The sequence below is a fragment of the Nitrosospira sp. NpAV genome (assembly GCF_000832065.1).
GTDB lineage: Bacteria > Pseudomonadota > Gammaproteobacteria > Burkholderiales > Nitrosomonadaceae > Nitrosospira.
Genome location: NZ_JXQM01000017.1, coordinates 57,672 through 99,446 on the forward strand (window position 1 = coordinate 57,672; position 41,775 = coordinate 99,446).

General features: G+C 53.6%; 32 protein-coding genes and 1 tRNA gene (1 of these 33 cut by a window edge). 11 read left to right on the plus strand and 22 right to left on the minus strand.

Features of this window, described 5'->3' with window-relative positions; translation table 11 throughout:
* From SQ11_RS10850 to SQ11_RS10870, 5 genes are all read right to left on the minus strand, one after another.
* On the minus strand, nucleotides 1-1,279 hold the 5' portion of the coding sequence (locus tag SQ11_RS10850) for an HlyD family type I secretion periplasmic adaptor subunit (protein ID WP_232297973.1). Its footprint begins 77 nt before the window's first position; the window shows 1,279 of its 1,356 coding nt (coding positions 1-1,279); it begins with the start codon at nucleotides 1,277-1,279; its stop codon lies beyond the left edge, outside the window.
* Nucleotides 1,280-1,402: 123 nt separating this feature from the next.
* Nucleotides 1,403-3,121, minus strand: coding sequence for a type I secretion system permease/ATPase (locus SQ11_RS10855; protein ID WP_041514196.1), 1,719 nt, complete (start codon nucleotides 3,119-3,121; stop codon nucleotides 1,403-1,405).
* Nucleotides 3,122-3,611: 490 nt separating this feature from the next.
* Nucleotides 3,612-7,184, minus strand: a complete 3,573-nt coding sequence (locus SQ11_RS10860; protein ID WP_052494179.1) for a DUF5801 repeats-in-toxin domain-containing protein — start codon at nucleotides 7,182-7,184, stop codon at nucleotides 3,612-3,614.
* Between the two features lie 409 nt (nucleotides 7,185-7,593).
* Nucleotides 7,594-8,298 (minus strand): response regulator, encoded by a 705-nt coding sequence (locus SQ11_RS10865; RefSeq protein WP_041514197.1) that lies wholly within the window; start codon nucleotides 8,296-8,298, stop codon nucleotides 7,594-7,596.
* Nucleotides 8,299-8,537: 239 nt separating this feature from the next.
* Nucleotides 8,538-9,257: a glutathione binding-like protein gene (locus SQ11_RS10870; protein WP_041514198.1), complete on the minus strand. Its 720-nt coding sequence runs from the start codon at nucleotides 9,255-9,257 to the stop codon at nucleotides 8,538-8,540.
* A 236-nt stretch (nucleotides 9,258-9,493) separates the two neighbouring features.
* Here SQ11_RS10870 and djlA point away from each other — a divergent pair, with 236 nt between their 5' ends.
* Nucleotides 9,494-10,267 (plus strand): co-chaperone DjlA, encoded by a 774-nt coding sequence (gene djlA / locus SQ11_RS10875; protein ID WP_041514199.1) that lies wholly within the window; start codon nucleotides 9,494-9,496, stop codon nucleotides 10,265-10,267.
* A gap of 95 nt (nucleotides 10,268-10,362) precedes the next feature.
* Here djlA and SQ11_RS10880 read toward each other — a convergent pair whose 3' ends face one another.
* The 5 genes from SQ11_RS10880 to polX form a co-directional block, all read right to left on the minus strand.
* Nucleotides 10,363-11,559 (minus strand): carotenoid 1,2-hydratase, encoded by a 1,197-nt coding sequence (locus SQ11_RS10880; protein ID WP_232297974.1) that lies wholly within the window; start codon nucleotides 11,557-11,559, stop codon nucleotides 10,363-10,365.
* The gene (locus tag SQ11_RS10885) at nucleotides 11,559-14,120 is read right to left on the minus strand and encodes an ABC transporter permease (RefSeq protein WP_368730366.1); all 2,562 of its coding nucleotides are present in this window, start codon (nucleotides 14,118-14,120) and stop codon (nucleotides 11,559-11,561) included. Before SQ11_RS10885 ends, SQ11_RS10880 begins: the two co-directional genes overlap by 1 nt.
* Entirely contained in the window at nucleotides 14,101-14,811 is a 711-nt protein-coding gene (locus tag SQ11_RS10890) for an ABC transporter ATP-binding protein (RefSeq protein ID WP_041514200.1), read from the minus strand. The genes SQ11_RS10885 and SQ11_RS10890 overlap by 20 nt, the downstream gene beginning before the upstream one ends.
* A gap of 295 nt (nucleotides 14,812-15,106) precedes the next feature.
* Nucleotides 15,107-15,745 carry a phosphoribosyltransferase gene (locus tag SQ11_RS10895; protein WP_041514201.1) on the minus strand — a complete coding sequence of 213 codons (639 nt, stop codon included), beginning with the start codon at nucleotides 15,743-15,745 and terminating at the stop codon, nucleotides 15,107-15,109.
* A gap of 284 nt (nucleotides 15,746-16,029) precedes the next feature.
* On the minus strand, nucleotides 16,030-17,751 hold the full coding sequence (gene polX, locus SQ11_RS10900) for a DNA polymerase/3'-5' exonuclease PolX (protein WP_041514202.1): 1,722 nt from the start codon (nucleotides 17,749-17,751) through the stop codon (nucleotides 16,030-16,032).
* Nucleotides 17,752-17,971: 220 nt separating this feature from the next.
* Here polX and SQ11_RS10905 point away from each other — a divergent pair, with 220 nt between their 5' ends.
* The 7 genes from SQ11_RS10905 (at nucleotide 17,972) to SQ11_RS10935 (ending at nucleotide 24,662) form a co-directional block, all read left to right on the plus strand.
* A complete protein-coding gene (locus tag SQ11_RS10905; RefSeq protein WP_041514203.1) occupies nucleotides 17,972-18,388 on the plus strand; it encodes an archease in 417 nt (138 codons plus the stop codon).
* 1 nt (nucleotide 18,389) lies between these two features.
* Nucleotides 18,390-19,817: an RtcB family protein gene (locus SQ11_RS10910; protein WP_041514204.1), complete on the plus strand. Its 1,428-nt coding sequence runs from the start codon at nucleotides 18,390-18,392 to the stop codon at nucleotides 19,815-19,817.
* Between the two features lie 128 nt (nucleotides 19,818-19,945).
* Nucleotides 19,946-20,386: a universal stress protein gene (locus SQ11_RS10915; protein WP_041514205.1), complete on the plus strand. Its 441-nt coding sequence runs from the start codon at nucleotides 19,946-19,948 to the stop codon at nucleotides 20,384-20,386.
* Between the two features lie 263 nt (nucleotides 20,387-20,649).
* Nucleotides 20,650-21,210, plus strand: coding sequence for a ribosome-associated translation inhibitor RaiA (gene raiA, locus SQ11_RS10920; RefSeq protein ID WP_041514206.1), 561 nt, complete (start codon nucleotides 20,650-20,652; stop codon nucleotides 21,208-21,210).
* A 112-nt stretch (nucleotides 21,211-21,322) separates the two neighbouring features.
* Nucleotides 21,323-21,922: an isochorismatase family protein gene (locus SQ11_RS10925; RefSeq protein ID WP_052494180.1), complete on the plus strand. Its 600-nt coding sequence runs from the start codon at nucleotides 21,323-21,325 to the stop codon at nucleotides 21,920-21,922.
* Complete coding sequence (locus SQ11_RS10930) at nucleotides 21,919-23,268, plus strand: nicotinate phosphoribosyltransferase (RefSeq protein WP_041514207.1); 1,350 nt, start codon at nucleotides 21,919-21,921, stop codon at nucleotides 23,266-23,268. Before SQ11_RS10925 ends, SQ11_RS10930 begins: the two co-directional genes overlap by 4 nt.
* 122 nt (nucleotides 23,269-23,390) lie before the next feature.
* Entirely contained in the window at nucleotides 23,391-24,662 is a 1,272-nt protein-coding gene (locus SQ11_RS10935) for an ADP-ribosylglycohydrolase family protein (RefSeq protein ID WP_052494181.1), read from the plus strand.
* A 170-nt stretch (nucleotides 24,663-24,832) separates the two neighbouring features.
* Here SQ11_RS10935 and SQ11_RS10940 read toward each other — a convergent pair whose 3' ends face one another.
* On the minus strand, nucleotides 24,833-25,333 hold the full coding sequence (locus SQ11_RS10940; protein WP_041514209.1) for a hypothetical protein: 501 nt from the start codon (nucleotides 25,331-25,333) through the stop codon (nucleotides 24,833-24,835).
* A 324-nt stretch (nucleotides 25,334-25,657) separates the two neighbouring features.
* Between SQ11_RS10940 and SQ11_RS10945 the strand changes: the two genes are divergently transcribed.
* Complete coding sequence (locus tag SQ11_RS10945) at nucleotides 25,658-26,020, plus strand: helix-turn-helix domain-containing protein (protein WP_232297975.1); 363 nt, start codon at nucleotides 25,658-25,660, stop codon at nucleotides 26,018-26,020.
* 84 nt (nucleotides 26,021-26,104) lie between these two features.
* Here SQ11_RS10945 and SQ11_RS10950 read toward each other — a convergent pair whose 3' ends face one another.
* From SQ11_RS10950 to SQ11_RS10980, 7 genes are all read right to left on the minus strand, one after another.
* Nucleotides 26,105-29,071, minus strand: a complete 2,967-nt coding sequence (locus tag SQ11_RS10950; RefSeq protein WP_041514211.1) for an EAL domain-containing protein — start codon at nucleotides 29,069-29,071, stop codon at nucleotides 26,105-26,107.
* Nucleotides 29,052-30,155 (minus strand): chemotaxis-specific protein-glutamate methyltransferase CheB, encoded by a 1,104-nt coding sequence (gene cheB, locus SQ11_RS10955; protein WP_041514212.1) that lies wholly within the window; start codon nucleotides 30,153-30,155, stop codon nucleotides 29,052-29,054. Before cheB ends, SQ11_RS10950 begins: the two co-directional genes overlap by 20 nt.
* A 112-nt stretch (nucleotides 30,156-30,267) precedes the next feature.
* A complete protein-coding gene (locus tag SQ11_RS10960) occupies nucleotides 30,268-32,625 on the minus strand; it encodes a hybrid sensor histidine kinase/response regulator (RefSeq protein WP_041514213.1) in 2,358 nt (785 codons plus the stop codon).
* Between the two features lie 4 nt (nucleotides 32,626-32,629).
* Nucleotides 32,630-34,108 (minus strand): methyl-accepting chemotaxis protein, encoded by a 1,479-nt coding sequence (locus SQ11_RS10965; protein ID WP_041514237.1) that lies wholly within the window; start codon nucleotides 34,106-34,108, stop codon nucleotides 32,630-32,632.
* 116 nt (nucleotides 34,109-34,224) lie between these two features.
* Nucleotides 34,225-34,848 (minus strand): chemotaxis protein CheW, encoded by a 624-nt coding sequence (locus SQ11_RS10970; RefSeq protein WP_041514214.1) that lies wholly within the window; start codon nucleotides 34,846-34,848, stop codon nucleotides 34,225-34,227.
* A 30-nt stretch (nucleotides 34,849-34,878) separates the two neighbouring features.
* Nucleotides 34,879-36,372: a CheR family methyltransferase gene (locus SQ11_RS10975; protein ID WP_041514215.1), complete on the minus strand. Its 1,494-nt coding sequence runs from the start codon at nucleotides 36,370-36,372 to the stop codon at nucleotides 34,879-34,881.
* 8 nt (nucleotides 36,373-36,380) lie between these two features.
* On the minus strand, nucleotides 36,381-36,833 hold the full coding sequence (locus SQ11_RS10980; RefSeq protein ID WP_041514216.1) for a chemotaxis protein CheW: 453 nt from the start codon (nucleotides 36,831-36,833) through the stop codon (nucleotides 36,381-36,383).
* Nucleotides 36,834-37,393: 560 nt separating this feature from the next.
* On the opposite strand from SQ11_RS10980, the gene SQ11_RS10990 reads away from it, so the two are divergent.
* The gene (locus SQ11_RS10990; RefSeq protein WP_041514218.1) at nucleotides 37,394-38,191 is read left to right on the plus strand and encodes a dienelactone hydrolase family protein; all 798 of its coding nucleotides are present in this window, start codon (nucleotides 37,394-37,396) and stop codon (nucleotides 38,189-38,191) included.
* A 50-nt stretch (nucleotides 38,192-38,241) separates the two neighbouring features.
* Here SQ11_RS10990 and SQ11_RS17585 read toward each other — a convergent pair whose 3' ends face one another.
* The 4 genes from SQ11_RS17585 to SQ11_RS11010 form a co-directional block, all read right to left on the minus strand.
* The gene (locus SQ11_RS17585) at nucleotides 38,242-38,640 is read right to left on the minus strand and encodes a DUF2325 domain-containing protein (protein WP_198140853.1); all 399 of its coding nucleotides are present in this window, start codon (nucleotides 38,638-38,640) and stop codon (nucleotides 38,242-38,244) included.
* A 939-nt stretch (nucleotides 38,641-39,579) separates the two neighbouring features.
* Nucleotides 39,580-40,215 (minus strand): glutathione S-transferase family protein, encoded by a 636-nt coding sequence (locus SQ11_RS11000; RefSeq protein WP_041514220.1) that lies wholly within the window; start codon nucleotides 40,213-40,215, stop codon nucleotides 39,580-39,582.
* Nucleotides 40,216-40,326: 111 nt separating this feature from the next.
* Nucleotides 40,327-40,605: a conjugal transfer protein TraD gene (locus SQ11_RS11005; RefSeq protein WP_041514221.1), complete on the minus strand. Its 279-nt coding sequence runs from the start codon at nucleotides 40,603-40,605 to the stop codon at nucleotides 40,327-40,329.
* A gap of 121 nt (nucleotides 40,606-40,726) precedes the next feature.
* A tRNA-Ser gene (locus tag SQ11_RS11010) sits at nucleotides 40,727-40,818 on the minus strand.
* 173 nt (nucleotides 40,819-40,991) lie between these two features.
* Here SQ11_RS11010 and SQ11_RS11015 point away from each other — a divergent pair.
* Nucleotides 40,992-41,519 (plus strand): adenine phosphoribosyltransferase, encoded by a 528-nt coding sequence (locus SQ11_RS11015; protein ID WP_041514222.1) that lies wholly within the window; start codon nucleotides 40,992-40,994, stop codon nucleotides 41,517-41,519.
* The last annotated feature ends 256 nt before the right edge of the window (nucleotides 41,520-41,775 follow it).

Genomic DNA, 41,775 nt, shown 5'->3' on the forward strand with positions numbered 1-41,775 from the left:
TCTTCACGAATAGCTCCACCGGCATGCCGGGTCGTATCTGCAGATCAGCAATCATCTTCATTCCTTCCGGTGCCACTTTGGCTCTTAGCTTGTAATACGGCAGCCCGGTTTGCTCATCGACAAATCGATCCGCGGAGACGTGTGTTACAACGCCTGGCACATGTGGAGTCAGGTTTCGATTGAATGCGGAGAATATCAGCTCTACCGGAAGATCAGGATGTACCTTGTCAATCAAATGCACTGGCAAGTGCCCCTCGACGTCCAGTGCATCTTCGCTTGGCACAATATCCATCATTCTGAAACCGGGACCAATCACGCCACCACGTGTAAAGACATTCATTCCTACCACCGTTCCATCCACAGGTGCTTTCACCAGGATGTTTGCCAGGTCGTAATCCAGCCCGGTCAGCTGATGGGCAAGCGCCTCCGCTTCTTTTTGTATATCGGATAATTGGGATCGGACTTCCTTCTGATATTCCTGCTGACGTTGCATACGATGCAGCTTCAACTCGGCAATCTGCCGTTGCCCACGCCCAATATTGCCAATATCCTCTGAGATCGCACCGCTGATTTGTGCGTAGGTTCGCTCTAGCTCCAGCAAGCGATTACGGGCTACATACCCTTCTTTGGCCAGGTCGCGCATTCCGTCCAGTTGCTCCCTTAAAAACTCCAATTGCTGTTTTTTATTGTCCCGTGATTCTTCCAACCCGCTGGTTTGTAATTTGAGTCCAGAGATGTTTTCATCAATTGCCGATAACTCACTTTCAATTCCCATCCGTCGCGAGTTAAACAGATGCTGCTGCATATTAATATTGTTGGCGACACGCGGATCACTTTTTACGCTTTCCAGCTCTGGAGGAAAGACGATAATCTTCTCCCCATCGCGTTCAGCAATCAAACGAGCCTCTGCTGCACGCGCGGTAAAATACTGGACGCGCATCATTTCCGCATTGGCCTTGGCCTGCACGCTATTCATACGCACCAACACCGCCCCTGCCTTAACCACATCTCCTTCTTTCACGAGAATATCTTCGATCGTACCACCTGTTTGATGCTGTATTGCCTTCCTGTTTGTCGATACGGTAACCGTCCCGCTGAGTGGAACCCCCTTATCCAAAGGCGCAAACGATGCCCACACTAAAAAACCACCGACGCCAGCCACGACAATCCACCATCCGAGACGAATGTAAAAACGCGCATCGGTATCTATCCCTGAAGGCATCACTTCCTCGGAGCCGGCATGAGTAGCCGCTGCGTGCTTGCCAAACAGCTTCATCATCGTCGTCAGTTATTCCCCAATCCGTGACATGGTCCGGTAATCCCTTTTAACAAAAGTATTCCTCCACATCTGTATCGGTGACCGCTCACCTTCATGGAGTGAATCTGTGGCTCGTTGTGCTACTTAACCATGTTGCACCTGCTGTAACGGTTGCTGACTTACTTTGGCCAATCTGGCCAATACCTGATCGCTTGGGCCAAACAATTGTGCTTTTCCATCGCGTAGCAGCAATAATTTATTGGTGGCGCGAAGGACGCTACTGCGATGGCTAATCATTACAATGGTTTTTCCACGACTGTGTAGGTCATTAATCGCCGCAATCAACGCCTGCTCACCCATTTCATCCAGATTTGAATTCGGCTCGTCCAAAACGATTAGCGAAGGGTCGCCGTACATTGCCCGTGCCAGACCAAGTCGCTGTTTTTGCCCGCCTGATAGTCCGGCCCCGCCATCTCCCAGGAGAGTATCGTAGCCTTGGGGAAATTGCAAAATCATGTCATGCACCCCCGCACGCTTGGCTGCCAGTATCACTTTTTGCGAATCAATCTCACCAAAACGAGCGATGTTCTCGCTAACGGTTCCGGCAAACAGCTCAATATCCTGGGGCAAATAACCCATATGGGGACCCAGCTCATCTTTATTCCATTGATAAACATCTGCACCATCCAAACGCACTTCACCCATCGCAGCCGGCCAAATACCGACCAGCAATCGTGCCAGGGTGGATTTACCTGCTCCACTGGTTCCAATGATCCCGAGTACATCTCCGGGCTCAATTGCAAAACTCAGGTTCCTGAGAATAGCCACTTTAGAGCCGGGAGGTACTGCTGTCACCGCTTCGACCGAAACTTGCCCAAGGGGTTTGGGCAGGGACATTCCCGCTTCACGCGCTGGATTGGCCTCCAACAGTTCATTCAAGCGTTGGTAAGCACTACGTGTGCTACTCCAGCTTTTCCATATCCCGATCAATTGCTCAACCGGGCTCAACGCTCTGCCCATCAATATGGCGGCTACAATCATCATCCCCGGTGTAATCTTGCCTTCCAACGCAAGTAGCGCCCCCAGGCCCAGTATCAGCGATTGCAACGATAAGCGGACAAACTTTGTGATCGCACCGATGGTTCCGGTCTTTTCGCTGGCTTCCGCTTGCAATTGCAGGAAATGGCTATGCAGCTTGAACCAGCGCGATATCAAATTAGGCAACATGCCCATTGCCGCTATTACTTCTGCATTGCGCAAGTTATTGGTCGCCAGATTGCTTGATGCCACTGCCATGGCATTGGCGTCTTCCAGTGGTTTTTTCGACACCGCCTCATTGACAAAGGCCAGAACAACCAGCACCGCCGTTCCAATCAGCGCAAACATACCCAGTAACGGGTTAAACAGGAAAATGACGGTCAAATATATTGGGAACCACGGCGCATCGAAGAAGGCAAATAAGCCTTGACCTGTTAAAAACTGGCGGATAGCCGTGAGATCCTGCAATGCTTGCCCGGCATTACCACCCGCACGTTTCAGATTCTGCTCAAAGGCCGCTGTATAAATCCGCTTGTTCATCGTCACATCAAGCTTTGCGCCAACCCGGATCAGCACAAAGCTGCGTATAAACTCCAGTGCGCTCATGAACAGATAGGCCCCGAGCACTATCAATGTCAGCATCAACAGCGTTGTTTCGTTGCGACTGGCCAGGACACGATCATAAACCTGCAACATGTACAGGGCTGGCACCAGTAACAGCAGATTGATAATGGCGCTAAAAATGCCGACGGTTCTGAATGCCCCCTTGAAACTTACGAGGGCTTGCGCAATCTCGGTTTGGGGAATTTTGAGCTGGTAACTCATTCAACCTCAATTGGCATTGTTGAGCACAACAAAAAACGCAATTTGTTCCCCATCCTGACCTTGGCAAACAGGAAGCAAGAACCTCCGGCATGCACCTGTACACCGGATCCTGCAATGAACTCGGGCCTGGGTCGGGATGAAAGGCGAAACTGGCCAGTCATTCTCTAAGCTGGAATTCTGTTCAATCCGTGGGTAGGCGTGTAAATCCACAGCCCCATGCGGTCGGTCACTCCAAGTCTTTCATCTTTCATAGATCGCGCTCTTTCAGGCCAGGACTGAAAAGGGTCTTGCTGCCTGGTTGGCTCAGATAGACAAAGAACCCGGAACCGGGAAAGCTCGCCACTTTCACTTTAAGAAAGCCGCCTTGTGCAATGGACTATCGTCTCAAAAGTTTTTCCCAAGCTACATTTCTCCCGCCAACCACAATTTGTGGTTGGCGGGAGAAATGTTTTTTTACAAAATCTACATCGGATGACGTCAAGTAGAGGTGCTATACAAGAGCAATATCCGTCAGGGCAAGGTCCACTCCCACCACGGTGATAACAGTCGTTTGCGCGCCTCCAGTCTCAGTTACGGAGACGATGCTGTCAGCCCCGGTATTATTAATCGAAACACCAGCACCTAAATCCCCGAGAAGAAACAGCGTGTCAGCCGACGTATCAAAACCCTCGATCCTGTAGGCATCTTCAGAAGCAGCCAGATCGACATTGAAGCCGTCCAGGTCGCTGGAAGCACCGAGCAGTGTAAAGTCGAAAGTCCCACTCAGGTCGTTGGCGAACAGGTCAACCGAAAAATTACTGGTTGCCGTGTCGCTATCGGCATCCGTCAGCGACGCGGTGAGGTCAAGTTTAATGTCGCTGGCAAGATTTTCGGTCGCCTGGATGAACTCAATCACCGGAATCTTGATAACACCCTTACCCATGGTGAGTTGAACAGAGTCGATCAGCTTTGAACCCTGTGTATCGATGGCAAAGGATGTTTGCCCTCCTGCCTCCGCGGTCAAATCACCACTCAAAACTTTTACATTGCCTGAATTAGTGCCGTCATCGAAGAAAATCTTGTAGTACAACTCCTCGGTCGTTGGATCATAGCCCTGTACCGAATTGTCGATGAAAACTTTCATGCCGGTTAATAAAGTTTCGGGATTGATGACAAAGCTTTCATCGCCGGCGTTTATTCCTGCCGTGCTGTTCCCATCCAGGTTGTTATTGCCGATTCCTATGCCGGAAGTACTGACATTCATGTTTGCGGAACCAAGAAATGAAAAACCTCCCGCCTCAATTTGTGCCTCGGTGAGATCGGGTTCTCCCAGCCCAATTGCGGATACTATGTCACTATCAGAGGTCGTAGCCTGCACACCGAAAAAGACTACTTGCTCGTCAGGGGGGATAGTCAGGGTTCGCACAGGATCCGGGCCGCCCGCATCGAGGGATCCGTCGGCACTGCTGAACGTGATCGTCGATCCAAATCCCTGTTCCAGGTCAAATACATAGCGGCCATCATGCAACGCCGTAAGAGTGAAGTCCACCGTCGTATCGGCTGTGCCTGCAATATTGTCGAAGTCGGCGGTCAGCGAGCCTGCAAAGAGGAAATCACCGGAGGCATTAGGAGATCCCGCCAGTTCATCGAATGTGAAGCTCGACCCATCGATCGTCGTACCATCCGGTCTGACAAGTTGGAATTGATTCAAAGAGATGTCCAGGTTACCCGGTTGATCAGCGCCAACAGACCCGTTCCATTCCCCATATTGCGGGGCGATGGTGCCGGTGCCTACCAAGTTGCCGAAATCAAGCGTCGGCGTGTCGTCATCAACATTGATTGCCAGCGTGCCATCCGCCGTGTCGCCATCTCCATCGGTTACCCGGTAGTTGATGGCGAACGCCTGGTTGTTCTCGTCCAGCCCCGCCGCATGCATGATTGGCGCATTCTGTGTCACGATGTAGGCGCCCGTCGCGGTGTTCAGCGTCAGCGTCAAGACCGTGGTCGTGCCCTGCTTGACCAGCAGGTTGTCACCGTCAGCCACATAACTGAAGCCCGACGGCGCACCCGTAGTCAGGTAGGCAATCGAGCCGCCATCCGCACCGAAGCTGTGACCCAGCGTGCCGGAGACATTCTCCGCATCGATGTCATCGCCCGTGCCACCCGGATTACCGCCGCTCAGTGCATCGTCATCGAGCTTCACCACATTGTTCGCGGATACCGTCGGCCCATCATCCTCGAACACCAGGTTCGCCCCGATGTTGAGGGTGGCGCTCGCATGATCGCCGTCCTTGTCGGTGATGGTCCCGGTCAAAGTCACCAGGTTGTCCGCCGACAGGGTCTTCGCGTCATCGGGATTGGTCGTGTCAGGATGCACCACTGCCCGCAGCTGGTCGAGTGTGACGTTGCCATTGGCCGCTGCGCTCACTGTGAATACGATGGGGCCAGTGGCCGCCGTCACGGCGTCCGTGCCCGCACGGCCTTGCACTACTCCGGCATTCAGGAACAGGAACACGTGGTTGCCGCTGGCCGTGTCCACCAGCCCGGAATCCGCCCCGGAGGCGCTGATGCCCAGTGCAAAGGCCAGCGTGCCCGCCCCATCCGCCCCGAACGCGGAAGTAAAGTTGGCGGCAAAGTTCTTGGTGTCGTTGGTCGCCAGCACTGTCTCGTCCACCGTCAGCACCGGCTCCACGCCGGTGGTGTTGATGCTCGGCCCGTCGTCCTCGAATTTTACATGGGAGCCGACTTCGGCTGTTGCTGTGGAGACTTGAAGCAGCTTGAAGCCACCAATATCGAAATCGGCATGAGTATCACCGGTTGCGTTAAGTGCGGCTCCGTTTTCGATAAGCACGCGGTTGTGATCGGCCGTTGTGGTGTATTCAATCTTCTCGCCCGCTTTTACTCCGGATATTGTCGCCACGCCGGCGTTGAAAGCTACTGTCACGCCGTTAGCTGTTGCATTGACACCCGTATCGATGAGGACGGTTCCATTTAGCGTGACTTTGACGTGCGTAATTGCAACTGAGCTATCGTTCCCATATCCGTCAATGAAATTTACACCTGGTTCGGCCGCAGTGCTAAAGGCGCTGACTTTAACGACGGCACTCTTGCCGCTCTGTAACTGGACAATGTCGAAAGTGGCCGCTCTTGCATTGAAAACATTGGTAAAGTCGATGTTGGCTTCGACATCCGCCTCGTTCTGATCCAGGTTGGGAATAGTCACATTCTGCCGGGCACCCGTCACGAACGAGAACCGAATACCTTCCTGCTCGGTTATCATCTGGCTGTTGGTGCCGAAGGTGGTCGTACCACCCCCCTGACTGCTATTGATCGTGTCGCCAGTATTTATATTTACCCCGGTAGACTGGTTTGCCGGATCCTTTCCAGTGGCTATGATGGCGGGATCGGTGATCCTGATAACACCGCCATCGTTAACAGTTGTCGGGTTCGCCGTCGTAAACATCAGGAACAGGTTCTGCCCCGAAGGCGCATTCGCAAGACTGAATGTCAGATCCTGACTGGCGCCTACAAAGACCTTATCCAGTAGATTAAGCGAGTCGTCGGGGTTGGTGGGGTCTGTATTCTTGAGAGGAGCGTACTGCACAGACCACATTTTGGCGCCCGACACCGGCGTTCCGATTTCTTCCAAATAAAGAGCGAACACGATCGGACCATCAGCAGCACCTGCACGGCCCAAGACGATATTGTTGTTCGTATCCGTAAAGAGGAGAATGTTGACGCCGTCAAGGGTGTCGAGGCCGCTATCCAATCCATTAAGCGGCGCGCCACCGGGACCGACGAGGCCGAGATCGGTAATGGTTCCGCCGGGTGCTGGCGTGATGCTGACAATATTGCTGCCAGTGTTCCCTACAGCGCCGGTATAGCCGCTTAAGGCGGCGCCAACTGTTGGGGTTCCTGCTCCAAGCGCTGTCAACCGGGTAGAGAAGGCCGCGGGAAGGGACGATACAAGAATATCATTGTCGTCTGCGTCGCCAGCCGGTGCAGGAGTGGCGGTCAAGTTCTGCAACCCGGCCGACTCGTCAAGCGTGAGGTTTACTGATGTGTCTACGGTTATTATAGCCATGTTTGCTTCCCCCAATAGATAGGTAGATTAAGAGTTTTCCTGACGAATGTTTCTGCCGCCACTATGAACATTTTCAGGCTAGCTTTTTGGCTTTAAAATTGCCATGAGTCAAAGGTCCTTTTTTGAATAGGAGAAAAGTACTACGAGAAATAGATATAAACTACCAGCAACGAAGCTACTGGCTCGTTCACTTGATTCATAGGGATTATTCAAGTTGCAGTCTATGGGGCGATAGAGAAACGGAAACAGGTGCCCATGAGTGTGTGTTTGCTGCAGCTTTGGATGTGGAAGGGATGGAACCCAAGCGGTCGAGCTGCTGTTTCCCTAAGGAAGGATCAGGCGGATTCTTGCCTGGATGAACTCAATATCGTTTTTTAATTCTTTACTTGCTTCGTTTCTCTTTGATTCGCTAAATACTATCAGAATGCCTCCAGGAGGGCTTGTTCAAGCTATGCGTGTGCGCATAAGCCCATAGCCCCACGCGGTTGGTCACGCCAAGTTTTTCATAGATCGCGCTGAGATGGTTACGTAACGTCCTTTCACTTATATTCATTGTCGCCGCGATCACCTTGCAGGGCACTCCGGCATGAGATGTTACGGTCGCCACGACAGCCCTCTCCCGGACGGTAAGGGTCTTCAGTTTTTTCTCGCCTATGTTGCCATTTTTAGCGGTTTTTTGATGCGCAAACTTGATAAGTCTGCTGATACTAGCGTTGTCCAGCCAAAGCTGGCCCTCATGAACTTTCTCAATTGCTCTTAAAATTGTTTCCTCCGCTTCTTTTTTTTCAACAATACCTTTGGCACCGGCAAGAATGGCTCTATCATACGCCACAGGATGATGTAACCCGGTGAAGACTAAAACCTTTGCGTTTGAGGTGGCAATTAACCGCAGAATAATATCTACTTCATTCTCAATACTGAGATCCAGGTCGAGCAGAATCACATCGGGAGACAATCTCTCCATTTGGGAGAGAGCCTCGGAGCAGTTTGTGAATCGGCCAACCACTTCCATCTTGGGTCGTTGACTATCAATCAGCTTTTCTAGTCCAAAAAGAACAATACGGTGGCTGTCAATTAGCAAAACCCGAATAGGTGTAACAATTTGATCAGCCATAGTTTTTACTCTTCAATGAGAAGCATGTCGTGAGAAAATAGTATTAATCACCTTTGGCGCGTTCATCTGTTGGCTACCGAACATACTGCGAGTAGTTCGGTAGTCCTAGAGAACTAGTGGAATAGTACTAGTGGAGTAGCAACAGGGAACTCGATTGTTACCCCGAAAGGAGGAGAAGTTTGTCGCGTGATACCCGGTGGTTGCGACGCCCAATAGCGGGCGTCATGCGGCTGGGGACTTTAATGCGACGTGGCGCGTGTCAGCCGGTCAGCATTGTCTTTGGTATCGTAAATGTTGATAGTCGGCTCACCCTCCGCCGCCTTGTTCATGCGCGCGCGAATTTCGACCGCCATCTCATTGTTGCGCTGGACAGCCGGACGTGCTTCCATGGCCTTGAACCAGCGCATGAAGTTGGGAAAGGCAATGCTGTCGACACCCCGATCCTTATGTCCTTTGCACCACGGATAGGTTGCGATATCGGCTATGGTATATTCGTCGCAAGCGAGCCAGGGATACTCGCGTAACCGGTTGTCCAGCACGCGATACAGGCGCAATGATTCGTTGTTGTAGCGGTCTCGCGCATATTGATTATCCTGGGTCTGGCCGTTAAAGTGATTGGCCTGGCCGAACATGGGGCCGATATGCGCCACCTGGAAAAACAGCCACTGCATCGTGTCATAGCGCTTGCATGCATCCTTTGGCAGAAACTTTCTGGTTTTTTCCGCGAGATAAAGGAGGATGGCGCCGGATTCCATCATCGTGTATGGGGCGCCCCCTGGTCCTTCGGTATCCACAATAGCGGGAATTTTGTTATTGGGGCTAAGTTTGAGGTGTTCGGGCTTAAACTGGTCACCCGTCCCGATATTGACGTCGATATGCTTCCATTCGACTCCGGTTTCCTCAAGCATAATCATCACCTTCTGCCCATTAGGGGTGGGGCTCGAATGTAACTCGATCATCTGTCTCTCCTTTATTGTGGCTTACACGAAAACTGCTGCACTTGCTGCATCCTCGATGATGGGGCAGCGAAATTATGGTAAACACTTGCTCGGGATGGTGGAAGCCACCCGGATTCCCGCTCATAATAATGATCTTGAGCAACCTCATGTCAACCAAGCATATCGACCAGGAAATCTGTATTTCAGCAATAATTGATTTATGACTCCATTTTTTCACATTAATCTCAGGGATTCCCTTGTTTAAGATAATTGGAATTTTATTAGGTTATTACTTCCTGGGTATTTTCGGTGCATTCGCCGGATATATCGTCGGCAGTATCATCGATCGTTATCAGGCTTATGGTGCGGGTGCCATTAACCCACTCACTAGCGCCCATCGCCAGACAGTTTTCATTGAGACTGTTTTTATCTTGATGGGAAAGCTTGCCAAAGCCGATGGTCATGTTTCCCAGGATGAGATCAATCATGTTGAAGACTTCATGCGGAAGCTGGGAATGTCTTCCGAGCATCGGCAACTGGCAATCGCCCTGTTCAAGCAAGGGACGGCCGCAGATTTTGATATCAACTCCAAGCTGAACGAATTCATGGCGGTTTGCGGACATACAAACAGCCTGAAGCAGATGTTGCTGGTCTACCTTATTGTCATGGCGCTGGCCGATGGGCGGCTGGATGCGGCTGAAGAAGGTTTGTTAAAAGATTTTGCTTTTCATCTGGGCTATGATCAGTCTGCATTCAAGCAATTGCTGGAGATGGTTTTAGGCCAATCACACTTCGCCGGCGGACAGACGACCTCCGCCAGCGCTTTGGATGATGCTTACAAGGCGCTGGGTGTCAGCAAGGAGAGCAGCGATCAGGAAATCAAACGCGCTTATCGGAAACTGATAAGCCAGTATCATCCCGACAAATTAATGGGTCAGGGGGTTCCAGAAGATATGATTTCCATGGCTACCGCACAAACCCAGGAAGTCCAGACCGCTTATGATTTGATTAAAAAAAGCCGCAATATGTAGATACTGATAGCTGCTCGGGAGTCTGAGCTGAGCAGGTATTGACGCCAGGACATAGGCCGTGCGGCAGCGGTGTTATACGACTGTAAGTAATATTTTCACAGTTTCAGCGGCTTTACATAGCCGGTCATTTCAAAATAACCGCGGCCGGCGGGCTTGCCATTACGCGTAACTGTGACCGCGCCTTCCCAATAGACCGCGCCGGTTGATTGGCGCGAGTCGAGTTCCTGGTCATCCTGCAGTGGTGTAAGCAGCCATTCGGTCGAACCGGTTTGAATCCGCATTGCCACGGGATAGGTGGCATCCGTTCTCGGTGAGCGCCAGGTGCGCTGTGGATGAAAATGCACCTGTTCCGGCTCGTATAGCGTGATATGGCCGGATGCATCGCGCAGTCCAGCGTAAGCCCATACCTTGCTGCCGTCCTTCCCTCGAATTCGAAATGCCATCAAGGCGGAGCCATCGTCGAGACTGGCGCCGACCCAGTCCCATCCATCGGCATCCGGGTCGAGATATGCGGTGGACCATTCGTGGTCGAGCCAGGCGGTGCCGCTTACGGGCATAGGCTTGCCGTCGCGGGTAATCGTCCCGGAGACCTGTAAATGCGGTTCGCTATAGTAGTAGCTGGCTTGTTCCGGCCGAGGTCCCTTGCGTGAGAAACCGTTTTTGTCCTGCTTCATCGGCGGCTGGGAAGGCGTGAGGGATAAGCGTAGGGTAAAGTTATGTGCCTTGATGGTACTCTCATAGCGGCCGTTCTCCTCGCGTACCATGCTCCAATCGTCCAGTCTTACGTCTGTATTGCCTTCTTTGGCATAGGCGAGGCCGAAGCCCTCGCGTGCGCTTTTCTGATCGTGCAGCAGCTTTCCGATGGCTGGATCCGACAGCGCCGCATGCGCAATAATAAGTTGCTTGGGGGCAAAGCGGCTTGGGTTGGCGCGATCGGCTTCGGTCGCGGCGCGAAAAAAGGTGATCTGGAAGCCGAGTGGTTTTTTATCCGGCGTCTCCAGCCAGCCGGTTACATACCACCACTCGGTACGGAAGTTTGGATGCGCGCCGAAGTCATGGGGAAAGGCAAGCGCTACGCCGGAAACCACCGGGGAAAACTGAGGGGGCAATCGAGGTAACTGAGGAGGAGACGGAGACATTGGCGCGGAAGATGAATCGGGAGGTGATTGAGCGACAGCACAAGCGGCAACCAGCTGCAGCGAGAGAACCATCATTCTCGCGAGGCGCATAATCCGGCGCTCGCTTTCGGGAGAACCCCTCATGCAAATGGGATCGCGCTTAAAAAAATACATCACCAATCCTCTCGCACCGCACGTATCGCATTGCCCGAAACGGCATGACGCCCGGACATCAGCGCAGTCAATGCTGCCGACAGCAGTAATACCAGAGCTACGGTAACCAGCCCACTCCACGGCAGGCTCAACTGCATGGTCCAATGGAAAGACTGCGGATTCACGATGAAGACGAGAATCAGGCTGATGCACCAGCCGAGCAAAAAGCCAAGCGCAACGCCCAGCGCAGTCAACAAGCCGCCTTCCATCGCCAGCATACCGAGAATCTGGCGGCGCGTCACCCCGATATGGCGCAATATGCCGAATTCCTTGGTGCGTGCCAATGTCTGCGCCGAGAAGCTGGCCGCCACACCGAGCAACCCTATGATAATCGCTACTGCTTCCAGTAGATAGGTAACCGCAAAGCTACGGTCAAAAATATTGAGGCTTAGCGCGCGGATCTGGCCGCGCTCCGAAAATTCCAGTGCGGCGCCGAACGGCAAGCCTTTCAATGATGCAACCGCTTGCTCGGGAGTTACACCCGCCTGCAGCCAAAGTGCTGCATCGTTCACTTTCTGATCGCCAGACAGTGCCTGGTAGTCTGTCAACTGTAACTGAATTGCGCCGAATTGCCGTCCATAGTCGCGCCATACGCCGGCGACTATGAAATCCGGCGGGGATGCACCTATCGGCAAGGTTACTCGCTTGCCGGGAGTGTAACCGTATAAATCGACCATTGCTTCCGATATCCAGATGGGTATCGCATCCTTCGGGAGCTGGGCAGACGCGATGGTTTCACCGGTCATCGGCAAGGTATTGGCGGGATCGGTCATGTCAATGGGGCGGGCAATCAGCGCAACGCTGGGCCGGCTCGGATCGAGCACCAGTTGCGATGAGCGGAAAAAATCGGCGCGGGAGATGCCCGGCGCAGCGGCGATCGCTTTTACTTCATCCGGTGTAAGGCCGCGCGTATCGCCGCCTGCCGCCGTCTGGACATATAAATCGGCTGGCAGAATATGCCTGAGCCAATCATCAACCGACACACGAAAACTGGTAACCATGATTGCCATCGCGGCTACCAGGCTGAAGCTTGCCAGTACGCCTCCCAAAGCGACAGCGGCCTGATTGGGCGCATTAGCCAGCCGCGCCAGCGCCAGTGCCGGCATGGCGTCGGATATGCGCCGGGTTACCATCAAAAATATAGTGGAAAAAATCAATGCCGAAAGGTGTGGCATGAGTGCAATGCCGCCAATCAGCAATAGTGCCACGGCGAGATAGCCAAAAACCGGCAGGTTAAAAATCGGCGGCAGTTGCGTGAGCAAGCCCCCCAATGCCAGACAGGCGAGGGCGGGCCAAGGGGTGGCCAGTTTCGAAAGCGAGGCGTCTTCGCTTCCGGACTTGAGCGCTGATCCCGGACGGGCGTTTGCGGCTTCCCAGGCGGGAGCCATGCTGCCCAACAAGGTGACGCCTAATCCCAGCATGAAAAAGATCGCGGCCGCAGCCGGGTCAAAATGCACGCTCGGTTGTATGCCAGGGAAGAAACCCCCTCCCAGGTCCCCACCGAAAACATTCAGCGCTGCCGCAGCGATCGCATAGCCCAGAGCAAGACCGAACAGCGAGCCAAGGGTGCCAAAAATCGCTCCTTCCAATAAAATCTGTCCCAACAGTTGCTTGCGCGTGAGTCCGAGCACCCGCAGCAACGCAAACTGGTGACGCCGCCGGACAACCGACAGCACCTGTGTCGAAAATACCAGAAATGCGCCGGTAAACAGCGCCACCAGGGCGAGCATATTCAGGTTGACGCGGTAGGCGCGCGACATATTGGCGACACGCGCTTCCTGGTCCGCGGTTTCCATAACAACGTATCGCTCACCCAATTCCCGCGCCAACGCGGTTTTGAACGCCTCGTGATTGATGCCCGGCATCAGTTTTAATTCGATGCGGGACAATTGACCGATACGTTGGAAGCGCCACTGTGCCGCGCCAATATCCATGACTCCAATACGTTGTCCCGCCCGGGTTCGCACCAGGCCGCCTGCAACCCGCAGCACGATGGTTTGTGTCCCCAGGCGCAACGGTAGAGAATCGCCCCGTTTTACTCCCAGCCATTCCATTGCGGCGGGGGAAAGGAAAATGACATCGTCCGCCAGAATATCGAATAGCCTGTCTTCGGCCGGAATGCCGATCAAGTCAGGCGCAATGTCCGCGGCACGAAAAATATCCAGTCCGAGAATCTTCAGGGTGGTATTTTTTCGTTTATCCGGATTATCGCGAACGGCAACATCGAGTTCCAAAACCGGGTTGGCAAGCTCGACATCACTGTGTTTCGCCAGAGCAGGGTAAAGTGACTCGGCGAAGGTCGCCTGGGTGCTGCGCACCTGCAAATCGGATTGGCCGGAGAGACTTTTGGCGGCGGCAGAGAATTCGTTGAAGGCAGCCGAATTGATCAGATGAATCGCAAACCCGAGCGCTACGCCAAGCGCGATTGCAATGATAACGACAGCAGCCTGCATCAGATGAGCTTTCCATTCACCCAGCAACAACCAGCGCGACAGCGTGCCCCTATTTATCCACTTCATCATCGTTTTGATGCGAGCCCGCCGGAGGGGCTGAATCTGCCGGATAGAGCCCTTCTTTTGTAAGCACCAGCACCCGGTCCGCCGTTGCCGCTGCCGCGTGCGAATGCGTGACGAGGATGCCGGATGCGCCATTCGCCTTGATTTCTGCACGCATCAGCATGAGTATGTCATGTGCGGTATCCGGATCAAGGTTGCCGGTCGGTTCGTCGGCGAGGATCAATCTAGGGCGATGTACCAGTGCACGGGCGATAGCGACGCGCTGCATTTCTCCCCCGGATAGCTGGCGCGGAAAATGCTGTCCCCTATGGTGGAGACCGACCGCATCCAGCATTTGCCCGGCCCGTTCTTCACTACGCTCACCCGCGACACCATTCAGCAGCAAGGGCAGGGCTATATTCTGGCCCAGCGTCAGATGCGGCAGGATATGAAATGCCTGAAAGACAAATCCAAACGCCTTGCGGCGCAGCCGGGTTGCCGCGTCGTCATCCAGCGAGGACATGGCAATGCCGTCAATCAGTATCTCTCCAGCATCGGGGGTATCCAAACCGGCGATCAAATTCAACAGCGTTGATTTGCCGACGCCGGATTCACCCATTATCGCCACATACTCGCCGGCACCCAGGGTGTAGGATAAATCGGTCAGCACCCGCTGTCCGTTCGCATACGCTTTACCAATATGACGCAGTTCCAGCATTGTTGATCGGGCTTAACTATCGAGCCGGCACGCGACATGGAGCGAAACCACGCAACACGGAGCAAAACCGTATTTTTCAACGATAACCCGGTCCAGCAAGCGCAGTGGGCGGAAACCTCCGGCAGGAAGGCGAGATTGCACTGAAATTATCTTAAACAAAAGCGCTATTGTAACGGTTAACCCTCAGCCGTTACCGTTGGATGCGAGTTGGCGCCGTGGCATCTGATCATCGTTTCGGGAATCTATCCTCGCTCAGTCACTTTTTATCCGCCAGTCTGCTGGACTTGCAGCTGCATCAGCAGTCGTGGCCGGAAGAAGCGAGAATGGCGATAACCTCTTCGTCCGTCACTTGCGGGAAATCCAAGTAAAATTGTGCAACAGCTCTAAAGTTGAAGGGAGTCGAGAGACATACTATGCGATCGGCATTGCTGCGCACCTTTTCCAGCGTGTCGGAGGGAGCCACCGGTACTGCGCACACCAACTCGGCGGGTTGTTTCGCCCTGAGCCCATGCAGCGCTGCAAGCATAGTCGAACCGGTGGCCAGCCCATCATCGACTACGATGACGATGCGTGCGGCGGGATCAATCGGCTGCCGCACGGGCGTGTATTGAGATCGGCGCTGCCGTATTGTTTCCAGTTGTGTGGAAACTTCATTCCTGATGTATTCCTTGTCCGCCCCCACTTGCGGGGCATAATCCGCAAGATAAGTCCAACCGCTTTCATCGACCGAACCAATGGCGAACTCCGGATTGCCCGGCGCGCGAAGTTTACGTACCAACACCACATCCAGTTCACCATTCAGCTCTCCGGCAATGATTTTCGCCATCGGTACCGCGCCTCTTGGAATTGCCAGCACCAGCGGGTGTTTGTCCCGATATTCAGAAAGAGCCGCCGCAAGTTGTTGGGCTGCTGTAATCCGGTTTGTAAAAATCACGGCATCTCTCGCTATGACTCGTTAACCTGAATCCGGTAGTTGGCCTGTAGCGGCCTTATCCGGAAGGCGAGAGTCAAATAATACGGAATATTGTTATTAATCATAATGCTGATCTATCAAATGAGCGGTCAACTACCGGATTCAGGTTTGACATCCATCTCGCGCAAAATTGGTTGGCACCTATTTGGAGTATAGGCGGCTTAGGCGGTTTTTCAATTTCTTCATCATGAACAATCTTTGCAGCAAGCGCGAAGCCGATAACATGTAGGCTGCCGTTGTCTTGCCTACATCGTTCGATTGATAAGCGCACGAAGCTCGCTGAGGGGGCGGCTATTGAGTACATCTTGTTTTTCCAGCCAGCCACGGCGTGCCTGACCAATGCCGAAACGCAGGTTGTCGAACTCAAAAGTACTGTGTGCGCCGGAATTGATACTGACCAGTACTCCCTCTTCCTTGGCCATCTGGCAATAGATGTCGAGCAGGTCAAGACGGCCGGGCTGGGAGTTGAGTTCGAGGAAACAACCTCGGCGTCCGGCTTCACGAATGATGCGCGGCATATCGATGTCGCAGGGTGCGCGTTCCTGGATAATCCGTCCGGTGGGATGCGCAAGCATGGTGAAGTGAGGATGTGCCATGGCGCGCAAGATGCGTTCTGTTTGCCTGGTTCGCGAAAGCCCGAATTTGCTGTGCACCGCTCCCACAACCAGGTCGAGTTGCGCAAGGGCGTGATCTGGCAGGTCGAGGCTGCCATCTTCCAGGATATCCACCTCTATCCCCTTGAGCAAAGTAATGCCTTCCAGCTCTTCGTTAAGTATTTCGATTTCCCTGCACTGACGCGCCAAGCGTTGCGGGTCGAGACCGCGAGCGATGGCAAGGCTGCGCGAATGATCTGTAATGGCAAGATATTCCAGACCCAGCGACTGGCCGGCAAGCGCCATTTCGCGCAGCGTGTTGTGACCGTTGGCAAATTTGGTGTGGACATGCAGGTCGCCCCGCAGATCGCCGAGCTCCACCAGTCGTGGCAGAGATCCAATACGCGCCAACGCAATCTCACCCCGGTTTTCACGCAACTCCGGCGGAATATAGGACAGGCCGACAGCATGATAGACCGACTCCTCGCTTTCACCCGCGATACGGGTTTTTCCCCGATATACGCCATATTCGTTGATTTTTAATCCGTGTTTCTGGGCAATCTGCCGGACGGCAATATTATGGGCCTTGGAGCCGGTAAAGTAGTGCAGGGCGGCGCCGTAACTTTCTTCGGTTACCACGCGCAAATCGACCTGAATACCGCATTTGAGAATAACGCTGGCACGTGTGGCGCCAACCAGCAGCGTTTCGGCAACCTCGTCATAGGCAATGAAATGCTGCATGACAGTGCTATCCGGCGTTGCCGCAACAATGATATCCAGATCGCCAACGGTCTCGCGCATCCGCCTGAAACTGCCGGCGACCGTGACTCGCATTACGCCAGGCACTCCCGCCAGGAACGATCGTAGCGCATCGGCATATTGTGCCGCTACCGCCAGCTTGGGACGTACCTGATCGGCGTGTGTTTCCACTGCCTGGAGGATATTCAGTTCGGTCTTTTCGCCGAAACCTGGCAGAACGCGAATGCGGCCGTCACGCGCGGCACAGTAGAGTTGCTCGACGGTCTGCACATCCAGATCGTGATAGAGATGCCTCACCCGCTTGGGACCCAGGCCGGGGACTTTCAAAAGCTCAGCAACGGCGGCGGGAAGTTCCATGTGCAGGCGATCCAGTAAGCTGCAGCGGCCAGTGGCGACAATCTCCGTTATTTTGGCCGAAAGGTCGTGACCGATGCCTGGGAAGCGCGTCAGGTCCTCATTCCTTTCCATCAGTACGTAGGCTTCCGTCGAAAGCTCACCAATGATGCGCGCGGCATTACGGTAAGCACGTATGCGGAACGGATTCGCCCCCTGGATCTCAAGCAGGTTGGCAATCTCCTCGAAGATCGCGGCGATATCGGCATTATGGCGTGGCATACGTATTTTCCGGTCGATCTTTATGTGCGCAGCCCTGCTGGCTGCTCAGTACGGAACGCGCTTTATGTTCTCCATTCAAAGTTTAGTATATGCCGGGAATCATTGGGCGATCCGGGGAAGGCGACTCTGTCCGCGGCCATGCGGGACTCCGGCCAGCGAGTTTTACCAGAGTGACTATAATGAATCATGGCCCTGAATCGAGATAGAAGAGAATCCGCCTATGCCAACCGAATCTCCGCGGTATTTCGAGCATGACGCCGACATAGGCATTGTCGGCCGCGGTTCAACTATCGAGCAAGCGTTCGAGACTGGAGCGCAAGCGGTATTTGCCATTATCACCCATCTCGGCGCAGTGCAGCCGACCTCTACGGTAACGTTTGAGTTCGAAGAGGCCGACCTTGAATTCGCCTTTGTCACATGGCTGAATGTGTTGCTGGGTCGCTCACATGAATTGGACATGGTTTTCAGCCGCTTCCATGTGCAGCGCCATGGCAATTGGTGGCGCGCCGAGGCATCGGGCGAAAAATGGCGTGCCGGCCTGGAGCGCGGCGTCGAAGTAAAAGGCGCAACCCTGACCATGCTTTCGGTGAAACAAACAGGACCAGGATGGGAAGCGCGTTGCGTCGTGGACGTATGAGATGAATCTAAACCAGTTGCACCCACTGCAGCCCTATCTTTGGAGCTTCCCGCGCCATCCCGGCGACAAGCGGGCGGAGGTGCTGCTTTACGGTACTGCGCCCTTGCTGGTCAGCATGGATGATAAAGTGCTGGAGCAAATTGCCAATGTCGCTTCTCTGCCTGGCCTGGCCGGTGCCGCCATGACCATGCCGGATGCACATTGGGGTTACGGATTTCCCATAGGCGGTGTCGCCGCATTCGATGCCGAACAAGGCGGCGTAATTTCCGCCGGCGGGGTCGGCTTCGATATTTCATGCGGCATACGCTGCTTGCGCAGTAATCTTGATTTGTATGACGCTACGCCAAGCCTTAAGGAGCTTGCGGATACCTTGTTCCGGACGATCCCCGCCGGCGTAGGGGAAGAGGGCGAAATAAAACTGAATCCGGCACAGCTCGATCAGGTACTTCAGGATGGCGCGCTCTGGGCGGTACGACAGGGTTATGGCAATGCCGCGGATCTTGAGTACATTGAAGAACGCGGCCGTGTTGCCGGCGCGATTCCGGATAACGTATCGGAGCTGGCGAAAAAGCGCCAGCGGGGCGAAATGGGAACGCTTGGCTCGGGTAATCATTACCTTGAAGTCCAGGTGGTGGAGCGAATTCATGATGAAGCCGCCGCAGCGGCTTTCGGCCTGCGTGAGGGCGGAATCGTGATTTCGATACACTGTGGCTCGCGCGGTCTGGGGCATCAAATCGGCACTGATTATCTTATTTTGCTGGCCAAGGCGGCTGGTCGTCTCGGTATCCATTTGCCCAACCGGGAACTGGCTTGCGCGCCGATCGAATCCCCTGAAGGCCAGCAATATATCGGGGCGATGAATAGCGCGATCAATTGCGCACTCGCCAATCGGCAGATTCTGACCCATCTGACGCGCACGGCCTTTGCCAAGATTTATCCCCATGCAACGCTTGAAACGTTATTCGATGTCTCGCACAACACCTGTAAGGTGGAAACGCACGAAATTGACGGTAAGCCCAGGCGGCTCCATGTGCACCGCAAAGGCGCGACGCGCGCATTCGGTCCGGGTCACCCCATGTTGCCCGAACGCTACCGCGCGGCGGGGCAGCCGGTCGTCATCGGCGGTAGCATGGGTACCGGCTCATATATTCTTGCGGGCGCTAGCGGAAATCAGGCATTTGCCTCGTCAAGCCACGGCGCGGGCCGTGCCATGAGCCGCAACAAGGCATTGGCACGGTGGCACGGCCGCGAACTGATAAGCGAACTGGCGCAACAAGGCATCCTGATTCGCTCGCGCTCGATGCGAGGCGTGGCGGAAGAAGCTCCCGGAGCATACAAGGATGTCGACCTGGTTGCAGAAGTGACAGAACAAGCGGGGCTGGCACGCCGGGTTGCTTTCCTCCGACCGAAAGTATGTGTTAAAGGGTAGCTCAAGGTCCGGCAGAGGCCCTCGTTCCGGCCGTATGGTCTGCGAAGGCTTTTCTCGTTATTGGACTTTTCTTTATGGAGAGTTTGCCCGAGGGGCCGGATCCAGAAATTTACCATCAGGAGATATCCATGTATCAACATATTCTCGTACCCATTGACGGCAGCGCGACCGCCGACCGCGCGCTGCAGGAAGCCATCAGGCTCGCCAGGGCACAAAGCGCACAGTTGGAACTGGTGTATGTAGTGGAGGATCTGCGCCTGCTGGACAGCGATAGTTACATCAACTACGCTGGAATGCAGGAAACACTGAGAAGCAATGGCAAGAAAATACTGGCATGCGCACAAATGGTGGTGCAGCTGGCAGGTATGGCTGCGGAAATGAATCTGCTGGAAGCACAAGGTGAACGTATCGCCAGTGTAATCGTGGAAGAAGCCGAACGCTGGCCGGCCGATCTGATCGTAATTGGCACCCACGGCCGTTCCGGTTTCAGCCGTGTTCTGTTCGGGAGTGTTGCCGAAGGAGTGGTTCGTACGGCGCACGTCCCCGTGCTACTGATTCGGGGTGCCTAGCTGCTGCCTGCAAAGGCCGTGTAGAAGCATCGGAAGCCACTCTTCCATATTCCGCCGCTTCCTCCATCCATAGCACCATTATCCACTTTCAAAAATCGTCAGAATCCAATCCGATCCAGCTGCATTTCCGCCTCGGTTCCTTAAGTTCCACGGATTCCCCGGTGACCTGGGTCAACATCGGCCTCAAGCATCGTCTATTATGAAACCATGCCGTCCCACTTTACATGAACGGTACAACATAAATCATCAGGAGGAAACACGTCATGAAATTCCTGCTGCAAATCACTGCGCGTGATGTGCCACATTCTGAAGCACTGGAAAGCCACATCCGGCAAAAAGCGGAAAAACTCGAGACGTTCTATCCGCACATCATGGGATGCCGGGTGGTAGTCGAAGTTCCACACAAACATAAACATCAGGGACGCATGTTCAACGTGCGTCTCGATATTACCGTGCCGGGCAAAGAGCTGGTAGTCAACCGCGAGGCGGATGAGGATGTGTACGTCGCGCTGCGCGACGCCTTCGATGCCGCAAGGCGCCAGCTTGAGGACTACGGGCACCGTCAGCGCGGGGATGTCAAGGCACACGCACCAGTCATACGTGGCAAGGTGGTGCGCCTGATTGCCGAGGAAGGATATGGTTTCATCGAGACGCCCAACGGGGAGGAATTATATTTTCACCGGGATAACCTCGCTGAAAATAACTTTGACAAACTGGAAGCCGGCAGCGAGGTAAAGTTCCTGGAAGATATCGGCAGCGAGGGTTTTCAGGCAAAACGCGTGAGCGCCGGCAAGCATCACCCTTCGGAAGGAGAAGAAGGCTAGGGAACGCCAGGCGCGCGGTGTTCAGTTTCGTATTCCCTGCCAGTTCGATGGACGCGCGGCTGATCAAGCGCTACCCGGACCGGATTACGGGGCCAGATGGATACTGTTTTTTATGGATAACGATGGATTGATAATGGGCAAGCTTGCTGCTGGCGATGCCCTGATTCTCGTGGATGTACAGAATGATTTTCTTCCCGGTGGCAGCCTTCCCGTACCGGACGGGAACGAGATCATACCGGTGCTCAATCGTTATGTCGCCCTTTTTCATGCCCATGGGTTGCCCATTTTTGCCACGCGGGATTGGCATCCATCAGACCACTGCTCCTTCCTGCAACAAGGGGGACCGTGGCCGCCGCATTGCGTAGCGGCAACGCCGGGTGCGGCATTCCCTGCGAGCCTTGAACTGCCTTCCGACATACACATCGTTTCCAAGGCTTCCACACCGGAAAAGGATGCCTATTCCGGCTTCACGGATACTGAGCTCGATGCATTATTGCGGTCCTGCGGTGCTCATCGCGTATTTATCGGTGGCATCTCCGCCGAGTATTGCGTGCTCAATACCGTGAAGGATGCCTTGCGTTATCATTACGCCGTCTATGTGCTCAAAGATGCGATACGTGCAATGCACGTGAGCTTGAATCACGGCCGCACGCTCGAGGAAATGAGGCGTCTTGGCGCGACACCCATCCGCTTCGAGGCGCTCGTGGCATGAACCCGCTTTCCAGTCCTCTTTTGACGGATCACTATCAGTTCATGATGCTGGAAGGGTATCTCGAGCAAGGCATGGAAGCATGCGCGGTATTTGAGTTTTTCGTTCGCAAATTGCCGCCAGGGCGAAATTTCATGGTTGCGGCCGGCTTGGAACAAGCTCTCGATTATCTCGAAAACCTGAAATTTTCGCCGGAAGAGTTGGCTTGGCTCGCACCACGTTTCCCATCTTCTGTCATCGCATACCTGGAACAATTCCGTTTCAACGGCGACGTTCATGCCATGCCGGAAGGTACTATATTTTTTCCGGATCAGCCTATCCTGCGGATAACCGCCTCGTTGCCAGAAGCCCAATTAGTCGAATCACGGATCATGAATCTGCTGCATTTCGAAACATTGATTGCCTCCAAGGCGGCTCGTACGGTAATGGTGGCGCCTGACAAATTACTGGTGGATTTCGGCATGCGCCGCGCACACGGGGCGGAGGCCGGGCTGCTTGCGGCGCGGGCGAGTTATCTGGCGGGATTCTCCGGCACCGCGACCGTGCTGGCCGGAACCATGTATGATATTCCGTTGTTCGGCACCATGGCCCACTCCTACATCCAGGCGCATGAGGACGAGGCCACCGCATTTGAGCATTTCGCACGCTGCCATCCCGATAGTGCGGTTCTATTGATCGATACCTATGATACGGAAGCCGCTGCAATCAAGGTCGTTACCTTGGCCCGCAGGCTTCGCGCGGAAGATATTCGCATCAAGGGGGTGCGGCTGGATAGCGGCGATCTCGCGGCACATGCCCGGTGCGTGCGCCAGATACTCGATGAAGGCGGAATGGAAAAGACGACTATTTTTGCCAGCGGCAATTTGGATGAATACCGGCTGCGCGAGATATTGTCGTCCGGCGCGCCAATAGATGGTTTTGGGGTGGGAACCGCGCTAGACGTCTCAAGCGATGCGCCCTCGCTGGATTGTGCCTACAAGCTCCAGGAGTATGCGGGTAAGCCACGCCGCAAACGCTCTGAGGGCAAAGCCACCTGGCCGGGAAGAAAGCAAGTGTATCGCAGCATCGGCGCGGATGGCAGGATGGCTGGCGATATTGTGGCATTGGAGGAAAATGATCTTCATGATGGTCAACCGCTCCTTATTCCCATTATGCGGGCGGGCCGGCGCATTCGGGCAGATGCTACGCTGGAGCAGATGCGTCAACGCACGCTGGCGGGGTATGCACAACTACCGGAAGCAATGACCGTGCTTGAGTTGGTTCCGCCTTACCCTGTAGTCATTTCCCCTGCGTTGCAGGCCCTGGCCAACCAACTGGATGCCGAGCGTGCGCGTTGCACAGACAAATAAAGGGCACGTATAGTCTAGGGCTGTCGTAGCTACCGGATTGCTTCCGCCGTATCGCTTGAACTGATTATGCATATTGACGTCTATATTTTTCCGAGAACAGTAGCTTTATGGATCCAAGTCCGATGAATCACCATGCAGATACAGTGGAGTCTCGTGGAAGACGCATGCGGAATGCGCTATGGGGGTTATTTATAGGCGATGCGCTGGCAATGCCAGCGCATTGGTTTTATAGCCTGAAAAATATCCGGCAGCACTTTGACGGTGGCATTCGAGGATACGAGCCACCACCACATCCACACCCTGAAAGCTTCATGGTGGGCATGACGTACCACCCGGATGTTGAAACCGCAAATCGCCTTGGCCGCCGCTATGACATTCTTCACGCGCACGCCCGTTTCTATGAGACCAGCTATAGTGATCTTGCCATCCAGTCTATGGAACGGGAGAGCGAGCACGGCAATCAGGTTCCCCGGCTGACGGATCGCTTCCATTACCATCATGGATTAGCCGCCGGGGAGAATACGCTGGGTGCCCATCTGGTCCGCGTGCTATTGCGTTCGGTGATACGCATGGGCCGCTATGATCCACAAGACTTTCTGGAAGCGTTTGTAAAGCATCTCACCACGCCCGGCGAAAACCGGGATCCTTATACGGAAATCTATCTTCGACGCTGGTTCGAGAATTATTCCCGAGGTTTGCCGCCTCATGCATGTGCCGAGCTGCAACGCAATGTATGGTCCATCGGCTCGCATGGCGGGGTAGTACGTCCCCTGGTTCTCGCCATGCTGGTCGATAGTGCCTATCAGGGGCTTGGATTCGCCATCGAGCATCAGTGCCTCACTCACAGATCGGAAAATGTAGGGAGTGCGCTGGGTATTCTGGTTCCCCTGTTGAATTCACTGATGAAGGGCGCCGATCCTGTTGCGGCGATTTCTTCGTATGCCAAATCCATACGAGTGCCTCAGGTAACCGGTGAGGAACTCTTCGCCGCCTATCGCGAGCATGGGGGTCCCGGCAATATCCCGAAGAATGAGATGTGGCAGCTTCACGTGAAACTTGCTGATACACCTTATGAGATGGTCCAGTTAGCCCGGCAACATACCGAGCCCGAAGTAGTCCGTCATTTCCTTGCTACCGCGTGCTACCCGGAGCATGGCCTGCCGCTGCTTCTGTACCTCTTCATGAAGCATGATCTCGGCGTCGAGGCGTCTCTTCTGGCAAATGCCAACGCTGGCGGAGATAATGTGCATAGAGGCATGATCATGGGATTGATTGCCGGTGCGTCCCACGATGATTTACCCAACCACCTGATTGAGGGATTGATGGATCAGGCGGAATTGAAAATAGAGATCGACGCATTCGTGGATATTGCAGTGCGTGGAGATGCCATTTGAGATTGGATATTTTTCAGGCATGCCGTGATTTCGCCACCAGATCCCGGAGTCCCGAATATTGAGGGTATGGTTTTTCTGAATGTGTAATCGGAGTACGTGTTGGCGGCATTTGAGCCGCCGTCATTGATGGAGTCCCTGTTGCCAAACCCCCGGGTATCCAGATTCCCTGTCTACTCGTAACGTAAAAAATCCTCCGCCAGTTCGTCGGCACCATGGCGTCTGATCAGTGCTTCGATCTCCGCAAGCAAGGCATCGTCTTCATCCTCCTCTAATACACCCTCGCCGACCAGTCGGGCAGGCAGGCCGGATACAATGGCTTCCCTTACCGCTTCAAGTGTGGGCGGGTCTTCCCGGTTCTCATCGTCCAACACCGCCTCAATCACCCGGGAAAGCGGTTCGCTGGCGGTGTTCTGCGCAAAATCGATGGCCAGAGCGGTTTCACCAAATTCCTCGATCAATGAATCCAGTTCGTCGAGCAACGATGCGTCAATATCAAAGTGGTGCAGTCGCTCCACCTCATTGAATTCAGCAGGCAGCAGACCAGCGATAAAAGTGCGCACCGCAGCAAGTGTTATGGGCTGCTCGGCATCCGGATCATTAACCCGGCTTTCGATGAGTGCCGACAGGTTGGGACTGACGCGGTTGGCGATATCAACAGGATTACGGATCATGGCTTATCCTTGCCTAAGTTTCCTCATGAGATCAGTTTAGATCTCGGAAGGAAAAAATCAATGTTTCTTAGGTGAACCATGCTGTAACAGAACTGGAAGCGCCTATGTCATGGGTAAAAGCCGGGCGCTACGCTTCTACCCATTGAGGTGGAGTGAATGGCACGGTTACATAGCTCCGGTTACCTGATCAGAGGCATTTGGCCGTGGTATGGCACGAGTTGAGTATGATTGCAAAATGCAACCATAATTGATAAACTATGACTTATGGACAAACAAGATCAAATTTATCGCTCTTTGTGCCCGGTTAGTTGCGCGTTGGATATATTGGGTGACAAATGGACGCTGCTTGTGCTGCGGGACATCATCTTCATGCGCAAACGGTATTTTCGGGAATTCCTGGTATCGTCGGAGAAAATAGCTTCCAATATACTTTCTGACAGACTAAAGAAGCTGGAGGCGGCTGATATCATTCTACGGCGTCAGGATCCGCACAATGAACGCAGGATAATCTACGCTGTTACCGAGAAAGGGCTGGATCTGATCCCGACAATTCTGGAGTTGTTACGCTGGGGTGCTAAATATGAAGTGGAGAACAGCAAGCACGATGAGTTGATCCGTCAGTTCGACCTGAATCCCCAAATATTAATTGCTGAAATACGCTCGTCTCTCTTGATAGGAAGGATCTAAGCGAATAGAGATATTGTGTGTTCAGATAAATTTCCGCAAGGATTACCTAATGGTGCTTGTAGGCCTTCCCTTGCTCCCTGATGCTTACATTATCCCCGGGAGCACTTTTTTCTCACGTAGAAATTCTTCGATTCTCCCTGCGGGAACACCGGGACTGAATAAATATCCTTGAATCTCGTTGCATTTGAGTTTCCGTAAAAGCTGCGCCTGCTCGCTGGTTTCCACACCCTCCGCGATAACCCGCAGGCTCAGCGAATGCGCCAGAGATATGATGGCGGAGACGATATTGAGGTCGTCGGGATTGCTTGTCATGTTGATAATGAAAGCACGGTCAATCTTCAGGACATTGACCGGCAATTTGGCTATATAGCTGAGCGAGGAATATCCTGTACCGAAATCGTCTATTGCGACCTCGATGTTCATATCGCGAATGATCCTGAGTTTCTGGATATTGGCTTCTATGTCCTGCATGATCACGGTCTCGGTAATCTCAAGTTCCAACCCGATTGACACATTCTCGGCGCCGTTTGTTACATCCGCCACCATGCTGACAAAATCTTTCTGCCGTAATTGAATCGGCGAGACATTGACGGCAACCTTGGGTGGAGTGAGGCCCATGGCCTGCCATTTCTTCGAATCCGATATCGCTTTGCCCAATGCCCATCGTCCCGCCTCGAGTATCATCCGTGTTTCTTCGAGCAGGGGAATAAAGCTTAGCGGCGGAACAAGGCCATTATCGGGGTCCTTCCAGCGCATCAATGCCTCAAGCCCGCTGATTTGTCCGCTTTCCAGGTCAATCTTCGGTTGATAGTGCAGCACCAGCTGTTCCTCCTCAATCGCCCGGCGCAACTTGTTTTCAAGCTTCAGCTTCTCGGTGACCCGGGCATTGAATTCAGGAGCATAGAAGAGGTGCTTGTCGTAAGAGAATTTCGCCTTTTTCAATGCTGTTTCAGCATTCCGCAAAAGGGTATCCGTATCCCTGCCGTCCGCAGGATAAGATGACGTCCCCGCTCTGGCGGAAACGCGTAACTCGTGTCCACCGATCAGAAAAGGTTGATCCTGGACTCCGAACAGGATTTTTTCCAGAACATGGATAATGCCTGTGCTTGTTTCTCCATGCTTCACGGCAATGGCAAAGTAATCCGCTGAAAGATGGGCCAGAATATCTGTTTCATAAAGCAGCTGCTTCAGGCGTTTTGCCAGTTGACGCAGGAGATTGTCTCCGGCCTGATGGCCCAGAGACTCATTAATACTGCTGAACCGTTCGAGGTCGAGAATAATTACCGAAAGTATCTCGTGATCATGGCGCATGGTGCGGATTCGCTGATCGACCCGGTCCACAAACAGCGCACGGTTTGGCAGATCTGTTACGCCATCGAAGAACGCAAGATAGTTGATGCGTTCCTCTTTTTCCAGATGATCCATGGCAAATGAAATATCGCCTGCCATCTCGATCAACAAGGCCATTTCCTCTTCGTCGAAGCATCCTGTTTCCGGTGCATAGAGTACGAATATACCAACCAGATGACTATCCAAGACGAGTGGCAGCACCACCTCGGAACGATAGCCCCGGTCTAACGCGGCAGCATGCCAGGTGCGCATATCTTCATGGGTGATAAGGGTAAGATCATTGCAAATAGCCGGTTTGACCCATTTGAGCGCCTCCGCTATCAACCAGGAATCTCCGGGAGAATTGATAACGTTGGTCAGGTTGATCTGTGACAAATAGCCGTCGTCGCGACCCGCCTTCGCCATGGGCGTGATACTCTGCGTACCGGCATCGAATATTCCGATCCAAGAAAACACAAACTGGCCGTGAACCACCGCGATACGGCACGCCTTGTCGAAAAGCTCCTGTCTTCCACGGACGCGCACGATAGTGGTATTGATGCCGCTCAATACACTGTAAATCCGGTTGAGCCGGACAATCCTGGCCTCATATTCCTTCCGCCGGGAGATTTCCGCAGTGAGGGCCGTCGTGCGCTGCTCCACCAGCTGTTCCATGTGTTCATGCAGCCGGGCGCGTTCCAGTGCGATACTTACCTGATGCCCAACTCCGTAAAATGTCTCCAGCTCATTATCGGTGAACAGGTCTTGGTTAGTCCCCATCAGATTCATGATGCCGCGGTTCTGATTATTGATCCGCAGCGGCACGCTGGCATGGCGCCGAAGGCTTTGCATATCGTTCTCAGCCCCCGCCAGCCGCGTGCAAGGGTCAATATTGATAGCATGGTCCGGATCTTCGGCCAGAAAAAGGCGTTGGCATTCGCATAATCCCTCTATTGTCTCCGCAGCCAGCAATGAAGCCGGAACGTTGCGCGCAGCCGCCAACCGGACGCCGTCATCATCACGAAGGTAAAGCCAGCCTGCTTCGACCCCGGGCAGTTCCATCGCATACTCAAGTGCTTTCTCGCATACCTCATGCTCGCTCACCGCCTGGTTCAGGCCTTCCGCGATCCGGTAAAGCCCGTTAAGCAAATGATTGGAATGTGCCAGCTCAAGTTGCCGCGTATGGAGCTCCTTATTGATGTGGACTGCATCCTCATAGATCGAAATCAGCAGGTCGACGATCTGTTGGCGTTCGGCGGTGATGAAATGTTTTTGCCCGCCGAGATAGATTTCCATTCCCATCTGCATCTTCTGGTTCTTGCGCAACTCGTGATTTATCAGCAGGTAGTCGACGCGGGCCAGCAGATATTGATCTTCATACGGCTTGCGGATGAAATTGTCGGCACCGCATTCCAGTCCCTTCATGATGTCCCGGATATCCGAGAGCGAAGTGAGAAGGATCATGGGGATCCCTCTCAGTTGTTCATCGCGCTTGATTTCGCCGCATAGCGTAAACCCATCCATCTCGGGCATCATTACATCACTGATAATCAGCGTCGGCTTTTGCCGCCGAGCCGCGGCGAGGGCCTCTTTGCCATTGGGCACGGCCATAACTTTATAACCGTGTTCCTCCAGCAGGTATCGTAGTCTTTCCGCTTGCGTTGGGCTGTCTTCCGCGAGGAGGATTTCGACGTTGCTGGCATTAATTTTTTTGGATGTCATCGGTCACGCTCAAATATTTTCCTTGATGGTTCACTAGATTCGTCAACGCCGCGGCGATCTTTTCCAGCGGTAGTACGAGCATTGCCGCGTTCAGCTTGACAGCCTCGCCCGGCATGCCGTTTACGACAGAACTATCCCTGTCCTGGGCGAAAGTAACCGCCCCCAGCTCCTTTAGCAGCCGCAGCTCGCTGGCGCCGTCACGACCCATTCCCGTCAGCAGTCCGGCGACGGCGTCGCAGCCATAGACCTCGGCGACTGCACGGAAAAGATAGGAAACCGAGGGTCTTAAACCATTTTCCATCGCATCCTTTGTCAAGCCAATCCGCCCTCCGCGTTCCACCTTCATTTGGTATTCGTCGGGCGCTATGTAGATGTGGCCGGGTAGTATGAGCTCGCCATGAGTGGCGACATGAACCGGCAGACTGGATGAATGTGCCAGCCACTGAACGAATCCCCCTACAAAACCTGGAGCCATATGCTGGACGATGAGGATGGGTACCGGAAAATTTCTTGGTAGCGCCATCAGGATGGTTTCGATCGCAGACGGGCCACCGGTGGAGGCTCCGATCGCAACAACCCTGACTTGAGCCGATTCGCGAATCAGCCCCCTATTGGCCGGATGTGGAGTAGGGGCAGGTGCAGGTGCAGGTGCCGCACTTCGTATGTGCGACCAGCGCCGCACCACTTTGACTTCCGACATCAGCTTTATGGTCTGTACCATATTCCGCGCCGTGGCTTGATGATCCATATGTCCAATACCCGCCGGACGGCGCAGCACCGCCAATGCGCCGGCATCCATTGCATCGAATGTCGTCACAACCTCGTTGGTACTCTCGCTGCCGCTGACAATGACAATAGGGGTCGGATTCGTTTCCATGAGGAGACGTGTGGTTTCCAGTCCATTCAGTTTCGGCATGTGAATGTCCATGGTGATTACGTCAGGATGATGGCGTCGTACAAGATCAAGCGCTTCCTCGCCATCACATGCCGTTGCAATAACCGTAATATCAGGGTCCGCGTTGAGAATGTGAATAAGGAATTCACGCACGACGGGCGAGTCTTCCACTACCAGAACGTTGATCATCCTATATCCGCAGTGAACTCACCGAAACGGTGAGCAATAAGTGACACAAATTTTTGGCAGCCATGGTGTAAAAATGAGCGGTTAGCTGCCGGGGTTAAGGAGCATGGAGAATTCATGATGGAATGCCAATAAGGCGCTGGATGATCTCCAGCAGATTGCTTTGATCGAAACTGCTCTTCACGATGTAAGCATTGGCACCGGCATCAATCCCGCGCTCGCGGTGATCACGGGAGTCCAATGCTGTTACCAGTACTACCGGCAGCCCTGCAAATTGCTTGTCGGCACGTATTTTGGCGGTGAGGCCAAAACCGTCCATGCGTGGCATTTCAACATCCGAAACGACCAGATCAAACGCGCCGGTTTTGAGCGTGGTGTAGCCGTCAACCCCGTCCACGGCCGTATTGACACGATAGCCCGCTGATTCCAGGATATTTTTGAGCAGGGTTCGCGCGGTGATGGAATCCTCCACCACCAGTATGGACTGTTTTTTCGCATTTCCATGCTTTTCAGCCGATAACTGGTGTACAGAGGGGAGTGCCCCGGCAGGACGCTTCGCAGCCGATTTCAGCAGATCAGCGGCATTGAGCACGGGCACTACCCGCCCGGTTCCCAGCACGGTCGCGCCCGCGACATTGCGTACTCGCGTTAATGGCCGCACGAGTGTTTTGACAAGCACCTCCTGTTCACCAAGAATCTCTTCCACCAAAAATGCGACGCGAGCAAGGCCCGAGCCAAGAACTACAGCTGGTGCACCGTTTATACTGGCTGCGGGTTCAGCCGGTATAACATGACGCGGCAATTCCAGGACATCGCTTAACCAGACCAAAGAAACTGTCTGCCCATCCACCAGGATCGTTTCACGGTTCTCCACTGTCTTGATTTCTTTGTGGGCGATCCGAACCACCCGTTCAACGCTGGTCGAGGGAATGACGAAAAGCTGCCTGCCAGCATGAACGAGGACTCCCCGGAAGTTTGCCTGCGTTAGCGGCAAAAACAGGTGGAAGGCAGTTCCGCCGCCAGGACTTGACTGGACCTGTATGGTGCCGCCCAAGCGTTCAACCTTTTCACTTACTATCGCAAGCCCGAGTCCGCGTCCGGAGAGATCCGTAATAATGGGGCTCGTGGTTACACCGGATTGAAAAACGAGTGTCATCGATTCCAGCTCCCCGAGCTGTTTCGCCTCTTCCGCAGAAACAATGCCGAGCTTATGCGCTGCGGTTTTTATCATGGCGACATCAATGCCCGCGCCATCATCGGCCACAAGTACCTCGGCCGTGCCGCCGTCCTTCTGCGAGCATGCCAGGGTGATCGTGCCGTGTGACGGCTTGCCCTTGGCCAAGCGTGCCGCCGGTTGCTCGATACCGTGATCAATGCAATTACGCACAAGATGAATAAGCGGATCCTTCATCTCTTCCAGAATATGCCGATCAATCTCTATTTCGCCGCCCTGAATCACCAGGTCTACGCTCTTGCCCTGCTCGCGGGCCAACTCACGGGCCAATCGAGGGAGAATATCCAGCAATGAGGAGAATGGCAGCAATTGCATCTCCTTGACATCTTGCCGAAGGCTGTCGGTCATACCGGCCAATATGCGCTGATCCTGCTCGGCTGCCCATTGCAGCCTTGCCAACCGGTCCTCCAGCATTTTCATGTGAAGTTGCTCAGCATCCAAATATTTGAGCAGCCGAGGAAGCTCATGCTTTCTTCTGGAGGCATTGCTATCCCTGATGTCGCGCGTGAGTTCACGATCCACAAGCCGTAATGCCGGCTGAATATGCAGCCGTTGCCTTTTCCATGCCGCAAGCATCGCGGCAGCCTCACTGAGTTCTTTGGCACGTTGATTTGCCGCCAGGCGCGGCAGCAGCAGTTCCTCGACCTGGCGCATCACGGCATCGAGTTTCATGGCGGAAACCCTGACTGTCGTCGATGCCAGGCTGGGAGTGGAGGCCAATATTTGCATACCCTTATCCGGTTCGTAGGGCAGATCGGCAGGAAGCATGGTGGCGGGGAGTGTGGGCGGGGTTTGCGGCGCCTGGGCAGGGTCGGCGGATTCGGATAGCTGCTCTCTTAATGTATCGTCGAGTTGTCGAATCAGTGTCCCCATCCGAGGTTTTTTTGCCCCGGCTCCGCTATTGTCCCCAGTAAGAAGCCCGCCCAGGGCATCCGTGGTCTGGAGTAATAGATCGATCAGCGGCAATGAGACAGGAAGGCGCTTGTCTTTCAACGCGGAGAAAACGTTTTCGAGTGACTGGCAGACTGCTTCGATTTGCGTGAGATTTACTGCCCGGGCGGCGCCTTTCAAGCTGTGCGCGTCCCGGAAAATCCTTTCGACAATATCCGCCAATTGCTGGCCTCCCGGTATTTTTCTCAACGCGAGTAGTCCAGACGACATCGCCTGAAGGTGCGTATCCGCCTCAATTTGGAACGTTACAAGGAGCTTTTTTAAAAGCTCATCATTTTTGTTCATCATAGATCTATTTTGTTCTCGCTATCGGGGCGGCCGTTCCCCCTACCAGAGCGCTTAGCCTTCCACCCATTTCGTACAGGCTTTGCGCCGCCCGTTCCGCCTGCTTGGTACCTGATACGTTCTGCTCGCTTGCTTGCTTGATGTTATTCATGGCCAGCACTACCTGATCCATGCCCACCATTTGCTGCTGGCTGGAAGCGGCGATCTGAGTTGCGGCCTGCGCCGCCTCGTTGATGCTGGCCGATAACATGCTGATGGCTTCGTCAGTTTCGGTGGACTGTTTTACGCCAGCCTCCACCGCTTTATTGCCCTGCTCGGTAGCGAGTACCGCAACGTTCGTCGCTTTCTGGATGTCGCCCAGAATCGTGCGCACCTGGCCAGTCGCCTGCCTGGATTGTTCGGCAAGGCTTCTGATCTCCTGTGCCACTACACCGAAACTCTTGCCTTGTTCTCCAGCCCGGGTCGCCTCAATGGCGGCGTTTACCGCAAGTAGATTCGATTGTTCAGCCAGATCATTGACGGTTGCAATGATTTCTCCGATGGCATGGCTCTGCTCAGATAATTGCACGATGCTTTCAGCGATGGATCCCATTTGTTCCTGGATGCGGCGCATCCCATGAATCGCTTCCTCCACCGATTTACGGCCGGCCTGGGAAACGTCCGAAGCTTTCTGCGCGCTATCGGAAACATATCTTGCCTTTTGATTTGCAAGCTGCGCGGTTTGTTTGACCTCCTCCACGGTGGCAGTGGTCTCGCTCACAGCGGCCGCAGTCTCAGCGGCTCCCGAGGCAACCTGCGTGGTGGTGGCAAGAATCTCGGCTGAAGAAGCCGATAACTGAACGATGCTTTCCCGCAGCTCGCGGGTAATGGTATGGCTCAAGTGAAATCCGATCGTCAGGCCTGCAAGAAGGGCGAACAGGGAAGTGATCATCAGAATGAGCGTGAGATGCCTTACTTCCTCAGTGAGATCGATTCTTCCTCTATCCAGTAGTTTCGACTGCCGCTCATAGAAGCGCTTGGCTTTCTCGATGAGTGCAAGGCTACGCGGACGAAATTCCTTGATCGTGTGAGTGATTGCTTCGTCCTTTTTCTGTTCCAGCACGAGCTGGAGAACCTCATGTTGCGCACGCTCGAGCTGTTGTTGCAGAGACTCCAGATCATTAACCAGATCGGCTCCTTCCCCCGCGCTTATCAGATGACGCATTTTTTCAAATATTTGCTTGAATTGGCGATCATTGTCCTGCAGGAGGGATTGATTCAGCTTCAGGAGTTCCGGATAAAGCAAGATGCCTCGGACGTAGGTTTGCTGAGCAAACGTTACGGCTCGGAGCTCATTGGCGCTTTCCAGCAACCGCTCGTCTACATTCAGAAAGCGGTTATAAGTCGTCTGCGTCTGATCGAGTGCATAGAAGGAAATACCGGTTACGAGCGCGAGCAGGGCCAGTACGATTGCATATCCCCCGATTATTTTCCTGCTGATGGTCATAGTTTGGTCCTTTAAAAAAATCGGTCTGCCTTGCGATCTTAAGATCGAGAACCACATTCTTTGCGCTCCGCTGCATTTTCAGCTTATGTAAATTCCATGTTGCCATTCTGGATTTGCTACTCGGTTACTTTCTCCTGCACGATAATACTTTCGTCCATCAAAAGTTTTGCCGCATCAAGGATCACTAGCCGTTCGCGAGTTATTCCTTTCAGGTAATTCCTGCGAATGCCTGTAAGGGTAGGTAGCGAGAGCTGGAGATCAGCCAGGAAAATACGGTGCACGCTGGTAACGGTGTCGGCCAGTATGCCGAAAACTGTTTTTCCGGCTTGCAGTACGATAATCCTGTTGAGATCGGTCAATCCTCTTTCCGGTAATTCGAAAAGCTTCCTGAGATCAATGACTGGGAGTATTTCGCCGCGCAAGTTGACGATACCGAGTACAAAGGCGGGTGTGCAAGGCAGCGGTGTCAAGTTCTCCAGAGAAGAAACGTGACGGACATAGTGCGATTCCACCGCATACCGTTCATAGGCCAGCGTAAATTGCACGACTTCAATGCCGTCATCGACAGTCTCGCCCAGCGTTGATTCCTGCGTCAGCGCCAGCGCTCTTTCCCGCAGGATTTGCTGTGTCTCTTCGGCAGTCGGCGCCCAGACGCGTTCAATGCCGGCGCGCGCGGTTTCCAGGCGCTGCTCGATCTCTTGGAAGTTGATGGGGTCCGGTCTTTTCTTTTCTTGCGGCATGAATACCTTGATTTTTTGTGTGGTGTTTTTTTATTTTCCTGGAGACGAGCGCGAGAGGCTGGCACGTACGGACACAATAATCTCCGTAAGCCGCCCAGCGGTCAGTCCACTCGCCTCCAGCGGAAGTTCGTCGTGTGGGAGCGAGTGCAACAACGCCAATGCATTGTCAAAATGCCTTTCCGCCTCGTGACGTCGGCCTTGCGATAAACACAGGTTACCCAACGCGAAATGGGCAAGCACAAAATCCGGATCGAGATAAAGCGTGCGCACCAGCGACTGTGCTGCAATTTCGACCTGCCCCAGCTCCTGATGTATTGTTGCCAGAAGATAATGAGCTGCCGGATAGAGTTTGTTGGCAGCGATTGCTTTTTCACACCACTTGACAGCTTCGGCATGCTCACCCAGATTGGCATGGTAGTGGGCTGTCCGGCAGAGCTTGTCAAGATTCTCATGGCTCTCTGGATTGATTTCGATATGCCGCGCCTCTGCGGATTGAGCCGGCGGGTTCGTTACCGCTGACGATGCCTCCGTTTGGATGCCGTTCATCGAGAACGATATTTCCTTATCCTGAAAAAAGGAAATTTGCGCCAAAGCAGGTGCCTGCACGCGCGAAGCATTGGATAACGGATCAGCCATTGAGGCTGAGTATTCAATTATGCTTCTCTGCGATTCTTGGCTTTTGGCCTTTTGATAGAGAATCGTTCCGGGAAATGGGGTAGCCTTGAACTGAGGAAACAGGTGGTTTGAGACTTCTACCGGACTTACGATGAGCCATCCACCATTGACGAGTGACCGGTGGAAATTTTGTCCAATCTTCTGTACCCATTCCGGACTGAAGTACATCAGCACGTTGCGGCAGAAGATCACATCCATCGCACTGGTGTTATTGGTGAGTGAGGGGTAGGTGTCCTCAGCGAGATTGAGGTAGGAGAAAGTTACACGTTTACGAATATGCGGCAATATCTCGAAATGTCCTTTTTTTCGTCGTTTGAAATATCGCTCCTTGATCCAGGCTGGCGTTTCACGAAATGACCACTCGCTATAAAGCCCCTCGGCAGCCTTTTGTAAAAACATCGGGTTAATGTCGGTGGCCAGGATGGTTGCGTTCCATTCCCCGGAATGCCCGATCAGCCGATCAAGCAGCATTGCGATCGAGTAGGGCTCCTCGCCTGTGCAGCAGCCCGCGCTCCAGATCCGTAATTGCCGGTTGGAATATGCGCAGGTGCGTAGCAATTCCGGAAATATACGTTCCTCAAGTATGGTGAAATTGTTTTTCTCGCGGAAGAAGTAAGTCTCGCCAACAGTCAGATAGGAAGCGAGTATCTCGATCTGTCTACGCGTCCACGTTGCGGATAGAAGCTGGCGGACACATGTTTCCGGGCTCCCCACACCCAGCGCGGGCGCGGCGGCAGTAATTCCGCGCTCGAGATCAGCCCAACGTTTTTCCGGGTAATACAAGCCCATCCGCACAGAAAGCAACTCGCTTAGCTGGGACAATAGTGGATAGGGAACATTGAATTGCATACTTGGCTTCAAGCGGTATCCAGTGCAACGTCCAAGGTATCTTCTTCTTTCAGAGAAAGAAACTTGTCCAGATTGTGGATCAGGATCAATCCATCCTTAAGCTTGATAATGCCTTCCAGATATTCGGCTTCCGGAAGAATACTTTCTGCCGGGATCTGGTTCTGCGCAGAACACTCGACAACTTCCGTGACCGCATCCGCCACCAGTGCTATGGGGCGCCTTTTCGTATGCGCAAAAATAAGCCGGTCACTTAGGGAAATTTCTCGTTTTGGCAGATTAAAACGCTGCCGGATATTCATCACGGGGACGATCCGGCCGTATAAGTTGACTATGCCGAGCACGACTTCGGGTGCGCTTGACAGTGGAGTGACATGGACCATGCGCACGACTCTGTCCACCGCAGACAAATGCAATGCATAGCGCTGATCATCCAGAATAAAGACAATATATTGATGGATCATTCTTGTGCCTAAATGAAACGATGTGGCATGACCGGCTTAGCCATCCATTTATGGCCGGGAAGTATCAGGGGCGCCCGCAAAAATATGACCCTTGTATCCATGGTTAATGCCGCGTCTTTATTGCCAACCATGGCAAAGCGGATGTTTGTAAGATTGATCTGTATAAGAAAACGGATGGGAGGATTAAGCCGATCATGTTTCATACCAGTATCGCGAGTCGATCCTCAACTCACCCGGACATTAAGACCTTCATATCCTGATTGATATATGCCACAGTTAGCCGGCAATCATTTTTGTGCTATGCGGCGATATCTTCCCGCCGCTTCCGTCTTTACCGCTGATTGATGATAGGAGTGATGAGACTACAAAACGATAACTTTAAATAGCTGTAAAATCTTACAGGTGAGAAGAAAGATATCGGCGATATGGCGTGTAGTCGTTCGATAGCGAGGATTCCCGGAGGGGCTTTGGATCGAACTCCATAACCGCCTATTCTGGACGTATGGTCTGGAGCTATAAATCTTCGGGCGATTTATTCAGTCGTTCAGCCAGAGGTTGCCATGAAAACTATTCTGCTATTTGTCATGTTGTTATTCGGTAGTTCGTGCGTGCAAGCCACCGTACGAGGTAAGGAGGTAACTTATACCGTCGGCGATACCATCCTGAAAGGCTACATCGCCTATGACGACGCGATCGAAGGAAGGCGGCCTGGTGTGCTGGTGGTCCATGAATGGTGGGGTCACGACGACCATGCGCGTAAACGCGCGATGATGTTAGCGGAGCTAGGGTATATTGCGTTGGCGCTAGATATGTATGGTGAGGGCAAGCAGGCTCACCATCCGGACGAGGCCGCAAAATTCTCGAGCGAGGTGGCAAAGAATTTGCCGCTGGCAAAAGCGCGTTTTGAGTCGGCAATGAAGTTACTGCGACAACAGAAGAATGTGGATGCGGAAAATATCGCCGCGCTGGGTTATTGTTTCGGTGGCAGTGTGGTGCTGCAGATGGCGCGCCTGGGCGAGGATTTAAAAGGTGTGGCGAGCTTCCATGGCGGCCTGGCAACGGAAACACCAGCGCAGCCGGGCAAGGTGAGGGCGCGAATTATTTCCTTTACCGGTACCGACGATCCCATGATTCCGGCCGGACAAGTCGCGGCATTCAAGGAGGAAATGGACAAGGCTGGGGTAAAATACAAGGTGGTAACTTTTGCTGGGGTCAAGCATAGTTTTACCAACCCAGCCGCGGACGAATACGGCCGCAAATTCAATTTGCCGCTTGCATACGATGCGGCGGCGGATAAGGTCTCGTGGGAAGAGGCTAAGGGTTTTCTGACTGATGTGTTCAAGATGAGTTCATACTGAACCAGCTCAAGGTGGATAAAAGTCAGTCTAGAATAGAGGTGCGGACTGGCTTAAAGCGCTGCAGCGGCCAGTACCTCCACACCCTTGCGGAACGTTGGCAAGCCAGAGCGTTCCAACATCGCGCAGGGTTTGCCAAAACGCATACAGTAACGCTTAACCGCGAAATAAATGGCATGGTTTACGCAATCTACCGGACAGATTACCGCATCGGCGCGGGTAAGTAGCGTGGGAAGATAGCTTATTTTTTCCTGGAGGTCGCCCCGATAAATTAAAAAGCGTCCACCCGATGTCTCGACGAGGTGACGGTATGCGGGATATAGGGCGGCACGCCCACCCACGCACAAGATACAAAGCCCCGCGAGACTGGAACGTCCGCAACCGGGCTCTTTCTCATCATTTGAGGCATGCTGTGGCGGAACAGCAGGGGTTTTTACCTTTATCAGCGGCATCCAATGGTCAGCGTGTGTGATAGGAGTTTGAGAATGGGCTCCTTGGTCTTCCACGAGGGCAATACGTTTCGGCAACCTTTGTTGCTTATCCTTCGATTTCGACCGTGGGGTGGCATCTTCGCTGTCTGCCGAATGATTATCCGTCGGTCCTGACTGTTTTAGGAGGCGCGTATCTTCACGACTCTTAAAAAGCCTTCTAACAACATGATCGAATTTTTCTTTCAGCGTCTGTTGTAAGCGGTTATGGAAGGTACTATGCCGCCGAGGGCAGTCCAAGGTTGACCTTTGTAGCAGATAATCAGACATGGGATATCCCCCTTAGGACTATAAGTGGAAGTGGATGACTTTGACGCAGCCAACATCTATGATTTTTCTGCTGATTCATTGTTACTCCAATGGGTAATCAAAAATTGGCGGCTTGTCAGGAGTTGTAGTCAGCTTGCGAAAGTGGTCAATGAAAGTTGTTAGCTATGTTTTTTTCCGGTACTCGGAAACACCTACCACAAAAAAATATCCTATCGACTCAGCAGCCACACAGCGAACCAATTATTCGGAATAATGTGCGGTATCTATATAGTAATGAGAATAATTCTCATTATATTTAATATATAAATAATTGCAACATTAAATTGAAAATATTTCCTTGCTGTCATCTCTCCAACGCAAGGCCAGGTATGGATATCTTTCCGATGTGAGGGGCACGCAATCAGAGAGCAGGATTATGGGGGGTTGAAGGCGGTCTCGTTTATATGTGCGGGTTGTTCCCAAAGAAGGAGTCGGGAGTTTATAGGAGCGGTGAGGCTAAAGATTACGCTTTGGTCTTCTGATACAGTCTCAGCCAGGATTGCCGGGCTGTGCATGAAGCGTGTTTGCGCGGCAATGCCGCATGCGTAGAAAAACAACCGCTTGACCCTTCCCCCATATCTGCCTCAAATAGGGCTATGAGCGTATCTTATCGGCTGCGGCGAAGTGCGCCATCTGATCGGCATGGGCCTTCTTGAATGAGGGGCGCTCTGTGATCCGCGTCACATAGGATTCTGTCGCCGTTCGATCTCCGAAAGAACGAACTCTTGCCACGCGGAGAACATCGGCCATCAGCAGGTCTGCGACAGTGAAGCGGTCGGCGGCCAGCCATTCTCGCTCCTTCAGGACTCTCTCCATGTGGTCAAGGCGGCTTTTCAACCAGCCGGTTAGATGGTTGTCCTCAGCGCCAGTCACTTCCAGGAACCACCAGGGAACTGTAACCATCTCGATCGAGTTGAGCGCGGCGATCGTCCATTGCAGCGTTTGGGCTTCTCCGACAGGATCGCGTGGCATTAGTTTCTCGCTTTTTCGGGCGAGATGCAGCAACCCCGCTCCGCTCTCGAATATTTCAAGTTCGCCATCGCTCAGGAACGGGATCTGACTGAAAGGTTGATGCGTCAAATGGTCGGCCCCCCGGTCGTTGAAAGGGACTGTTCGCACGGAATAGCCAAATCCCGCTTCCTCGCATGCCCATCTCAGCCGTATGTCGCGCACAAAACCACGGGGGCCTTCGGGCACCCAATCAAAGGTCCAAACGATCAGTTCGCTCATACTATTCAATCCATTCTAAACTTGGAACCGGATACTCTGCATTTGCGTGGCAAGCCGCGCGATGACAGGCGGCGCTGCGATATGGGGGGCCTCCGCATTGCCCGTCATCGGTCATACTCTATCATGCTGTTTCCCGCAAGACGGTGAAATTGCCGCCTTTGCATTCGGCGCCGAACGCCCGTTTTCCCTTATTGCCCTGAGCACATGGGTTTTTTCGCGGTCATCGCTTTTAAGTTTGTCGGCCATCCAGATCAGCGCGCCGTAGATGATGGCACGGCCGCCGCCGGTCAGGTTAACGACGCCGGATTTGACGACGAGACCGCCGAGCTCGATGAGGTGCCGCGTGCGCTTGCGGCGTGCGCTTTTGAGCAGTATCTGGTCGGTCGCCATGGCGATCTACCATATCTCCGTTCAGGTTATCGGACGTGCGGCGGGCGGCTGGGCCCTGACCACGACTTCTCGCTCGTGGCGAACGGCAGCGCAAACGCAGTGCCCCACACAGGGCTTGAAATGGCGGAGAGAGAGGGATTCGAACCCTCGGTACGGTTGAAGCCGTACGCACGCTTTCCAGGCGTGTACCTTAAACCACTCGGCCATCTCTCCCATTGATGGAATCCCCTGCCGGGAACCCGGCGGGGGCGCAAAGAATAAACCAGAATGGCGTTTCCAGCAACTTTTCCGGTAGTATAGAGTGACATAATCTTTTGTCATCCACATAACTGATGGGTTATGTATTTGGCAGTGTCAAAAATTGAAACCGGGAGCAGGACTTTCTCATGCAAATTAAATCACGTATTCGCACTATCGCGCATTATCCTCATGATGGCATCATGTTTCGGGACATTACGACGCTGCTTAAGGACCCGGTGGGGTTGCGTGCCACCATTCAGGAGATCACCGAGCGCTACAAAGCGTTAAAGATCGACAAAGTGGCGGGTATCGAATCACGTGGTTTCATCATCGGCACGCCCGTTGCGTATGAGTTGGGCTTGGGTTTTGTACCGATCCGCAAAAAGGGGAAACTGCCCGCGGAGACACGCGGGCGCGATTATCAATTGGAATACGGCAGCGACCGTATCGAGATTCATGTGGATGCCATTCAGAAAGGCGATCGTGTGCTACTGGTGGACGACCTTATCGCTACCGGGGGCACGGCGGAGGCCGCCGCCGCGCTGATAGAGGAAATGGGCGGAGAAGTAGTGGAATGCTGCTTTGTCATCGATCTGCCTGATATTGGTGGCAGATCCCGGCTGGAGAACCAGGGATTCAAGGTATTTGCGCTATGCGAATTCGAGGGTGATTGAGCAATCCCAACTCGGGTGGCGCAATGCGCTTCGCTTATTGTCGCCCTATTATCTTCCGTACGCGGTTCATGCTTTGCTTATCAGTATGACAAGCGCCGATGTCTGTCAAAAGCGCATATTGTATTGGACGTAGAAGAGGTCTGGAGAGACGCCGGGGGCGGTGGTCTTGAGGAAATTGCCGGCGAAGAGTTTCGAGTAGCCGACCAGGATATCCTGTTGCCGGTTGACGTGGATATTGAAACGGAAGTCGATTTCA

Bases quoted from the DNA above. Each gene is read 5' to 3' on its own strand.
- SQ11_RS10855 (WP_041514196.1), bottom strand. From the start codon at position 3,121: ATGAGTTACCAGCTCAAAATTCCCCAAACCGAGATTGCGCAAGCCCTC.
- SQ11_RS10860 (WP_052494179.1), bottom strand. From the start codon at position 7,184: ATGGCTATAATAACCGTAGACACATCAGTAAACCTCACGCTTGACGAG.
- SQ11_RS10865 (WP_041514197.1), bottom strand. From the start codon at position 8,298: ATGGCTGATCAAATTGTTACACCTATTCGGGTTTTGCTAATTGACAGC.
- SQ11_RS10870 (WP_041514198.1), bottom strand. From the start codon at position 9,257: ATGATCGAGTTACATTCGAGCCCCACCCCTAATGGGCAGAAGGTGATG.
- SQ11_RS10880 (WP_232297974.1), bottom strand. From the start codon at position 11,559: ATGTATTTTTTTAAGCGCGATCCCATTTGCATGAGGGGTTCTCCCGAA.
- SQ11_RS10885 (WP_368730366.1), bottom strand. From the start codon at position 14,120: ATGATGAAGTGGATAAATAGGGGCACGCTGTCGCGCTGGTTGTTGCTG.
- SQ11_RS10890 (WP_041514200.1), bottom strand. From the start codon at position 14,811: ATGCTGGAACTGCGTCATATTGGTAAAGCGTATGCGAACGGACAGCGG.
- polX (WP_041514202.1), bottom strand. From the start codon at position 17,751: ATGCCACGCCATAATGCCGATATCGCCGCGATCTTCGAGGAGATTGCC.
- SQ11_RS10905 (WP_041514203.1), top strand. From the start codon at position 17,972: ATGCCAACCGAATCTCCGCGGTATTTCGAGCATGACGCCGACATAGGC.
- SQ11_RS10910 (WP_041514204.1), top strand. From the start codon at position 18,390: ATGAATCTAAACCAGTTGCACCCACTGCAGCCCTATCTTTGGAGCTTC.
- SQ11_RS10915 (WP_041514205.1), top strand. From the start codon at position 19,946: ATGTATCAACATATTCTCGTACCCATTGACGGCAGCGCGACCGCCGAC.
- raiA (WP_041514206.1), top strand. From the start codon at position 20,650: ATGAAATTCCTGCTGCAAATCACTGCGCGTGATGTGCCACATTCTGAA.
- SQ11_RS10925 (WP_052494180.1), top strand. From the start codon at position 21,323: ATGGATAACGATGGATTGATAATGGGCAAGCTTGCTGCTGGCGATGCC.
- SQ11_RS10930 (WP_041514207.1), top strand. From the start codon at position 21,919: ATGAACCCGCTTTCCAGTCCTCTTTTGACGGATCACTATCAGTTCATG.
- SQ11_RS10935 (WP_052494181.1), top strand. From the start codon at position 23,391: ATGAATCACCATGCAGATACAGTGGAGTCTCGTGGAAGACGCATGCGG.
- SQ11_RS10940 (WP_041514209.1), bottom strand. From the start codon at position 25,333: ATGATCCGTAATCCTGTTGATATCGCCAACCGCGTCAGTCCCAACCTG.
- SQ11_RS10950 (WP_041514211.1), bottom strand. From the start codon at position 29,071: ATGACATCCAAAAAAATTAATGCCAGCAACGTCGAAATCCTCCTCGCG.
- cheB (WP_041514212.1), bottom strand. From the start codon at position 30,155: ATGATCAACGTTCTGGTAGTGGAAGACTCGCCCGTCGTGCGTGAATTC.
- SQ11_RS10960 (WP_041514213.1), bottom strand. From the start codon at position 32,625: ATGATGAACAAAAATGATGAGCTTTTAAAAAAGCTCCTTGTAACGTTC.
- SQ11_RS10965 (WP_041514237.1), bottom strand. From the start codon at position 34,108: ATGACCATCAGCAGGAAAATAATCGGGGGATATGCAATCGTACTGGCC.
- SQ11_RS10970 (WP_041514214.1), bottom strand. From the start codon at position 34,848: ATGCCGCAAGAAAAGAAAAGACCGGACCCCATCAACTTCCAAGAGATC.
- SQ11_RS10975 (WP_041514215.1), bottom strand. From the start codon at position 36,372: ATGCAATTCAATGTTCCCTATCCACTATTGTCCCAGCTAAGCGAGTTG.
- SQ11_RS10980 (WP_041514216.1), bottom strand. From the start codon at position 36,833: ATGATCCATCAATATATTGTCTTTATTCTGGATGATCAGCGCTATGCA.
- SQ11_RS10990 (WP_041514218.1), top strand. From the start codon at position 37,394: ATGAAAACTATTCTGCTATTTGTCATGTTGTTATTCGGTAGTTCGTGC.
- SQ11_RS17585 (WP_198140853.1), bottom strand. From the start codon at position 38,640: ATGCCGCTGATAAAGGTAAAAACCCCTGCTGTTCCGCCACAGCATGCC.
- SQ11_RS11000 (WP_041514220.1), bottom strand. From the start codon at position 40,215: ATGAGCGAACTGATCGTTTGGACCTTTGATTGGGTGCCCGAAGGCCCC.
- SQ11_RS11005 (WP_041514221.1), bottom strand. From the start codon at position 40,605: ATGGCGACCGACCAGATACTGCTCAAAAGCGCACGCCGCAAGCGCACG.
- SQ11_RS11015 (WP_041514222.1), top strand. From the start codon at position 40,992: ATGCAAATTAAATCACGTATTCGCACTATCGCGCATTATCCTCATGAT.